Source organism: Pseudochrobactrum sp. Wa41.01b-1, assembly GCF_019464455.1.
GTDB lineage: Bacteria > Pseudomonadota > Alphaproteobacteria > Rhizobiales > Rhizobiaceae > Pseudochrobactrum > Pseudochrobactrum saccharolyticum.
In genome coordinates this window covers 1,920,172-1,975,444 of the sequence record NZ_CP080493.1, presented here as the reverse complement: position 1 = coordinate 1,975,444, position 55,273 = coordinate 1,920,172, and the positions used below count along the sequence as shown (strand labels likewise).

Annotated in this window: 54 protein-coding genes and 9 pseudogenes (2 of these 63 running past the window's edge); 44 read left to right on the top strand and 19 right to left on the bottom strand. The window is 62.0% G+C overall.

Features of this window, described 5'->3' with window-relative positions:
* The 6 genes and pseudogenes from ltrA to K1X45_RS09180 form a co-directional block, all read right to left on the bottom strand.
* Window positions 1–359: the 5' portion of a group II intron reverse transcriptase/maturase gene (gene ltrA, locus K1X45_RS09200; protein WP_255560371.1), read on the bottom strand. 1,171 nt of this gene lie to the left of the window's left edge; the window shows 359 of its 1,530 coding nt (coding positions 1–359); its start codon is at window positions 357–359; the stop codon falls past the left edge of the window.
* A gap of 654 nt (window positions 360–1,013) precedes the next feature.
* Window positions 1,014–1,196 (bottom strand): annotated as a pseudogene (locus K1X45_RS09195) (IS3 family transposase); the annotation flags it as partial.
* Window positions 1,163–1,303, bottom strand: a pseudogene (locus K1X45_RS16025) (antirestriction protein ArdC); the annotation flags it as partial. The pseudogenes K1X45_RS16025 and K1X45_RS09195, both read right to left, overlap by 34 nt.
* Before the next feature lie 84 nt (window positions 1,304–1,387).
* Complete coding sequence (locus K1X45_RS09190) at window positions 1,388–2,392, bottom strand: tyrosine-type recombinase/integrase (protein ID WP_220158652.1); 1,005 nt, start codon at window positions 2,390–2,392, stop codon at window positions 1,388–1,390.
* A 139-nt stretch (window positions 2,393–2,531) separates the two neighbouring features.
* Window positions 2,532–2,951, bottom strand: a pseudogene (locus K1X45_RS16020) (tyrosine-type recombinase/integrase); the annotation flags it as partial.
* A 797-nt stretch (window positions 2,952–3,748) separates the two neighbouring features.
* Window positions 3,749–4,981 carry a site-specific integrase gene (locus K1X45_RS09180; protein WP_220160444.1) on the bottom strand — a complete coding sequence of 411 codons (1,233 nt, stop codon included), beginning with the start codon at window positions 4,979–4,981 and terminating at the stop codon, window positions 3,749–3,751.
* Between the two features lie 142 nt (window positions 4,982–5,123).
* Between K1X45_RS09180 and K1X45_RS09175 the strand changes: the two are divergent.
* From K1X45_RS09175 to K1X45_RS09165, 3 pseudogenes are all read left to right on the top strand, one after another.
* Window positions 5,124–5,273: pseudogene (locus K1X45_RS09175) on the top strand (antirestriction protein ArdC); the annotation flags it as partial.
* Window positions 5,270–5,641 (top strand): annotated as a pseudogene (locus K1X45_RS09170) (DUF2958 domain-containing protein). The pseudogenes K1X45_RS09175 and K1X45_RS09170, both read left to right, overlap by 4 nt.
* Window positions 5,642–5,804: 163 nt before the next feature.
* Window positions 5,805–6,479: pseudogene (locus K1X45_RS09165) on the top strand (ParB/RepB/Spo0J family partition protein); the annotation flags it as partial.
* A 182-nt stretch (window positions 6,480–6,661) separates the two neighbouring features.
* Here K1X45_RS09165 and K1X45_RS09160 read toward each other — a convergent pair.
* On the bottom strand, window positions 6,662–7,819 hold the full coding sequence (locus tag K1X45_RS09160) for an NADH-dependent flavin oxidoreductase (RefSeq protein WP_220158651.1): 1,158 nt from the start codon (window positions 7,817–7,819) through the stop codon (window positions 6,662–6,664).
* A gap of 144 nt (window positions 7,820–7,963) precedes the next feature.
* Window positions 7,964–8,914 carry a LysR family transcriptional regulator gene (locus tag K1X45_RS09155; RefSeq protein ID WP_220158650.1) on the bottom strand — a complete coding sequence of 317 codons (951 nt, stop codon included), beginning with the start codon at window positions 8,912–8,914 and terminating at the stop codon, window positions 7,964–7,966.
* A 541-nt stretch (window positions 8,915–9,455) separates the two neighbouring features.
* On the opposite strand from K1X45_RS09155, the gene K1X45_RS09150 reads away from it, so the two are divergent.
* The gene (locus K1X45_RS09150; RefSeq protein WP_370627009.1) at window positions 9,456–9,737 is read left to right on the top strand and encodes a DUF736 domain-containing protein; all 282 of its coding nucleotides are present in this window, start codon (window positions 9,456–9,458) and stop codon (window positions 9,735–9,737) included.
* A 411-nt stretch (window positions 9,738–10,148) separates the two neighbouring features.
* Complete coding sequence (locus K1X45_RS09145) at window positions 10,149–11,690, top strand: EAL domain-containing protein (protein ID WP_220158649.1); 1,542 nt, start codon at window positions 10,149–10,151, stop codon at window positions 11,688–11,690.
* Window positions 11,691–11,750: 60 nt separating this feature from the next.
* Here K1X45_RS09145 and K1X45_RS09140 read toward each other — a convergent pair whose 3' ends face one another.
* On the bottom strand, window positions 11,751–12,665 hold the full coding sequence (locus K1X45_RS09140) for a LysR family transcriptional regulator (protein WP_220158648.1): 915 nt from the start codon (window positions 12,663–12,665) through the stop codon (window positions 11,751–11,753).
* Between the two features lie 139 nt (window positions 12,666–12,804).
* Here K1X45_RS09140 and K1X45_RS09135 point away from each other — a divergent pair, with 139 nt between their 5' ends.
* From K1X45_RS09135 to K1X45_RS09125, 3 genes are all read left to right on the top strand, one after another.
* Window positions 12,805–13,440, top strand: coding sequence for an SDR family oxidoreductase (locus K1X45_RS09135; protein ID WP_220158647.1), 636 nt, complete (start codon window positions 12,805–12,807; stop codon window positions 13,438–13,440).
* A 66-nt stretch (window positions 13,441–13,506) separates the two neighbouring features.
* Complete coding sequence (locus tag K1X45_RS09130) at window positions 13,507–14,433, top strand: alpha/beta hydrolase (protein WP_220158646.1); 927 nt, start codon at window positions 13,507–13,509, stop codon at window positions 14,431–14,433.
* A 127-nt stretch (window positions 14,434–14,560) separates the two neighbouring features.
* Window positions 14,561–15,361, top strand: coding sequence for an SDR family oxidoreductase (locus K1X45_RS09125; RefSeq protein ID WP_220158645.1), 801 nt, complete (start codon window positions 14,561–14,563; stop codon window positions 15,359–15,361).
* A 135-nt stretch (window positions 15,362–15,496) separates the two neighbouring features.
* Here K1X45_RS09125 and K1X45_RS09120 read toward each other — a convergent pair whose 3' ends face one another.
* On the bottom strand, window positions 15,497–15,733 hold the full coding sequence (locus K1X45_RS09120) for a hypothetical protein (RefSeq protein WP_220158644.1): 237 nt from the start codon (window positions 15,731–15,733) through the stop codon (window positions 15,497–15,499).
* Window positions 15,734–16,060: 327 nt separating this feature from the next.
* Between K1X45_RS09120 and K1X45_RS09115 the strand changes: the two genes are divergently transcribed.
* The gene (locus tag K1X45_RS09115) at window positions 16,061–16,276 is read left to right on the top strand and encodes a transcriptional regulator domain-containing protein (RefSeq protein WP_220158643.1); all 216 of its coding nucleotides are present in this window, start codon (window positions 16,061–16,063) and stop codon (window positions 16,274–16,276) included.
* A gap of 85 nt (window positions 16,277–16,361) precedes the next feature.
* Window positions 16,362–16,841 (top strand): DUF2285 domain-containing protein, encoded by a 480-nt coding sequence (locus K1X45_RS09110; RefSeq protein WP_255560951.1) that lies wholly within the window; start codon window positions 16,362–16,364, stop codon window positions 16,839–16,841.
* A 35-nt stretch (window positions 16,842–16,876) separates the two neighbouring features.
* Here the strand turns inward: K1X45_RS09110 and K1X45_RS09105 are convergent, their stop codons facing one another.
* On the bottom strand, window positions 16,877–17,833 hold the full coding sequence (locus K1X45_RS09105) for a GGDEF domain-containing protein (RefSeq protein ID WP_220158642.1): 957 nt from the start codon (window positions 17,831–17,833) through the stop codon (window positions 16,877–16,879).
* Window positions 17,834–17,943: 110 nt separating this feature from the next.
* Entirely contained in the window at window positions 17,944–18,237 is a 294-nt protein-coding gene (locus tag K1X45_RS09100; RefSeq protein ID WP_220160442.1) for a DNA -binding domain-containing protein, read from the bottom strand.
* 475 nt (window positions 18,238–18,712) lie between these two features.
* On the opposite strand from K1X45_RS09100, the gene K1X45_RS09095 reads away from it, so the two are divergent.
* From K1X45_RS09095 to K1X45_RS16015, 10 genes are all read left to right on the top strand, one after another.
* Window positions 18,713–18,985, top strand: coding sequence for an AlpA family transcriptional regulator (locus tag K1X45_RS09095; protein ID WP_220158641.1), 273 nt, complete (start codon window positions 18,713–18,715; stop codon window positions 18,983–18,985).
* On the top strand, window positions 18,986–20,068 hold the full coding sequence (locus K1X45_RS09090; RefSeq protein ID WP_220158640.1) for a replication initiator protein A: 1,083 nt from the start codon (window positions 18,986–18,988) through the stop codon (window positions 20,066–20,068).
* The gene (gene parA / locus K1X45_RS09085; RefSeq protein WP_220158639.1) at window positions 20,065–20,718 is read left to right on the top strand and encodes a ParA family partition ATPase; all 654 of its coding nucleotides are present in this window, start codon (window positions 20,065–20,067) and stop codon (window positions 20,716–20,718) included. Before K1X45_RS09090 ends, parA begins: the two co-directional genes overlap by 4 nt.
* The gene (locus K1X45_RS09080; RefSeq protein WP_220158638.1) at window positions 20,715–20,969 is read left to right on the top strand and encodes a hypothetical protein; all 255 of its coding nucleotides are present in this window, start codon (window positions 20,715–20,717) and stop codon (window positions 20,967–20,969) included. Before parA ends, K1X45_RS09080 begins: the two co-directional genes overlap by 4 nt.
* Window positions 20,966–21,484 (top strand): DUF2840 domain-containing protein, encoded by a 519-nt coding sequence (locus K1X45_RS09075; RefSeq protein WP_220158637.1) that lies wholly within the window; start codon window positions 20,966–20,968, stop codon window positions 21,482–21,484. Before K1X45_RS09080 ends, K1X45_RS09075 begins: the two co-directional genes overlap by 4 nt.
* Window positions 21,481–22,026 carry a S26 family signal peptidase gene (locus K1X45_RS09070; RefSeq protein ID WP_220158636.1) on the top strand — a complete coding sequence of 182 codons (546 nt, stop codon included), beginning with the start codon at window positions 21,481–21,483 and terminating at the stop codon, window positions 22,024–22,026. Before K1X45_RS09075 ends, K1X45_RS09070 begins: the two co-directional genes overlap by 4 nt.
* Before the next feature lie 67 nt (window positions 22,027–22,093).
* Window positions 22,094–22,429, top strand: a complete 336-nt coding sequence (locus K1X45_RS09065; RefSeq protein WP_220158635.1) for a DUF736 domain-containing protein — start codon at window positions 22,094–22,096, stop codon at window positions 22,427–22,429.
* The gene (locus K1X45_RS09060) at window positions 22,429–23,178 is read left to right on the top strand and encodes a lytic transglycosylase domain-containing protein (protein WP_220158634.1); all 750 of its coding nucleotides are present in this window, start codon (window positions 22,429–22,431) and stop codon (window positions 23,176–23,178) included. The genes K1X45_RS09065 and K1X45_RS09060 overlap by 1 nt, the downstream gene beginning before the upstream one ends.
* A gap of 889 nt (window positions 23,179–24,067) precedes the next feature.
* Window positions 24,068–25,573: a DUF3363 domain-containing protein gene (locus tag K1X45_RS09055; protein WP_370627114.1), complete on the top strand. Its 1,506-nt coding sequence runs from the start codon at window positions 24,068–24,070 to the stop codon at window positions 25,571–25,573.
* 5 nt (window positions 25,574–25,578) lie between these two features.
* On the top strand, window positions 25,579–25,704 hold the full coding sequence (locus K1X45_RS16015) for a hypothetical protein (protein WP_255560370.1): 126 nt from the start codon (window positions 25,579–25,581) through the stop codon (window positions 25,702–25,704).
* Window positions 25,705–26,046: 342 nt separating this feature from the next.
* Here K1X45_RS16015 and K1X45_RS09050 read toward each other — a convergent pair whose 3' ends face one another.
* The 3 genes from K1X45_RS09050 to K1X45_RS09040 are packed head-to-tail and all read right to left on the bottom strand — an operon-like array spanning window position 26,047 to window position 29,422.
* Complete coding sequence (locus K1X45_RS09050; protein ID WP_220158632.1) at window positions 26,047–27,126, bottom strand: response regulator; 1,080 nt, start codon at window positions 27,124–27,126, stop codon at window positions 26,047–26,049.
* Entirely contained in the window at window positions 27,123–28,904 is a 1,782-nt protein-coding gene (locus K1X45_RS09045; RefSeq protein WP_220158631.1) for a PAS domain-containing sensor histidine kinase, read from the bottom strand. Before K1X45_RS09045 ends, K1X45_RS09050 begins: the two co-directional genes overlap by 4 nt.
* Window positions 28,901–29,422, bottom strand: coding sequence for a molybdopterin-dependent oxidoreductase (locus tag K1X45_RS09040; protein WP_220158630.1), 522 nt, complete (start codon window positions 29,420–29,422; stop codon window positions 28,901–28,903). Before K1X45_RS09040 ends, K1X45_RS09045 begins: the two co-directional genes overlap by 4 nt.
* 191 nt (window positions 29,423–29,613) lie before the next feature.
* Between K1X45_RS09040 and K1X45_RS09035 the strand changes: the two genes are divergently transcribed.
* The 8 genes from K1X45_RS09035 to K1X45_RS09000 all read left to right on the top strand — a co-directional run bounded on the left by K1X45_RS09035 (window position 29,614) and on the right by K1X45_RS09000 (window position 38,650).
* The gene (locus K1X45_RS09035; RefSeq protein WP_220158629.1) at window positions 29,614–29,958 is read left to right on the top strand and encodes a hypothetical protein; all 345 of its coding nucleotides are present in this window, start codon (window positions 29,614–29,616) and stop codon (window positions 29,956–29,958) included.
* Window positions 29,949–30,485 (top strand): hypothetical protein, encoded by a 537-nt coding sequence (locus K1X45_RS09030; RefSeq protein WP_220158628.1) that lies wholly within the window; start codon window positions 29,949–29,951, stop codon window positions 30,483–30,485. The genes K1X45_RS09035 and K1X45_RS09030 overlap by 10 nt, the downstream gene beginning before the upstream one ends.
* Window positions 30,486–30,861: 376 nt before the next feature.
* Window positions 30,862–35,259, top strand: a complete 4,398-nt coding sequence (locus K1X45_RS09025; protein ID WP_220158627.1) for an autotransporter domain-containing protein — start codon at window positions 30,862–30,864, stop codon at window positions 35,257–35,259.
* A gap of 82 nt (window positions 35,260–35,341) precedes the next feature.
* A complete protein-coding gene (locus tag K1X45_RS09020) occupies window positions 35,342–35,665 on the top strand; it encodes a hypothetical protein (protein WP_220158626.1) in 324 nt (107 codons plus the stop codon).
* The gene (locus tag K1X45_RS09015) at window positions 35,666–36,163 is read left to right on the top strand and encodes a hypothetical protein (protein ID WP_220158625.1); all 498 of its coding nucleotides are present in this window, start codon (window positions 35,666–35,668) and stop codon (window positions 36,161–36,163) included.
* Window positions 36,160–36,954 carry a SapC family protein gene (locus K1X45_RS09010; protein ID WP_220158624.1) on the top strand — a complete coding sequence of 265 codons (795 nt, stop codon included), beginning with the start codon at window positions 36,160–36,162 and terminating at the stop codon, window positions 36,952–36,954. Before K1X45_RS09015 ends, K1X45_RS09010 begins: the two co-directional genes overlap by 4 nt.
* Window positions 36,951–37,589, top strand: a complete 639-nt coding sequence (locus K1X45_RS09005; RefSeq protein WP_255560369.1) for an invasion associated locus B family protein — start codon at window positions 36,951–36,953, stop codon at window positions 37,587–37,589. Before K1X45_RS09010 ends, K1X45_RS09005 begins: the two co-directional genes overlap by 4 nt.
* Window positions 37,590–37,690: 101 nt before the next feature.
* Window positions 37,691–38,650 (top strand): LysR family transcriptional regulator, encoded by a 960-nt coding sequence (locus K1X45_RS09000; RefSeq protein WP_220158623.1) that lies wholly within the window; start codon window positions 37,691–37,693, stop codon window positions 38,648–38,650.
* On the opposite strand, the gene K1X45_RS08995 is transcribed toward K1X45_RS09000, so the two are convergent.
* Window positions 38,633–38,854 carry a helix-turn-helix domain-containing protein gene (locus K1X45_RS08995; RefSeq protein ID WP_220160440.1) on the bottom strand — a complete coding sequence of 74 codons (222 nt, stop codon included), beginning with the start codon at window positions 38,852–38,854 and terminating at the stop codon, window positions 38,633–38,635. The two genes, K1X45_RS09000 and K1X45_RS08995, sit on opposite strands and share 18 nt — an antisense overlap.
* Window positions 38,855–38,992: 138 nt before the next feature.
* Here K1X45_RS08995 and K1X45_RS08990 point away from each other — a divergent pair, with 138 nt between their 5' ends.
* The 16 genes and pseudogenes from K1X45_RS08990 (at window position 38,993) to K1X45_RS08915 (ending at window position 53,337) form a co-directional block, all read left to right on the top strand.
* Window positions 38,993–39,295, top strand: a complete 303-nt coding sequence (locus tag K1X45_RS08990; RefSeq protein ID WP_220158622.1) for a DNA -binding domain-containing protein — start codon at window positions 38,993–38,995, stop codon at window positions 39,293–39,295.
* Between the two features lie 124 nt (window positions 39,296–39,419).
* The gene (locus tag K1X45_RS08985; RefSeq protein ID WP_220158621.1) at window positions 39,420–41,405 is read left to right on the top strand and encodes a conjugal transfer protein TraG; all 1,986 of its coding nucleotides are present in this window, start codon (window positions 39,420–39,422) and stop codon (window positions 41,403–41,405) included.
* Between the two features lie 10 nt (window positions 41,406–41,415).
* Complete coding sequence (locus K1X45_RS08980) at window positions 41,416–41,859, top strand: CopG family transcriptional regulator (RefSeq protein ID WP_220158620.1); 444 nt, start codon at window positions 41,416–41,418, stop codon at window positions 41,857–41,859.
* Window positions 41,860–41,982: 123 nt separating this feature from the next.
* On the top strand, window positions 41,983–42,522 hold the full coding sequence (locus K1X45_RS08975) for a GNAT family N-acetyltransferase (protein WP_220158619.1): 540 nt from the start codon (window positions 41,983–41,985) through the stop codon (window positions 42,520–42,522).
* A gap of 312 nt (window positions 42,523–42,834) precedes the next feature.
* On the top strand, window positions 42,835–43,821 hold the full coding sequence (trbB, locus tag K1X45_RS08970; RefSeq protein ID WP_220158618.1) for a P-type conjugative transfer ATPase TrbB: 987 nt from the start codon (window positions 42,835–42,837) through the stop codon (window positions 43,819–43,821).
* Window positions 43,818–44,150 (top strand): TrbC/VirB2 family protein, encoded by a 333-nt coding sequence (locus tag K1X45_RS08965; RefSeq protein ID WP_220158617.1) that lies wholly within the window; start codon window positions 43,818–43,820, stop codon window positions 44,148–44,150. The genes trbB and K1X45_RS08965 overlap by 4 nt, the downstream gene beginning before the upstream one ends.
* Entirely contained in the window at window positions 44,150–44,428 is a 279-nt protein-coding gene (locus K1X45_RS08960; RefSeq protein ID WP_220158616.1) for a VirB3 family type IV secretion system protein, read from the top strand. Before K1X45_RS08965 ends, K1X45_RS08960 begins: the two co-directional genes overlap by 1 nt.
* Window positions 44,429–44,441: 13 nt before the next feature.
* Window positions 44,442–46,881 (top strand): annotated as a pseudogene (gene trbE / locus K1X45_RS08955) (conjugal transfer protein TrbE).
* A gap of 2 nt (window positions 46,882–46,883) precedes the next feature.
* Complete coding sequence (trbJ, locus tag K1X45_RS08950) at window positions 46,884–47,651, top strand: P-type conjugative transfer protein TrbJ (RefSeq protein ID WP_220158615.1); 768 nt, start codon at window positions 46,884–46,886, stop codon at window positions 47,649–47,651.
* Window positions 47,652–47,673: 22 nt separating this feature from the next.
* Window positions 47,674–47,961: a putative entry exclusion protein TrbK-alt gene (trbK-alt, locus tag K1X45_RS08945; protein ID WP_220158614.1), complete on the top strand. Its 288-nt coding sequence runs from the start codon at window positions 47,674–47,676 to the stop codon at window positions 47,959–47,961.
* A gap of 3 nt (window positions 47,962–47,964) precedes the next feature.
* Window positions 47,965–49,323 (top strand): P-type conjugative transfer protein TrbL, encoded by a 1,359-nt coding sequence (gene trbL, locus K1X45_RS08940; protein WP_220158613.1) that lies wholly within the window; start codon window positions 47,965–47,967, stop codon window positions 49,321–49,323.
* Window positions 49,320–50,006 (top strand): conjugal transfer protein TrbF, encoded by a 687-nt coding sequence (gene trbF / locus K1X45_RS08935; protein ID WP_220158612.1) that lies wholly within the window; start codon window positions 49,320–49,322, stop codon window positions 50,004–50,006. Before trbL ends, trbF begins: the two co-directional genes overlap by 4 nt.
* A pseudogene (trbG, locus tag K1X45_RS08930) lies at window positions 50,006–50,994 on the top strand (P-type conjugative transfer protein TrbG). The gene trbF and the pseudogene trbG overlap by 1 nt, the downstream one beginning before the upstream one ends.
* Complete coding sequence (locus tag K1X45_RS08925; RefSeq protein WP_220158611.1) at window positions 50,991–52,136, top strand: TrbI/VirB10 family protein; 1,146 nt, start codon at window positions 50,991–50,993, stop codon at window positions 52,134–52,136. The pseudogene trbG and the gene K1X45_RS08925 overlap by 4 nt, the downstream one beginning before the upstream one ends.
* Before the next feature lie 2 nt (window positions 52,137–52,138).
* Window positions 52,139–52,354 carry a DUF2274 domain-containing protein gene (locus tag K1X45_RS08920; RefSeq protein ID WP_220158610.1) on the top strand — a complete coding sequence of 72 codons (216 nt, stop codon included), beginning with the start codon at window positions 52,139–52,141 and terminating at the stop codon, window positions 52,352–52,354.
* A gap of 242 nt (window positions 52,355–52,596) precedes the next feature.
* Window positions 52,597–53,337: pseudogene (locus K1X45_RS08915) on the top strand (class I SAM-dependent methyltransferase).
* Between the two features lie 119 nt (window positions 53,338–53,456).
* Here the strand turns inward: K1X45_RS08915 and K1X45_RS08910 are convergent.
* The 3 genes from K1X45_RS08910 to K1X45_RS08900 form a co-directional block, all read right to left on the bottom strand.
* Complete coding sequence (locus K1X45_RS08910; RefSeq protein ID WP_220158609.1) at window positions 53,457–54,563, bottom strand: alpha/beta hydrolase; 1,107 nt, start codon at window positions 54,561–54,563, stop codon at window positions 53,457–53,459.
* An 80-nt stretch (window positions 54,564–54,643) separates the two neighbouring features.
* Window positions 54,644–55,114, bottom strand: a complete 471-nt coding sequence (locus K1X45_RS08905) for a cyclophilin-like fold protein (protein ID WP_255560368.1) — start codon at window positions 55,112–55,114, stop codon at window positions 54,644–54,646.
* Window position 55,115: 1 nt separating this feature from the next.
* Window positions 55,116–55,273: the 3' portion of an MFS transporter gene (locus tag K1X45_RS08900; RefSeq protein ID WP_220158608.1), read on the bottom strand. 1,033 nt of this gene lie beyond the right edge of the window; only the last 158 of its 1,191 coding nucleotides appear in the window; the start codon falls outside the window, past its right edge; its stop codon occupies window positions 55,116–55,118.

The following is a 55,273-nucleotide window of genomic DNA, read 5'->3' as shown; positions in this document are numbered from 1 at the left end:
TCCATGGCCATCAGCATGGCACGCTGGACAATACGGTCTGTCAGGGTTGGTATACCCAGTGGTCGTAGCTTGCCATTGGCTTTCGGGATATAGATCCGCTTGACCGGCTTCGGGCGATAGGTGCCCTTCAGCAGGTTCGTCCGCAGGTCGGCCAGATGGCGATCCAGCCCGGCCTGCATCCGTTGCTTATCCATTCCGTCAATGCCCGGCGTCCGGGCGCCACTCGACGCCAGAACGATCCGGGCGGCCTCCGCAAGCCATTCCCGATCGGCAATGAGCCGAAGAAGACGATCGAACCGCCGGTCCGGGTCGCTTTCAGCCCATGTTGCGAGCTTGTGCTGCATTTCGCTGATTATCAAAGGTCTTCACCTCATTTGGTCAGGTAATTTGACTCCAAGCAGATTGAACTGTTCCCCTTCGCCATGTGACAGGCTTTCCCTGCCGCGGACTACTACGGGAACTCCGCCAGCATGATGGACATCAGGGTCAACTCCCTTGCGACGCGGTACATCTTGGGCATTCCATCACGCCTTCCCGCGTTCATATGCTGGACATTCCACGCACTGGGGAGGTTGCCGGTCGCAGTCCTTGTCCTTGCGTCCCGCAAGTCGATGCCGCTGCCATGGTCTGGCTGTGTTGTCCCCATGGCTCCCTGCAGGCGACCTACATATACGCCCACATTCGGATGCCACCGACATACGTCTCCGGCGACCTCATCAGCATTTCGCCTGTTAAGCCGTGTAGGCGAAGGCGACATTTCAGCCCTCGGATGCGGATTAACCGGTTCGTGTTCCTCAACCTTCCAGTGCTACAGCCTCGGGAACCATCTCGGCGTAACGGCTTCGCCCCAATTCCCTTTACCTGCGGGCTACGTCACCCTGCCAGTTGACGACAGGTCACCGCCGCTTGGGCTCATGCTCCCTCACAGCAGGGAGCAGGGCATTTCTTCAAATCCCTCCTTTCTCAAAGCATTCCAGTCATATGCACCCCGGACCATCCGGACGAGGCGCACTGTAGGTGATGTCCGTGACCCAGGCCTTGTCCGGAGCCGCTACGTCAAATTGCCGGTCGATTGTGTTGTCGATAGCGACGGCAGGCCTGCCGCCATAGATGCCGGAACGGCGTTTGTAGCCGATCTGCGCCTTGATCCCGGCAAGACGCGTCAGACGCGCGACCCGATTCGGGCAGCACATCTCTCAGGAACCTCCTCGTCCGGCACATGCGCCAGTAGCCAGTCGGCCGCCTTGCTGGCCTGCGACGCCGCGCGAATGATGGTGCGGTCGTCTTCGCGCAGGCATTCCAGTTATCCGCAGCAGCCGATAATGCGAAGGAAGGCGACTAGCTTGCCGGAAGTCCGGGGTTTCTGGCCGCATTCCTCCGCATTATTTCAGAGCGTATCGAGCCAGGCGAGAACGCTCGTATCGCGTTTCCAAGAGGGCTGGTGGCCGGGTGTTTCGGGAACACTGACCTTTTCCAATGCCTTGCGCTTGGTTTCGAGATTGGCTCTGGCGTAGTGGTTCGTCGTATCGAGACTCACATGACCGAGCCAGCTACGGATGACCGTGACGTCGACACCCGCCGAGATAAGGTGCACGGCGGTTGCGTGCCGGAAGGCGTGCGGCGTCACATGCTTGTCGCACAGGGTTGACGTGGTCTTTGCCGCCGCCCTCACATAGGCGGCAAGCTTGAACCGGACCCCCGATGCGCTTAGCGGTTCGCCATAGCGGTTGACGAACAGTCTCTGGCCTGGCACCCGCGGTTGCCGTTCGAGCAGCTTCTGCAACAACATCACTGTTTCGGGCCAGAGCGGGCAGATGCGCTCTTTTCGACCTTTGCCGGTGAGGCGAACGCAACTCGGACTGTCGAACCGGATCGCATCGGGGCACAGATCGAGCGCTTCCTGTATTCGCGCGCCGCTGTTGTAGAGGAACGAGAGCAAGGCGTGATCGCGCATACCTTCGAGTGTCGAACGATCGGGCTGAGCCAGGATCGCCGCCACGTCTGCCTGGTCCAGATAGCATGGTTCCGAGACGGGTCCGCGTTTTATCGGGATGTGGAGGATTTCGACGCATTGGGCGATCGATCCGGGATCCCTGGTCGCAACGAAGTTGAAGAAGCTGCGTATCGCTGCAAGCCGGCAGTTTCGCGTGCCGATCGTGCCGCCGCGTTCGTGCTCGGCGTGACCGAGGAACGCGATGACCTCTCCGGCGGTCAGATCGGTCAGCGTGATCATCGCCACCTTCTTGCCTGAGCGCTGTGCAGCAAATCGAAGGAAGAGCCGCCAGGCATCGCGATACGACCGCACCGTATGGATGGAGGCATTGCGCTGCTCGACCAGCCATTCGTAAAAGAACGCCCGCATCAACCACGGGAACTGATTGCTCCTGGTCATGCTCGCACCTCCGGCCCGATGTTGAGGCATGGCGCGCCCAGCACTCGGAACCGCCATTGGCGTGATGCAGCAGGTCCTGCGTGACGGTGATGTAGACCAGGGTCGAGTTGATGTCCCGATGGCCGAGATAAGTGGCGAGGAACGGCAGGCGATCCTGTGGGTTGATGCCTGCCTCATACCATTCGATAATCCGGTTCACGACCATCGAATGCCGTAGGTCGTGCAGGCGAGGCCCCGTCCGGCCCCGAGGCGGTTTCAGCCCGGCACGGCGTATGACATCAACGAGCAGCCAGCCGACAGTTTGCTTCGTATAGCGCTCACCACGGTCTTCGTGCCAGAACAGGCCAGCGCGCGGATCAAGTGCCCCACCGGCGCGGTGGCGCGCTTCGATATATGAATGAAGCTCGCCCATCACGCTATCGGGAAGCGGCAAGATCCTGGTCTTGTAGAACTTGGTCCGTCGGATGGTGATGGTGCCGCCCTGGAAGTCCACGTCACCAAGATCGAGGCCGGCCAGTTCACTTCGCCGCAGACCCACGCAATAGGCGAGCAGCAGCATGGTGTAGATGCTCGACGGGCGAAGAGGCGCTCGTGGTGAAGGGTAAGAACGCGCGATGTCGAGCATGCACCGCACATCGGCGGGGGTGTAGATGTGCGGTTTTCGCCAATGCTTGACCACTTCCTTTTCCGGGCGGGGGTCAGGTCGGCGGGGCGGGATTGATGGGTCCTTGTGGCGCAGGATTTTCGCTAGGACACGCTTCAGCTTTTCGCACTCATTCGGATGATTGCGCGTGGTCTTCGCGGCAGACCAGTGTTCTAGCATCACCTCAAGCGGCTGATCCTGAAGCTCCGAGTTCAACTGAAGGAAGCGGTCGAGCCGCCATAGCCGCACCGTTTGTGCAGTGTATTTGTAACCACGGTTACGCATCAGCGTGACGTGCTCGGCCATCATTTTGCCGAGCACGCTGTCGAACGGCCTGAGCTGGTATAGTTCGGAAAGAGCGCTGTCCGGATCACTTGAGGCCAGAGCGCGCCATACCGGCTTGCACTGTTTGATGTTGCAAGCTTCACGAAGCGCGGCGACGGGATTGCGTTCGATCGCTCCTATTTCTTCAAGGTGATCGAGGAACCGGCCGATAATCCGGGTGCGGTGCAGCCGTGTCGTCGAGGCCCATCGGCCCGGCGATACATGCAGCCAGGCCACCAGCATGTCCTTGTCGAGCTTGACGTGGAGTTCGGCAACATCCTGGAAGATGTTGAGCGCCTGCCTGTAGTAGATGGGGCTGTTCGTGGTGCGCAGGTTGAGACCTGCAATGTACCGCGCGATCAGTTTACGTTCAGGGTCGGGCCAACTCGTCATGACCGCACCTCCCGTCCCGGCACGTCGAGCGCAATGGGCCGGAGATCCTCGGTGGCAAGCTTCAGATAGGGGGCCGTGGATTCTGTCGAGCGATGCCCGAGCAAGTCGCCAATCACCTTCTGGGGAACAGCGGCACGCAGCATTTCGACTGCACGTGCATGGCGGAAGATATGGGAGCCGTTCTTGCCGGCCGGCGTGACGCCGGCGGCTGTAAGTCGCCGCCGCACCACGTTGGCCAGCAAGCCGAGCTTGCGATAAGGCGCGCGTGTTCGGACGAAGATCTCGCGGGCATCAGTCGCAGGCCGCCCCATCTGCAGATAGGCGAGCACCGCTTCACCCACCGGCACCATCAAGGGCAAGAATGAGCGTGCCTGGGTCTTGGTATGCCTGATGCGGATCGCTTCCGCCCGCCAATCGATATCCCCGATCCGAAGATTGCAGATTTCACTCGATCTCAGGCCATAGGTCGCAAGCAATTGCAGGATGGCATGATCCCGCAGGCCTGTTGGCGTCTTGTCCTCCTGCGAGGCCTGCAAAACAGCGGCGATCTGATCGGGCGTAAGGATCGACGGCACACCTTCATAGGCATAGAGCAAAGGGGCTATGACATGCGGCGATAAATCGATGGCGACGCGCCCTGTCCGATGGAGATAGCGCAACATCGAGCGAAGCCGCTCCGCCACATCCTTCACAGACCTGCGCGTCTGATGAGGGCTGCGCGTGTCCATGTAACGGTCGATGTCGCTGACGGTCATCGTCATCAGGCTATCGGGACCGTGCCGATCGAGCTGCCAGACCAGAAAGTTCCGGCCCTCCCACATCAGCGCGTCGATGCTGGCCGTAGCAAGACCTCGTTCTTCGCGCAGCCAAATCTTGTACTCGTCGCAGATGGCAAAGCGCAGTGCGTCGGCCGCACAGGTCGCTTTCGGCGGGGACGGCCATTGACCCTGTGCGAGCCGCAACAAGGCATGGATTCCGGAACGCGGGATAGAGTGCCAATACCGCGCGGGTGCCCGACCATGGCGTTTGCGGAACATTGCGATCGCATATCGCAGGTACTCGGCCACCTGATCGTCGGACACATCCATAATCGGAATGTCGTGCTCAGTAAGGTATTCAACGAACCCGCGCGCATAGGCGCAGTAGTTCCCGATCACCACGGGGCTGTATCGTTGCCTGGTCAGTACAGTTCTTAGCTCCGCAATGAGCTTGCAATCAGCATTCAACATCATTGGTTCCTTTGCTTGTCAAAACGACAGCAAAGGTCAGGCAGAAAATAATGCTGAGCAAATCCCGTCCGCAGAAGCTGGAATCCCACGGATTTCAAGCGGCGCAGCCGCCTTCCTTCGCATTATGGCCTGCTGCGGATAATTGGAATGCCTGCGCGAGGACAACCGCGCCATCATTCGTGCGGCATCGCAGGCCAGCAAGGCGGCTGACTGGCTGCTGGCACATGTGCCGGATGAGGATGCTCCTGAGACGGATACGGACTCTTCGATCGACCGGAGGGCTGCGGCATGATCCTCCTGATCCCTGCGCACCACGACTAGCTTCTTGCCAATGCCGCACGGAACGATGTCGACCACATCCCCGTCGTGAAGTTCTTCAATCCGCTTGGTGCGGGTGTCTGGCTCGGCACCGAACTGGACGAGGACGGCGACATCATGTTCGGCCTTGCCGATCTCGGCTATCCCGAACTGGGCTACTGGAGCCTGTCCGAGATGCAAGCGGTCCGTTTGCCGTTCGACATGGGCATCGAACGGGATCTTCTCTTCACCGGGGATTTCCCGATTTCCGTCTGGGCCGAGGCGGCGCGTCAGGCCGGCAGCATTCGCGCGGCGGAACGCATTCTCTATCGAGCCGCCCGGACCAAGGCTTCGGGCATGTGATCGCCTTGCCGGGCAGTCGGCCGGTCCACCCGGCTGTCCGCGTCGGCCTCCCAGCTGACGTGGCGGTTCGGGGCCGGGATCAGAGTGAGAGGAGGAATGGATTTTTCGTGACGGGTTGGAGGTCGAGAGAAAGGCTCTCGGCGCCCGTCGCGGAGTAAGACTGATGGCCACTGCCGTTCAGAAGATCATTCTCGCGTCCTCGCGCGACATTCCCTTCAACAAGCTGGTGTTGAGCCAGTCCAACGTCAGGCGGGTGAAAGCCGGTATCTCGGTCGAGGAACTGGCCGAGTCCATCGCCCGCCGCGGTCTGATCTAGTCGCTGCATGTCCGTCCCGTTCTCGATGCCGAGGGCAATGAGACTGGCATGTTCGAGGTGCCTGCCGGCGGGCGCCGCTATCGGGCGCTGGAACTGCTAGTCAAGCAGAAGCGCCTCGCGAAGACCGCGCCGGTGCCCTGCGTGGTCTCGGAAGCGAACGGCGATATCCTCATCGACGAGGTTTCGCTGGCCGCAAACATCGAGCGTGCGCCGCTGCATCCGCTCGACCAGTTCCGCGCATTCTTGGCCATGCGCGAAAAGGGCATGACCGAGGAAGCCATCGCCGCCGCCTTCTTCGTCGATGTTAAGGTGGTCAAGCAGCGGCTGCGCCTCGCATCGGTCTCGTCCGCACTGCTCGACGTCTATGCCGAGGACGGCATGACGCTCGAACAGCTTATGGGTTTCACCGTCACCCAGGACCACGCCCGTCAGGAACAGGTCTGGGATGCGATCAAGGATAGCTGGTCGAAAGAGCCCTGGCAGATCCGCCGAATGCTGACCGAGACCGCGGTACGGTCCTCGTGACCGGGCATTTTTTGCGGTCAGCGTTCGACCTCAAGACCGTCAAGGGACGCCATGCTAGTTCAGCAGCAGAGACTCTTCGCTGCGTTCAATCAGCATTGGGTGCAGCATAGGGAATATGGATTTTCCAGCTTGGTGGCCATGTCGAGCAAGAGCGCTACGGTTGCACCGAACTTGTCGGTTCATCCGGCGCGCGCGGCAAGACGTTCTTCGCGCACTGGAATCCATCCAGGCGCTGCCTCTACGGCTTGCCACAGGCCATCGGGAATGGACATCGCCCCGCGCTCGTCCAGATCCAGTTCGTGGCGAATCTCGGAATCGCTGCCCGTTTGGGCCAATGCCACCCAGTCAGGGTTCATGACCAGCCCTTTGCCGATGGTTGCCAGCGAAAGGCCCATATCCAGGGCAGTCTGTGCCTGTTCCGGCGTGCGTAACATGCCCGCCGCGAGCATCGGCACGCGGTTATCTACATGCGCAATGACCTGCTCTATGGTCAGGCGGGTATCGGCACCCAGCGGGCGCGCGCCCAGAACGTCGTTGAGCGAGACGTGCAGATAGTCGATGCCTTCAGCAACAAGCCCGTCTACCAAGGCGCAGATGTCCGGCACGCGATAGCCGCCGTCCTCGCGCTCCTCAGGCGAGATGCGATAGCCGAGCGTAAACGGCCCCGTGGCATGGGCAGCAATCACCCGCTTCGTCTCCCGCACGACAGCCAGAGCAAAACGCATGCGGTTGTCCTGCGAGCCGCCCCATTCGTCATCGCGCAGGTTATAGCGCGGCGAGAAGAAGTTTTGCAGCAGGAAGCCGTGCGCGCCATGCAGCTCCACGCCGTTGAAACCGGCCTCGATGGCGCGGCGCGTGGCCTCGCCGAAGGCGTTCACCATCGCGACGATTTCCTCATGTGACAACGCCCGCGGCGTCACATCACCACGGTTGAAGGGGCCAGCCAGTGCATTTACTGCGCTTGCGCTGACCAGTTCTCCATTCGGCACAACCTCCACCACTGCCTTGTTGCCTGCGTGGAAGATTTGCAGGATGGCCGGAGCGCCGCCGCTCTTGGCGGCATCGGCCAAACGCCGCAGGCTTGGAATGAAACGGTCGTCATAGGCGGCGAACTCGTCGGTAAAACCAATACCGTTCTCTGTGACATGCGTGCAGCCGGTGATGACCATGCCCACGTCCTGAGAGCGGTGGCGGTAATAATCTAGTTCCGCGTCTGAGATGGTGCCATCGGGGTTGGCCGACCAGGTGGTCATGGGGGCCATCACTACGCGGTTGCGCAGGGTCAGGCCATTTTCGAAGTGAAAGGGTTGGAACAGTGTGGCGTGTTCGGCAGTCATCTGGAAACCTCGGCGCAGCGCACGCGCCCAAAAAATCAAAATTGCAGGGTCCTTAAAACTTGGGTGCAATCATTCGAAATCCAAGATTTGCAAATAGTACATCAGTATTCAGTCTGGATTGACAATGAGGTGCAAGCAGCCTGTTCAAGCTTCCCGCCTCGGATTGGATGGAGGCCCTTTCCGACTAGCCATGGCTTCGCGCTTCTCAACTAGAAAATCGATCAATGCCCGCACCTTTGCCGGCATCTGCGCGCGGGTCGGGACATAGATGAAGAACCCGGCAAAGGGCTTGCACCAAGGTTGCAGCACCCGTGACAATTCACCCGAGTCTAGTCGTGCCTGAACGGCAATGTCCAGATGCTGGATGAGACCGACGTTCTGTAGCGCGCTGCGGATCATGCCGTCATCGTCATTGGTGATGAGACTGCCCAGTGGTTCAACGGTGAAGCTGCGCCCATTCACCCCAGGATCGGTGAAGTCCCACGGCAGGATCGCGCCCCCCGGCATGCGAAACCGCAGGCAGTTGTGTTTTGCTAGATCAACGGGCGTGCCTGGTCGCCCATAGTGCTGAAAATATGCGGGGGTGCCCACAACAGCCATCTCAAGCGGGGGAGATATCGGCACGGCGACCATATGTTCGGCCAGGCTCTCTCCCATGCGGATGCCGGCATCGCACCCGTCGGCCACGATATTGGCCAGTGCGTCGTCCATGACCAGTTCCAACTGAAGCTTGGGGTAACGCGTGCTGAACTCTTCCAGATATGGCTCGATCAATGTTCGGGCCGCCACCCGTGAGGTATTGACCCGCACCAGCCCTGAAGGCTCATCGCGCCCGTCGTGCATTTCATGCACTGCACGCTCCACTGCGGTCAGCGCCGGATACCACACGTCATAGAGGCGCTGCCCTTCCTCAGTAAGCGACATATCCCGTGTCGTACGATACAGAAGCTTGACGTTCAGGCGACGCTCAAGCGCCTTTACGTTCTGCGACAGATTGGCCCGGGAGACCCCCATTTCCGCGGCGGCCTTGGTGAAGCTCCGGTGGTGAGCCACATGGGCGAACCAAGCGAGCGAAGGAAGAAGCGACGGGTCCATGCAGTTCCTATTGTAAATTTCAAAAATACAAATCTACTTCAAATTGATGGCGCTAACAATCTAGTGTGCCTACAGAGAGGTTTATCCGTCGCTATTTTGCAGCCCTTCTGTCAAACGAGAGTGGCAAGGCAGTTGCCGCTGAGCGGATATGAATCCATTGCCACTGAGCGATTAGTTCATGACCAAGAGATCAATCTCGATTTCCACCGGTGGCTCCAACGTGCGTCGGGAGCGAAGTACTGTTTCCGTCCCCGACCTGGATGACTCCGAGATGGAGAAGAGACTGGCGCGGCAATGGCTTCTGCGACGGGTTTCCGGCGCCTGTCAGATGCGAAGAACCACTCCCGCTTCCATTCGCTAACCTTGGTCTGATCCGTTTCTTCATCAATCAACCCCAGAGGGGTCGGCTTACGCGAGCGTGCCGCCCCGCGGATTCGGACGAGCCAAACACACGGGGTGATTGCAGATCCGGTCAGACACTTCGGGCGCCTGTCGCACGGGGGGATGGTCCCCCGCCTCCCAGAGACAGGAGCCGGAACCCATGTCCTACGCAGATGCCACTGCCTTCGCCGCCAAGGGCGTGCGCATCGTCCCCCGACCTGCGCGCCACCGGCGAAACGCCCCCAGCCACAGGGTTCTGGTTGGCCACGCCGAAATCGGCGCCGCTTGGTCCAAGCGCTCCAACGAAGGCCGCGACTATTGGGGCCTCAAGCTCGACGATCCGAGCTTCAACGCTCCGATCTACGCCAACCTCTTCGACGACGAAGACAGCGAGAGTTTCTCACTGATTTGGTCTCGCCCCATCAGTGGCCGCGGCGACTAAAGGGCGGAACAAGGCTCCGGCTGACAGGCCGGGGCCTTCTGCTTTTCCGGCAGCCAATAAGCGCCGGAACGGACATGCGGACCAGGCAGGCAGCCTGATCCGGTCGCCTTCCGGGGCGCCCTGCGTCGGTGTTGGGTGTTGTTGAAGAGAATGCTTCACTCCGGAAATCATCAGCGGTACGGTCCACCAGCCAGCCCCGATCGAGTTCCTCGTGGAACGCGCATGATTTTCTTGATGTGAGAGAGGTGTCGCAACGCTCGGAGTAGGAAAGGGAAAGTCGACACTCGGTCGATTGCGTACTCCTGATAAGCTCGATCTCCATAGCAAGGACAACGATAGTCTCGTGATGGACGAAAGGATTTTGATGTGATAGGTCAGGGTTGGGGGCTATTTAAAATAGATTGAGACTGGATGAGTAGAAGATCAATAATAGGCGTCGCGACACTATTCGCCATTATTGCTAGCGTTTTACCGTTGATTGGCTTGTCTGAATACCAGCAAAGACAAGATATTGTTTCTCGGCAGAATTATGTCGGTGATTATGCTTCCTATACTGCCATACGGATCGAGCAGACGCTGAACGATGCGAAACAGGCTCTTACTCGTGCTCAGACAATTAAGCGCACCGATTGCTCACCTGAGCATAGACAACAAATGGGCCAGGTCGCCGCCGATTCTCATAGTATCGAAGATGTCGGTTTTTTCAGAAACAACGAACTCGTCTGCACACGTCTCGATCTGATTTCACCACCGGTTCCAGCACACCCTGCCGACATGGATCTGGGGCAAGGGTACTCGATCCACTTCGCCGAGAAACCAGTTCTTTTCGAAGGCCAGCCACGGATCGAACTCCGTCACGGCGAGTATGGGGTGCTCGTAACTCCCGGACGATTTATTGATCTGGTCGGCTACACCGACATGATCGTTGGCGTGGCAACCGATCAAGGGAAGGTTCTTGAACAATCTGCATCCGCTGATCCTGAGGTTATTAAATCGCTCATTTCGGGACGGCATTTAGACAATGCCACCCGGTATACCTTTGCTTCCCATCCGGTTCAGGGGCTGGTCGCTTTTGCATTTGTCAGGAGTGACCGGCACGGAACAACGGTGAGTTGGCGATACATCCTGCCGCTAGGAGTAACCATTTCTCTGCTCCTTATTGGCATCATTATTTGGGTTTCGAGGCTGCAGCTATCCCCCGAAAAGGCGCTCGAACAGGCAGTCCGAAATCGAGAGTTCATTGTTCATTACCAGCCAATCATGGACCTGATGACCGGACGTTGCGTTGCAGCGGAAGCACTTGTGCGCTGGCGCCTGAACGACGGCAGGATGATGCCACCTGACCATTTCATCCCGCTGGCGGAAGCGAGCGGACTTGTTTCGTCGTTGACCGACTTAGTGATCGAAATTGTTACGACGGAGATGGGGCCATTGCTTCGTGACAACGCCGAATTGCATATCTCGATTAACATTCCGGCCCGCGATATGGAGAGCGGACGTTTCCTGTCAGTCCTGACTGCGGCCGTCGAAAAAGTCGGGATTGAACCGTCGCAAATTTGGCTTGAGGTGACGGAACGAGGCTTTATGAACGCTGACGCTGCGACGAAGGCGATTGAGAAGGCAAGAGCCGCTGGATACCGTATTGCCATCGACGATTTTGGAACAGGCTATTCCAGCCTGGCGCTCCTGGAGGGGTTGCCTCTTGATGCACTAAAGATCGACAAAGCATTTGTGGATGCGATTGGGCATGACTCAGCGCCAAGCATCGTGACAACCCATATCATCGGCATGGCGCGTGAACTCAAACTTGCACTGATCGCTGAAGGCGTGGAGACATCCCAACAGGAATCGTATCTCAAAAATGCCAATGTGCAGTTTGGGCAAGGCTGGCTCTATGCCAAGGCGCTGCCCGCTGATAAATTTCGTGTTTTTTATCGTAGCAAGATAGGTTGATCTGTTATTCGACGGTCATTTGCATGGGCAAATAGTTCAGCGTCGACTGGCGTCCGGACGTTACTGTAGCAATTGTCGCCGCCTTTCAACAAGGAAATCGACGACAGCGCGGAGCTTCGGCGCCATCTGTTCGCGTGACGGAAGATAGAGATTGAACCCGTCGAAGGGCGGACACCAGTCTTCCAGAACCCGGATCAGTGCGCCCGAATCGACATGCCGGCGCACGGCAAAATCCATGTGCATGGCAAGACCGGCGCCCTGCAGGGCGGCGTCGAGAACCATGTCGTCATTGTTGACGATGAACGATCCTTGCGGATGGAGGATAGCGCTTTGGCCGTCTTCCGGGTTGGTTAGCTCCCAGCCCGCGATCGTGTTGCCCATACCGAGGCGAAGCCCCAGGCAGTTATGGTCAGCAAGATCAGAGGGCTTTTCTGGCGCCGGATTGACCGCGAAATAGGCCGGCGAGCCGATGACGGCGAGCGAGATCGGCGGGCAGAGCGACACAGCGATCATGCCGTCGCCGACGTCTTCGCGCAGCCGCACACCGGCGTCGCAGCCTTCGCGGATGATGTCGCCGAACTCGTCCTCGATCACGATCTCCAGGCGGATCTCGGGATAGCGCCGGTGAAACTCCGCCAGATGCGGCAGAAGGAGGTAGCTCGCCGCGATGCGCGAGCTGTTGATGCGTACCTCGCCGGTCGGGCGGTTGCGCGTGTCCTGGAGCGCGCCGATCGCATGTTCGATGGCGGCGAGGCTCGGATCGATCTGTGTAAGCAGCACCCGGCCTTCCTCGGTGGCCGAGACGAAGCGGGTCGATCTGTTCAGCAGGCGGATGCCGAGCTTATCCTCCAGCGCCTTGATTGTTTGCGAGAGGCCCGAAGGGGAAATGCCAAGTTTGGCGGCCGCGCGGGTGAAATTGCCCTCGCGGGCAATTTCCGCAAAGGCGGCGATAGCGGGTAGGAGATTTCGGTCCATGAGTTATACCTTTAAGTCAGGCTTCATATTGAATGTAGATATTCTATATTCTCTTTCGCGTCCATTCGTCTATTTATAAGGAAATATGAAAAATGACAATCTGTCCGCCCCGTGTGACAGCAAAATGAAGGATAGAACCATGACCAAAACCCTGATCCTTGGCGCAAGCGGCCAGATCGCCCGGCATGTGGTCGATATGCTGGCGGGGCGCGGCGATGCCGACATGAGCCTGTTCCTGCGCGATGCGAAGAAGTTGGGCCGCGACGTTCCCGCCAATTCCCGCATCATCGAGGGCGACGTTCACGACACCGCCAAGCTAAAGGACGCCATGGCCGGTCAAGACGTCGTCTATGCCAATCTCGCCGGTGACGTCGATGCGCAGGCCGAAGCCATCATAGCCGCCATGCAGGCGACCGGCGTCCGCAAGCTGATCTTCTGCACCACGCTCGGCATTTATGATGAAGTGCCGGGCAAGTTCGGCGTATGGAACAACCGCGAGATCGGCGAGTATTTCCCACCGTATCGCAAGGCCGCCGACTTAATCGAGGCATCGGGTCTCGATTATGCCGTGCTGCGCCCGGCCTGGCTGACAGATGCCGATGAGGTCGATTACGAGACCACCGAACGCAACGAGCCCTTCAAGGGCACCGAAATCGCGCGCAAGAGCGTTGCCGCTGTTGTTGTCGAGTTGATCGAAGCGCCCGGCGCGCTCGGCAACCGGAATATCGGCATCAACAAGCCCGGCAGCGACGGCGACAAGCCAGCCTTCATGTGAGTGAGATCGGCTCGTTCGCGGGCCGATGACAATGCCCCTCGTTTTCGAAACCAAGGAGACCGCATCATGGAAACCGTGAAATTCCGCAATCACGACATGTACTGGGATATCGCCGCCGATATCCATTTCCCGCCAAACTTCGACAAGTCGAAGAAGTACCCGGCCATCATCAGCGCCCATCCGATCGGAAGCTGCAAGGACCAGACCTCCGGTAACGTCTATGGCGAGGCGCTGGCAAAGGAAGGTTTCGTCGTCATCGCCTTCGATCGCAGCTTCCAGGGGGCCAGCGGCGGCGAGCCGCGTTCCGTCGAAGATCCGACCCAGGCGGTCGAGGATTTCCGCCGTGTCGCCGACTATCTGGTGACGCTGCCTTACGTCGATGAAGACCGCATCGGCGTGCTCGGCGTCTGCGGTGGCGGCGGTTACGCGATCAATGCTGCGATGACGGAACGCCGCATCAAGGCCGTCGGCACCGTCACCGGCGCTAACTATGGCCGCCTGATGCGCGGCAACTTCACCGCCCTCAACCCGATTGTAGCACTGGAAGCAATGGCGAAGCAGCGCACGGCGGAAGCTCGCGGCGAGGCGGTCAAGGTCGATGACCTGCTGCCGCCATCGCCGGAAGAGGCCAAGCGCCTCGGCGTCACCGACCGCGATCCCTTCGAGGCGACGGAATATTACCGCACGCCGCGCGGCCAGAAGCCGAACGGCCTCAATCGCTCAGTTCCGTCGCACCAAGCTGCGGCTGCGGGCTGGGATGCCTTCCATCTGGCCGAAGTTCTGCTGACGCAGCCGCTTTGCGTCGTCGTCGGCGATCAGGTCGGCGCCTTCGGTGCCTATCGCGATGGTTGCGAGATCATCGAGCGCGCGGCCTCGAAGAAAAAGGAACTGGTCGTCGTCGAAGGCTGGTCGCACTACGACCTCTATGACAAGCCGGAGCCGGTCGGACAGGCGCTGGCGAGGCTGGTTCCTTTCTACAAGGAAAACCTCTGATCATAGCTGGCGGCCGTCACGCAAGTGGCGGCCGCTTTGCACGGCAGACCATCGCCGGGACGAATGCACAGCTTGATCGTTCAATTGCGGCGGCGATTTGATGAAGTAATGGAGCGAAAAGAATAAGATGAAGATGAAGACTATATTTATCACCGGCGCGTCCACGGGCCTGGGGAAAGCGACTGCGACCCTGTTTCAGTCGCGGGACTGGAAAGTTATCGCCACGATGCGCGATGTGACCAAGGGAGCCGATCTGGCAAAGCTGGAAAACGTCACCGTGCTTCCATTGGACGTCACCGATCCGGCACAGATCGATCAAGCAGTTTCCAAGGCGCTGGAACTGGGGACGGTCGATGTTGTCTTCAACAATGCAGGCTATGGCCTGGGCGGCCCGCTCGAAAATCTTACAGATGCGGAAATCGTGCGGCTGTTTGACACAAACATGCTGGGCACGATCCGCGTGACCAAGGCATTCATTCCCCATTTCAAGGCGCGGAAGCAGGGAATGTTCATCGCGACAACCTCGATGGCAGGATTGATGGCGGTGCCATTCAATACGATCTACAACGCCTCAAAATTCGCGATCGAAGGCTGGGCGGAGGGGATGTTCCAGGAACTTGGTCTGTTCAACATCGGAATCAAGACCGTCGCGCCGGGGATCATCAAATCACAGTTTGGGGAAAACGCGATCTGGTCTGTCGGCGAAGAGTATAAGGACGGCTTTGAACGGTCGATGGCGCAGTTTGATTTCCAAAGCTATTTCTCCACCCCGGAAATGATAGCCGATGTCGTGTACGAGGCCGCGACAGACGGCAAAAAACAACTGCGCTACGTTGCCGGCGACGATGTGAACAGGCATTTCGCCAAGTATCAGGAGTTGGGCCGTCAAGCTTACGTTGAAAAGCTGGCGGAAGAAATCATCCGATAAGTCTACACGCTAAAAGTTTTACCGTTGTTTCAGCGTACAAAACTGCATGACTAAAAGTGGTCGGCTTGGCATTCGCAAAGCTTCTTCGGTCTACAGCCGAGCGGTCGCTACTTGAGTGGCGGCCGTTTTGTCGCACTAGGCGCTTGCCGCGAGTCCGGCTTCACCGGCTGTTTTCGACGTTGCGTCCATATGGCGATCGAACCAGCCGATCAGGCGCTCCGGGTGCTGGCCGAAGTGATTGTAGGCATAGAAACACTGGTTGGATTCCTCAATCCAGAGCAGTTCCTTTTCCGCCGCGCCGGGCGCATCGAAAATCTCCTGTCCGTCCTTTTCCGCATGAATGAGGAAGTCGCGCCGAAGCTGCGCCATCATGGTTGGCACCTGCACGGCGTGGGCATGGGGCAAAGGGGTTTCCTCGTCCAGTCGGAAGCCCGTCAACTCGCGCAGGCGTTCATCGAGCTGTTCGGCGCCCTTCGGCTTCGTTCGCTGACACGGAGGCGGAAGCGCCGTAAATGCAATAGCCGCACCCGTCGAATCAGGTGTAGGTTCAAGCAACGCAAAGAAAAATTAACGATACGAGTGATCGCGTTACGCGCTCAACTTATCTGGATTCTGCAACTACAAAGATAGTTCGTTCTTCGGAACACTTCTCTGTCCGGGCATTGTTTGAGTCCCGCCCGGGCAACGGGAGGTGAGGCCATGCTGCGTATCGACTGGCGCTCTCCGGCGGCCTATATTCATGTAAAGCGTATACCTGTCGCCGGTTTTGCTTGGGAATATCTTCGTCGCAACGACGATTATCTGAACGACTTTCAGACGATCGCGAGAGCCAAAACGCCGGCGAGCGAAGCCCTCGACGCTTTTGCGCGTCGTTGGGGGGGGCGATTTCCCGCACGATCCAAACGCACCGCCTGAGAGCGGCCCGATCTGGTCGCCGCGCTTCCAGCCGCAGGCCGTCACGCTGTCGCCCGTCGAACACCACAACGGAGAGACCGAGCCGATTGTCGCCCTGGCGCATCTCGACGGACTTGAACTGCGGCAAGCGTCAGACGGTTGGCATGGTCTTTGGGAGGTTGATGGCGTCGCGCATCAGTTCTGGCTGCCGCAGGCCGTGCCGGATGCCGCCGCCTTCTACGCAGCGACCTTGCCGATGGACGCCTATCTGGAACTTCGGACCCACGCCGCGCGCAGGTTATGGCGTTCGCTGCAAGGCCGCGCCCCTGGACCAGACTTCCGCGCCATCCCGGCGCAGCTCAGAGAATGGCATATTCTGTCCCTGCGCGCACTCGACGCCCGCCTTCGCGGGGAAAGCTACCGCGCCATCGCCGAAGTGCTGCTCGGCTTTCGCGGCGCGAAAGAGGATTGGGAAATCGATCCTCGGAAGAACAAGGCCCGCCGCCTTGTCGCCCACGGCATCAAGATGATGCGCGGCGGCTATCGGCTCTTGTTGCACTATCCGATCAAGTCGACGCGAGAATAGCTGGGCTGATCGACGGGGTGCCGATGGGCGCTGCATCAGCCTATGCGCATGTTCTCGTCGTGCCAGACTTTCACCCCGTTCCGCCCCGAAGCCTTGACGTGGTAAAGCGCCGCGTCGGCGGATTGGAGAAGAAGGTCGCGAACTTCAGTCCAGTCGTGGTCGCGGGAAATCGTTGCGACGCCGGCGATGCCGATGCTGACGGTCAGGCGTCCAAACGGACTGGCCTCATTCGTTATGGCGATCCTGGCGACGGCCTCCTGAATGTTGCGGCAAACATGTTCCGCATCGCTCAGGTCCGTATCCGGCAGGACAACCACGAACTCTTCGCCGCCATATCGGGCGGCGCAATCACCAGGCCGCCGGATCGCACCGAGCATTGCCGTGCCTACGTCCTTCAGCGTCGCGTCCCCCATGATATGCCCATAGCGGTCGTTGAAGAGCTTGAAGTGATCAATATCGACCAAGGCGAGCGAGATCGGTTTCCCCTGCCGCCGGCATCGGCGCATTTCCGTATTTAGAAAGCGCTCAAAGCCGCGCCGGTTCGTCAGGCCCGTCAGAGCATCCGTTTCAGCCAACGCCTTGATACGCGCATTGGCGGTCCGAAGCTCCTGGTTGCTGGTTGCAAGCTCGACGATCTTCTTTTTCAGGGAAGAGATATCGGTCAGTGTCGCGAGCGCGGCCACCGACTGACCACTCCGCCGAATGGGGTTGATCGACACGAAAAAATGTCGCCCGAGGAGAACGACTTCATCGGAGGCCGCGGCCGCGCCATCATCAAATGCCTGGAAGTCGGCATGGATCTTCGAGACGACTTCAGGAAGCATGAAATCGGCCACCGCTTTGCCGACAAGATTTTCAGGGCTTGCGTTGAAGAGCGCGGCGTAACTGCTGTTCGCCGCCATGTAGCTTGCCTCCCGTTCGACCAGACAGGCTGAGACCGGCAAGGATTGAAACATCTCGTTCTGCGCGTCGCTCACAAGTTGGAACGTCATGTGCGCTCAATTCCCCCCAAACGAAATCTGAACTTGTCTTCTGTGCACCTTGCAGGACAGAAGAATAAAAACCGTATCTTTCTTCTAAAAGCTGTAGCTATATTTCTAGGCTATCGCGATTTAACCAATTCCGCCGCTTGCTCCAGAATTCGCCGGTAGCCGGTCGAAGAGAGCCATTGCGCGCGGGCCAAATGGCTTTCCCAGCATTGGCGCGTTCGCTCAGCATCGGCAACCGGATCGCGGTGCAGCACAATCCGCGCGACTTCTTTCCAGTCAGCGTTCTCGGAACTGGCGTCCAGAAGCCGCAGATACGTCACGAAATGCTGCTCGTCATAGGCGGTGATGTCTTCGCCCATCGGCGCCTCGTCGGCTACGCCCGGATTAAGTTTGACGAATATTGGCATCATCCTTCCCCACCTTCGAAGAGGTTTTGTCTGCGGTGCGCCCCCGCAAACATACTCTCTGACTCTTGGTGATCGGGGAGTTAGTAACCGTGACTAGACGGCCCCATGGCCTTTAGTTCGAAGAACCTGTTGCATACGCCACAGGCTCCCCGACCATAGGATCAAGGAGTTTGGTGTCGTCACGGCCGACACCAACCGCTAGTCAGGGGTTACTACGCCCCCGAAGCAGCGCGTCACTGCTTCGCGTTCATGCCTAGCAGAAATGCTCGGAAATGTCTTCGCCGAATCCATGCGGCAGGCAACGAGCGCCTGAATTAACTCAACTAATCTGCCCCAAGGCGGTTCTTCAGTGGGGTGCCGTCAGCGCATAAGCGCAAATGCGGCACGCTACCCGCCGCCGATCCTTCGCCATGGTTCGCCATAGTCCACTGCCGCAACGGCAAGTGGCGCTCACTGACGAACCAGAGGTGATCCCATGGCTAGCCGCCCCACAGCGGACATGCCGCCGCGCCTGTTGCGCACACAGGAGGCCGCGCGCTTCCTCGGCATTTCCCTTCGAACCCTTGAAAAGCATCGCACCTACGGCACAGGCCCGACCTATCGGAAGATCGGCGGGCGCGTCCTCTATGCCGTCGGCGATCTCGAAGCCTGGTCCTCCATCGGCGCCCGCAAATCCACCAGCGACAAGACAGCCGGCACGGTGTTTCCCGCCCGACCGCTGACCCCGCAAGAGCGGGGTGAGAGCTGAATGCTGCGCGATGACGACAATAGACCCGCGCCGCCATCCGAGACCAGCGAGCGCAGCCGCCTCGACCCCTTCGTGGTCGCGACGGGCGATGCGCCGCCGCGCGACCAGCGCGATCTGATGGAGCGGCCTTTCTTCTCGCTCGCCAAGGCCAAGCGGGTGACGCCGATCCTCTACGAATCCGGCGGCGTCCGCGTCGAGGTCTTCGGCGGGATGGACGCCGGCATCGCGACCATATGGGACGCCGACATCCTGATCTGGGCCGCCTCGCAGCTTGTCGAGGCCGAGAACAACGGCCTGCGCACCTCACGCTTCTTCCGCTTCACGCCTTATCAGCTTCTCATGGCCATCGGCCGCGCCACAGGCGCGCGCGAATACCGGCTGCTGAAGAACGCGCTAATCCGTCTCCAGTCCACCTCCATCCGCACGACGATCCGCCAGGGCGAGCATTGGCGACGGCATCAATTTTCCTGGATCAACGAATGGGAGGAGCTGACCACCCGCGACGGCCGCATCGAGGGCATGGAGTTCGTCCTGCCCGATTGGTTCTATCGCGGCGTCATCGACCGCTCGCTCGTGCTAGCGATCGACCCTGCCTATTTCCGGCTGACCGGCGGTATCGAGCGCTGGCTCTACCGCGTCGCCCGCAAGCATGCCGGACACCAGCCGCATGGCTGGCTGTTCGAGGTCACGCATCTTCACCAGAAATCCGGCTCCATGGCGCGGATCTCCGATTTCGCGCTCGACCTGCGCCGCATCGCCGCGAGGCAATTGCTGCTCGGATACCGCCTCGACATCTTTCGCGAGGGGCGGCGCGAATACCTGCAAATCCGCCCCGAAAACTTGCCCACAGTGTCTGTGGATAACCTTGTGGAAAGGCTCGTGACTTCGGGCGCAAAGGGTATCGGGACTTCGGGCGCAGCACTATCGGGATTTCGGGCGCACGGACCCCAGTTAAGCCTTTGGCCGGAAAAGGGGATTCCGACTGCTAACTTAGAGTCTAACAAAGAATCTAACTCTTCTTCTTTGACGCGCGCGCATGCGAGGCGTGGTGCCGGTGCCACCGAGCGGGGCACCAAATCATGATCGTCGCGCTCCTCAATCAGAAAGGTGGCGTCGGCAAGACGACGCTGGCGCTCCATCTTGCCGGAGCATGGGCCGGGAGGGGACGGCGGGTCACGTTGATCGACGCCGACCCGCAAGGCTCCGCGCTCGATTGGTCCGAGCGGCGTGCCCACGAAGGCTTGCCGAGGCTATTCAGCACCATCGGTCTTGCCCGTGACACGCTGCACCGGGAAGCGTCGGAGCTGGCCCGTGGCGTTGATCACGTCGTCATCGACGGGCCGCCCCGCGTCGCCGGTCTCATGCGCTCCGCGCTGCTCGCCGCCGACCTGGTGCTGATCCCGGTGCAGCCGTCGCCTTTTGACGGCTGGGCCTCCGCCGAGATGCTGGCGCTCCTGACGGAGGCGCGCATCTATCGGCCCGGGCTCGCCGCACGCTTCGTTCTCAACCGTTGTGCCGCCCGCACCGTCATCGCCCGCGAGACCGCCGAGACGCTGGCCGATCACGACCCGCCCTTGCTCGCCGCCACGGTCGGCCAGCGCGTCGCCTTCGCGACCGCTGCGCAATTGGGGCGGCTCGCCTCCGAGATCGATAGCGGCGTGCTGGCCGCGCAGGACATCGCCGCTCTGACCGATAAGATCGATTGCCTGGCGATCGGGAGGAGCGCGCTATGACACGTCCTTCCGTCAAATCCGGCTTCGCATCCCGGCCAGGCGATCCTGAAAGCTGGATCAGGGCGGCCGAGCCGCAGCTAGGCGGCAAGGCCGCTGGCAGCGTCAACACCGCCCGCCTGACCATCGATGTCCCACCTGAACTGCGCGGGCGCATCAAGATCGCGGCTTTCCGGCGCGGCATCACCGTCGCCGACATGCTGCGCGCGCTGCTTGAACGCGAATTTCCAGCCATCGAGGGAGACCCGTCATGACCGGCAAAGCGAGCCCCCATGCGCATGGCCGTCCGCAGCCGGACGGGCCAGCGCCATTCACCACCCTGGTCGAACTAACCTTCCAGAAGCAGAAGATCGAGCATTGGATCAGGTTCGGCCACAAGAGCTTTGAGCAGATCCTCGACCGTCGCCGCAGCATCGTCGGCTTTGCGCCGAACAGCATCTTCGCCTTCGTGCGATGGGCGGCCGGCGAGCATGGCACGGTCGTTTCACGTCTCGACATCGTGCGGGTCATCGGTCGCGGCGAACCATTCCAGACGCTGCCTTTCGTGCGGCCGGGCGGCGAGATCCTGCTGCGGCTGAACGGCTGGGTGAAGGTCCAGCGCGCGCTGGCCGCAATCGACGCCGTGGACGTGCTCGGCATCGATCCAGCCGACGCATCGCCCGATCATTGGCGCCATGTCCATAACCGGCTGAGCGCCGGTCTGGAGCCGCTCGCCTATTCGCCGGAGCGCCATGCGGCATGGCTCGGACGCCGGAGGATCGACCCATGACGGGCTTTCGATACCTCTCTGTCACGGCCTTGGCCGTCATCGGCATCACCGCCGCGGCTGTGGTCGATATGCCAGTCAAACTGATCTGGAACGCGACGGCCAGCGCGCCGCTCGGTTTCTACACCGTCGAGCCGGCAGACCGGATCGAAGTGCCGGAGCTGGTCGCGATCATGCCGCCCGAACCGCTCGCGGGCTTCATGGTCGAGCGTGGCTACGTCGCCCGCGACGTGCCGCTCCTGAAGCGTGTCCTCGGCCTGCCAGGACAGCGCGTCTGCCGTACCGGCCGCACCATCACTGTCGATGGCGTGGAGATGGGCGATGCGCTGGAGCGCGACCGGATCGGGCGCGATCTGCCCGTCTGGCAGGGCTGCCACATCATCGCCGAGGGTGAACTTTTCCTCATGAACTGGGACGTCCGCGACAGCCTGGACGGCCGTTACTTCGGATCGATCCCTGCAAATTCCGTCATCGGCCGGGCGCTGCCGCTCTGGACTGATGAGGAAGGCGACGGGCGCTACATCTGGCGCGCGCCAACTAACTGACCGCTTTCCCATCGGCGGGAGCGGTGTCCGCCAATGAGCTTCTCAACGCCACCGCAAGGAGACAGACATGCCGCAAATTGGTCAATTCCATCGCGACGCATCCGGCTTCGCGGGAGAGCTTATCACGCTCACCCTCAAGCGCGAACTCGTCATCGTTCCCGCCGAGCATTCCGACGCCGAGAACGCGCCGGACTACCGCGTTCATTACATCGAGCATGACGGCCCGGAGGTCGGCGCGGCGTGGAAGCGCACCGGCGAGAAGGCCGGAGAATATCTCTCCGTGCTGCTCGACGATCCCGCCTTGCCACAGCCGATCCGCGCCAATCTCTTCCAGAGCGGCGACGACAAATCGTCATGGTCGCTGCACTGGAGCCGTCAAAAGCCCCGCGAGGATCGGGACTGATGGCCATGCGATATCGCGCCATCTCCGCGCGGCAATTACTCGTCCCGGTGTTTGCCGTCGCCTGCAGCTTCGTCAGTGGATCGGCCTGTGCCGTTGCGCAGTCGACGGCGATTGTTCAGCCTGCGGCCGTTCATCCCCACGCCGCTCATATCGCCGAGGCGTCGCAGCGCTTCGGCATTCCCGAGCCATGGATTCGCGCCGTGCTGCGCGCTGAAAGCGCGGGTAACGTGCGGGCCATCTCCTCAGCAGGGGCGATTGGCCTGATGCAGGTCATGCCAGATACATGGGCGGGCCTGCGCGTTCGCTATGGCCTCGGCGGCGATCCCTATCAGCCGCGCGACAATATCCTCGCGGGCACCGCCTATCTGCGCGAGATGTGGGATCGCTACGGCAATGTCGCGGCGATGCTCGCCGCCTATAATGCCGGTCCCGGTCGTTACGATGAACATCGCTCGACCGGTCGAATCTTGCCTGCGGAGACCCGCGCCTATGTCGCCGCGCTCACGCCGATCCTCGGCGGCGCGGCGCCATCGGGCGAACCGGCAAAGCGCGCAGAACCGCCAGCCGATTGGCGTGATGCGCCGCTCTTCGTCATGCGTTCGACCGACATCCGCGGCGCAGCCGCACCACCGTCCGAACAGCGATCCGGCGACAACCGCATCCCCGTTCCGGATCGCGATCCCGCCGATGTGGAGCGTCAGGACGGCAGCATGTTTGTCGCCCGCGCCGGCGACGGAAACCGGCCCTGAGCATGGCGGTCCCGACCTCGGCAGCGTTCGTTCCGGTGTGCAGTCAGGCAGGGGATCGCCTGGCTGCATTCCCGGCACTAAGAGCAAAAAGGGCAGAGAAGGCGGAGGGCAAGATAAAGGAAACCGGCACTCCGTTGGCGCGGTTTCGGGGCAAGCCCTTGTCTGCACACTGTTTTGGGGCGGCGCTGACGGCACCTTGGTTTGGGACGCCGCGTGCCGCGACGTGGCGCAAAGCCTTGGCTTTGCTGGGTTTCGAGCGGCACCATGACCCGAATTCGGCGGTTTTCTGTGGGTTTGCCCCGGAGGCGCTGGCTTGAGCGACGACGAGGAATTCCGCTTCCGCCCGAGGCCGGGCCGTGTGCGCGTCGATGCGCCCAAGCTCGGCAAGGCCAAGAGCTTCTTGACCCAGGCGAAGAAGATCGCCCGTCAGCAGAGCAACAGCCCGTCACGGGGCTTCTCATCACCATCATCGTCGTCGCCATCGTCGCAGCGGTCCCGATCGCAGGGCGTCGGCAAAGGTGCCAAGGCGTCGCGGGCAAGCGGCGGGCCGGGCCTGAAACGGGGACGCGGCGCGGCCTTCGTGCGAGCGCGCACCCTGTCGGGCGGCTGGCGTCACAGCGCGCCCGGCATCCGCCGCGTCGTCGTCAAAACCCGCTACGTCCAGGGCGCGGGCAAGAACGGGAAATCCGCCGCCCATCTGCGCTACATCCAGCGCGACGGCACCTCGCGCGAGGGCGAGCGCGGCCAGCTCTATTCGGCCGGCGAGGACCGCGCCGACGGTGCTGCCTTCGTCGAGCGCGGCACTGAGGATCGCCATCAGTTCCGCTTCATCGTCTCGCCCGAGGACGGGGCGCACCTCTCCGACCTAACGGCCTATACGCGCGACCTCATGGCCCAGGTCGAAACCGATCTCAGCACGCGGCTCGATTGGGTCGCGGTCAATCACCACAACACCGGCCATCCCCATGTCCATGTCATCATCCGCGGCGTAGACGAGTTGGGTGAGAACCTTGTCATCAACGGCGACTTTCTCGCCAACGGCATCCGCGCGCGGGCGAGCGATCTGGCGACGCTGGAGCTTGGTCCCGTCCCCGAGATCGAGCAGAGCCGCAAGCTCACCGCCGAGATCGCCCAGGACCGCTTCACCCGCATCGACCGCGCCATGACCGCCGAAGCCGAGGACCGCTTCCTCGACCTGCGCAACGAGCCCGCCGATCTGGGTCGCCAGCGCGACCGGACCTTGCGCCTGCGCCGTCTCTCAAAGCTGGAAAAGATGGGCCTCGCCACCGAGCACGCGCCGGGCGTCTGGGAATTGAGCGAGCGGATGGAACCGGCACTGCGCGAGCTGGGCGAGCGCGGCGACATCATCCGCAACATGCACAAGGCGCTGAAGGCCGATGGGATGGACCGAGATCCGACGACGTTCCAGCTTCACGACGCCGCGCCCGAAGTCCCGATCGTCGGCCGCGTCGTCGACAAATATCTGACCGATGAGCTGGGCGAGTTCCTGACCGTCGTGGTCGACGGGATCGACGGGCGCACCCATCATCTGCCCGGCATCGATCCGGCCCGCGTCGAGGACGCCCGCATAGGAAGCGTCGTCGAGATCGGCCCGGCCGAGACCGCGAGCCGGCCATCCGACAGGACCATCGCCACCATCGCCGAGGGCGGCGTCTATCGGCCGAGCCGCCATCTCGAACAGGCCAAGTTCGAGGGCCGCGTGCCGGGCGGCGACTATGACGGCTATGTCGACGCGCATGTGCGCCGGCTGGAGGCGTTGCGCCGCGCCGGCATCGCCGAGCGGATCGACGCCGACCAGTGGCGCATCCCCGAGGATTTCGAGAGCCGCGCCGCCGCCTATGACGCAGGCCGCAACCGGCAGGCCAATATCCGCATCCTCTCCGCCGCCCGGCTCGAACAGCAGATCGGCGCGGACGGTTCGACCTGGCTCGACCGGCGGCTGATGACACCCGACACCTCCGACCTCGCGCCATCCGGGTTCGGGAGCCAAGTCCGCGACGCGATCGACCGCCGCCGCCAGCATCATATCGACCAGGGCGACGCGACGCCCGGGCCGAACGGCGGCACGATCTATCGGCGCAATCTCCTCGCCACCCTGCGCGCCCGCGAGATCGAACGCATCGGCGGCGAGATGGCCGCGACCAAGAACCTGCCGTTCCGCGCCGCGCGCGACGGCGATACCGTCAGCGGCAAGTTCGCCGGGACCGTCCAGCTATCAAGCGGCAAGTTCGCCGTGGTCGAGCAGAGCCACGAGTTCACCCTTGTCCCGTGGCGGCCCGTCATAGACAGGCAGCTCGGCAAGGAGGTCAGCGGCATCGTCCAGGGCGGATCGGTGTCATGGCAGCTGGGACGTCAGCGAGGGCGAAGCTTATAGAGATTTTGGGGGTATATAGCCCGCTGACATGCCACTATCTGCGCGACATTGACCGCTTCGTGCGCTTGATCCACGCCGCACTGGTTCCCGACGGCAAAACCTGGCCGGTTATCCACTATTCCATCGAGTGAATGCCGCACCGATTGGTTCGCCAAGGGCCGGCTGAATTATCACGCCACAACGCGGCGACGCTGATTGGCACGGGCCTCCAGATTCGCGGGATCAAGGAATTAGCGCTAACGCCCGAGCAGATCGGGCAGATGCGCGCGCTCAATTAGGAAATGGAACGCCCGCAGATGCTTCTGGTTGGGCGTAAAAATGCCGACGCGGGACAGAGATGAATCTGGCAAGCGTTAGGACAAGTCCGGCGACATGTGCCGTGCGCTTCGCTGCCCGGGCTAGGCCAGATTTCATCCAGCCTAGCCAGACAAACTACGCGGGAGTTCCTCTGAACGGAGGAGCGTTCAGCTTCCTCAAGCGTTCAACGAGAGGGGGATTGTGGCCCGTATCAGCAAAGCGACGAGGTCTGCTTGACGATGCGTGTGGGTCTTTTGAAACAGGTTCTGCAAATGGTACGTGATCGTGGTTTGCTTGACACCGAATTCTTCCGCGATTTCCTCAAGGCGCCTGCCAGCCACCAGCGCCGCAGCAAGCCGTGCCTCGGCCGACGTGCATCCGAACAGGGACGCCAATACCTCTGCCGAAATCTCGGCCTGTTTGTCCGGATCCACCACAAGAGCGACCGCATGGCGAGCATTGCTGCTTGGGAAACCGAGTGACGAAATCTGCAAGACCAGAGGGTGGCCTTCATGCCTCTCGATGGCGAGTGTGTGGCTGCTTCCGACGTCTCGCAGAACGGTCGCGAGAGCTGATTTCAAAGGCTGCGAGGATTTTGCAGTGCGGGCGATTAGCCCTGTCGCAGACAGCGACAGCCCGTCGCCCTTTCCGATCAAATGTCGAGCCGCCTCGTTTGTCATGCTCACCTCGCCGGATTCTTCGAGGAGGAATATACCAATCGAAAGGCGGTCCAGTGCCGCCGCAAGGGCTCCCAACGCGGTCTCGCCATTCCTGACGGCCTGCTCGATCAGCCGCTGCTGCTCGCGTTGCAGGTCTGCAAGAAGCGACCGCCGGATCCGGTCCACGAGATGAAGCCGTGATTTGATCGTCGCGAGTAGGTCGTCGAAGTCGACAGGTTTTACCAGATAGTCGTCCGCGCCGGCATTCTTGCCGTTCAAGACCTCGGCCCTGTCGGCCAATGCCGTCAAGAAGACGAAGGGCACTTCGGCAAGATCGGGGCGATCCTCCCTGAGTTTTGCCATCAGTTCGTAGCCGCCGAGTTCCGGCATGGTTATATCGCACAGGATTAGGTCGGGACGCTCCGCCTCGAGTTCGAGAAGCGCTTCCCGGCCGTTGCCGGCTTCCACCACACGATAGCCTGCCGAAACGAGCTCTTCGACGATATCGGAGCGAAGATCGGCTTCATCCTCCACGCATAGGACGGTTCGTTGGCGGCTGGATTCCGGATCAGGCGTGGGAAGTTGTTCCGCGTTCATGCTGCTAGCGCTTCCTCTCTGGGTATGGTGAGAACAAAGGTCGATCCTCCGCCTTCACGCGCGAATGCGTCTACGTCGCCCCCATGCATGCGGGCTATTGTGCGCGCCACATGCAGGCCGATGCCCGTTCCCTCGACGCCAACGGCGGTTTTTGCCCGAAAGAAACGTTCAAAAAGCTTGTGGCGTTCTTCATCGGGGATGCCGATTCCACGATCGCTGACGCAAATGCGAACCTGCTGGTGATCCGCCTCCGCAGAGACGTCGATCGGGAAGGGCGGTGATGAATATTTGACGGCATTGGAAAGCAGGTTGGCGACCACCTGGTCAATGAGTAGCGGATCGCAGCATGTCCATGCCGGCAGTTGCTCCAGCTCGATGCGGAATACCCGGTTGGGGGACGTCTCCTTCTGGCGTTCGCAGGCTTCGACGATGAGTTTCGCGAGGTCGCAACGCCTGATATCGACGTCGATCTGGCCGGCGTCCATCTTGGCGGCGTTCAACGTGCTCGACACGAGGCGGGTAAGCCGGAGTACAGCTGCACGGATCTTTCCGGCGCGCTCGTGTATTTCCTCTTCTGTCATTTGCCTGCCGCGGCGGATTATCCGCTGGGCACTGGCGTCGATAATCGACAAAGGGGTCCGGAACTGATGTGACACCATCGACACGAACCCTTTGTAAAGCTCACGCAGGCCGGTTTCTCGCGCCAGCGATTCCTCGAGATCGCGCGTTCGCTCGGCCACAATGGCTTCGAGCTGGTCGCGGTGTTCCACAATCTCAAGCCGGGCGCTATGGGCGTCGGTGACGTCGCGGAAGAAGAGAATTCCGCCGATGATCGTATCTCCCGATTTAATTGGATAGGTGAATTTTTCGATGTAGCGGGTGCTGTTGGGGATCGCATGGGGGGGCATGTGCAGGCTCTCGCCCGCAATTGTCTGGCGCATCAGGTTCATGATCGTGTGATCATCCGGAAACGAATAGGCTTCCTGGATGAACCGGCCGACGATGTCCTTTCCGCCCGGAACCGGGAACATCGCACTCATGGCGGAGTTCCAGTGTGTGCAACGAAGGTCCCGGTCGAAGGCGGCGACACCGTCGCCGCTCGATTCAAGCAGCAGGCGCGAGAAGTCGCGGTCGCGCCTGAGCGTGTTCTCCGCAAGCGCAACGGAACGCAGACTCGCCACCATGCGCATGACAATGAATATTCCGAAGCCGAAGATCAAAACGACGGCAATGCTCGCTTCGAACAGAATGCCTCTGTACTTTTCACGCTGGCCGGCGACGCTGATGCGTTCGGCGATCATGATCTCGTTTGCCGCACTCCTGAACATGGCGGCGTCGCTCAACAGGTTGTCGAGGACGGTTTGTGGTATGGCCGTTTTCGAGTTTGCTGCGACCCGCAACGCCTGCTCGAAATCCTTCAAATGAACGGTTGCCGTCTCCACTGGTCCACTTCCCAGATTTCGGGCGATGACTTCTCCCAGCTTCCCTTCGGAGAGAAGTGCAAGACTGCTGAAGGCAACGTCCAGCCGAAGCTGAAGCTGTTCAACGTCGGGATCTGTTCGCGTGCCCCGGTTCCAGGCCTCGCTGGCCAATGCGAGACGGTGATCTTCGTAATGAACCTGGGAAATCAGCCAGAGCACATTCTCGCCGACGGAGTTGGATAAATCTTTTTCTGCTTCCATCAGCCGGTGCACGGCCAGGCCGAGCAGCACGGCGCACGCGGCGACGATCGCGATGGTTAGAGCCGTGACTGTTCGCTTGCTGACCAGGATCTTCATCGAACCTCTATTTTGTTAAGCTGCCAAACCCATCTGGAATCATATCGTTCGTCGCGAAGTTCGGCGATAGAGTCACGGGGATAGACGATCCAGAGCGGCCCCTTGTCGCGGCGGGTCAAGGGCTTTCCGTCCATCCGCATGGCCAGCAGGACGCCGAATTCGTCCGCATCCGCAGCCGGAAACGCGATCCTGTAACCGTTGAGGGCCTCCGCGACGAGCGTATCGCCGCGCGCGCCGACTGCGGCCAGTACATCCTTCAGTAAAACGCCGTCGAAACGGGCGATCCCGTCTGTCCAGGGCGTATGCGTTTCGATCCGATGCGCTGGAAAGGCTGAAAGCAGATCCGCATCGAAAAGCGCGGCCCCATCCCCATTCGACTTTTCGATCATTCCCGTCACCGTCAGCAGCGCCGGGCCCGTCGTGCGTGCAAGGTTTTTCGAGAGTGTGGGCGATGCAACGAAGAGAGCAAGCACCGTTAAACACTGCAACCAGGCTATGCGGACGGCCGGACTATTCATCTGATGGATCTTTCACAATCGAAGCACTTTGAGTGTCCGATGGTGTAAGCTCCAGCTTTTTTCTGCGCCCCCTATGAACATACGGGGCGCGCCTGTTTTCTTCTCTTATGTTGAGAAGGCAAGTCTGCCGCTCGGAGACAAGTACATCTTCAGAGCGGGTCAACCCAACTATAAATCAAACAGGGAAAATCATGAAGTTCGTCCTTATCGGACTGCTCTGCCTCGCCCTTGGCGGATGCAGTCAAACCTCTTCGCAAACGGGAACGACAGCCTCGGTACGCGGAAAATCCGCCGTGACCACGGCTGGCGTGCAAACGAGGAAGCCTTCGACGAGTAGGGATGCCTGCGCGGACGCAGTTCGGGCGCAATCGAATGCGGCAATGCTGGGCGGCGCGCTCGGGATGGTTGGCGGTTTCGGCGGGTTCGGCGGCCGCGGCGGCATGATCGCCGGTCAGGTCGCATCGACGGCGGGCACCATGGTCGCCAACAGCCAGTCGGCCAAGGCGCAGTCGGGAGTCATGCAAGAATGCTACTGAGCCGCAAAATCGGACATGCGACGGCACCAAGCCTACCCCGCCTTGCAAGGCTGGTCGCGCTCCTCCTGGCGGCGGGTGTGGCGTTGCAGGCCGTGCCGGCAGCCGCGCTCGATAGCCGGGAGGCGGGGCAGGTCGTGACGATCCTGGAAAAGCTCGTCGTCGAAACCGGCAGCACCGTCTATTACGATGAGGAGGCCGCGGAAGAGTGGTTCCAGATCGATGACGAAACGTCGGGATTGATCGCGGCCGCGGGCTTCACCCGGGCCACCTGGAAAACGGCGTTCGATCAGACGTTGACCGGCTTCATCGCCTCCGTACCCGAGGCCGAGCTGGAAAAGCTGATGGACGATTTCATCAATCAGTTTGGCGAGGCAACCAAGATGACGCCGGAACAGAAGGCGGAGGCGGCCAGCCTGATGGGCGCGGAGATGGGGCATTTCGACGGCATTCGCGCCAAGGGCGCCCAGTATCAGGATTTCGTCACCCCTTATGCTCCCCGACTGAGGAAGATCACCTTTCAGAAATAGGCGCAGCTTCAACGCGCCTTTCGGCAGATCAAGATCGCCAGCGAGCAAATACGAGAATTCCGATAGCGCGGGAGATGTGTTCTCCCGCGCTTTTGTTTCCGCACGACAATCTTGCGGCATGAGCAAAAGAATTTTCGCGGTCCCCTCTGATCATATGGGGCGGCCCGGATACCGGCCTGCTACGCCGTTCGAAAATTGAACGGAGGTTTGCAAGCGATGGCCGCCATAAAGACGCAGTCCAGGGTAAGGCGCCCGGCGAAAAGGGTAATCGACACACCGTGTTTTCAGATTGGACAGCCGATTTCGGACTCTGCCTGCCGAGATGTGCCCCGTTTGTATCCCACCCACCGAAATCAAGCAGTCTGAGAGTAGCACCATGGCATTGAGCAGCAACGCGACGCGTTCCATTTCATTAAACCGTAAGAGCCGCCTTCTTTGCGCCACTGCGCTGATGAGCGTCCTGCTGCCGCTTGCGAATGCGAGGGGGCAGGAGGCGAATTATCGCTATACGGAGAGCGGCACCTACACTGACGACATCGGGATCAACACGGTGGTTACCATGTCGACCGCAGCGGGCACCATCGCGACCTACGGCGGCAACCTGAGTTTTCAGCGGGCCGGTGCGACTTTGGATTTGGGATCCGGAGGTAGCGACCAAGGCACGATCATCTTCTCGCCTGAGACAGTAACCGGCATTCAAACTTCGCCAGGATCATACACTGGATTACTGCGACTGTGGGATGGGCGTTTCCAGTTTGGCGAGGACACCGCGGCACGCCAATATTTCGCTCAACATGGCACTAGGGTTGCCTTGGTTAGCAACGGCATTCTGGATCTCGCCGGCAGCGATCTCAGTTTTTACAATTTTCAGCGGGGAAGTAGTGGTTTTGTGCTCAACGATAGCGCGGGAACCACTGCAACGTTCAGCCTCACAACCGGCGTGATAAACGGAGGCCTTCGCGACGGCGCGGGAATGTTGCGCTTGAGAAAAACTGGAGCCGAGGGACTCATCCTCGGCGGTGTCAACGATTATTCCGGCGGCACCGAGGTTGCTTATGGGAGGCTAACCGTTGATAGCTCCACAGCTGTTGGTTCTGGCGCGATCGAATTCACGTCAAACGGCCCATCGGCCGCCGGTTTGCACCTTCGCACCGACGGGCTGACTCTGTCCAACGACATTCTGTTATCGGGCACAGCCGGAGTGGCAGTTAATATCATGCCACAGGTGTCGGCTACCTTGACAGGCACGATTTCCGGTGGGGGCTATTTCGGGGTACACGGCCTCGGGACACTCACCCTGACGGGACGAAACACCTATACGGGCGATACCACCATCCAACATGGCACGCTCGTTCTCGACAGCGGCGATGCGATTGCCGACACCAATATGGTGTGGATCGGGAACACTGGCACGCTTCGTCTGGCACAAAGCGAGACGATTGATCGTCTTGACGGCTCTGATGGATCAGTGCTTCTCGACGATGGCGCGACCCTCTCCCTCGGCGCCTTCAACGGCAGTTCCAGCGTCTCGAGCGTGATTAGCGGCGCTGGCGGGCTGCACAAACTCGGCACTGGAACGCTCGAACTGCTTCGCGAAAACACATACACCGGCGAAACCGTGATCGAAGGCGGCCGCGTTCTGGCCGGCCGGAACAATGCCTTCGGTCTTGGCGATCAGGTTACCTTCAAGAGAACGGCGGAAGGCCGCAACACGCTCGAACTTTCCAACAGCGTTAACGTCGCCCAGAACATGCTTCTGGAAGACAGCATCAATCTCGACAACAACGATCTCAGCACCTTGTCCGGCGTCATTTCCGGGCACAACCACCTCATCCACAAGGTCGGCCAAGGAACGGTGCGCCTTACCGGCGAAAGCCTCGATGCGCCCGGCGCGATCGTCCGTGCAGGCGGGCTGTCCTTCGATGGCCGTTACAGTGGCGATGTGGAGACGGCCTTCGGCGGTACGGTCACCGGATCGGGCCGCATCGACGGCGATGTCGTCATCGCCGACGGCGGCCGGCTCTACGGGCATTTCGACCGCATCCTGACGATGGGAAGCCTCACGCTCAGCGACAGCTCGGACATCGAAATCATGGTCAACGAGCCGGGCACCTCGGCGTTCTTCGAGATCGAAGGCGATCTCGTGCTCGACGGTCGGCTGACCATCGACGATGGGACGGGCGTGAATTTCGGTCAGGGCGTCTACCGCCTGTTCAACTATGGCGGCGCGTTGAACGACAACGGACTGGAGGTCGTCGGCGTGCCGGACGACAGCCGATACGACATCGGCGATATCGAAATCCAGACCGCGATCGACAAGCAGGTGAACATCGTCGTCGGTGGCGATCCCGGTCCTGGGCCCGACCCGCGTCCGGATATTCTCTTCTGGGATGGTCCGAACTTGAATGCAGATGGTGTCATCTCTGGCGGGAGCGGCACCTGGACCAACGGAACAGGGAACTGGACGACCACGAATGGTGATGCGAACCATGATTGGGGCAGCCGTTTCGCCGTGTTTCAGGGCGATGCCGGCACGGTCCTCGTCAATGGCAGCAATGGCCCGATTTCGGTTACCGGCATGCAGTTCGCCGTCGACGGTTACCGTGTCGAGGGCGATTCTATCACGCTCGCGGCGGAAGAAACCCTCATCCGCGTCGGCGATGGCTCGCAGGCCGGAGCAAGCTACGTCGCGACGATTGCCTCCGACCTGCGCGGCGATGGCGCGCTGGTCAAGGACGATCTCGGCACCCTTGTTCTCACCGGCAACAACAGCTATCGCGGCGACACCATCGTGCGGGCCGGCACACTCGTGGGCGATACCGACAGCATCCGGAACAATATCGGAAACAACGGTCATGTTGTGTTCGATCAGGCGGACGACAGGGTCTTCGCGGGCGACATATACGGCCGCGGAACCATGGAGAAATCGGGAGAGGGGACACTTACCCTTACAGGACGCAGCGATCTTGACTGGGCTGTTAGCCAAGGCTGGCTGATTTCCCGAACCGATCTTTTTGGCGGCGACGTCAGGATCGACAGCGACGCGGCAGGGCTGCGATTCGAGCAGGATGGCAGCGGCACCTATGCCGGTGTGATCTCCGGCCACGGCCGATTCGATGTCAAGGTCGGCAATGGGAATTTCCTGCGCCTGACGGGCGAAAGTTCGAGCCTCAGCGGCCATACCACCGTGAGCAGCGGCGGGCTGATGGTCGATGGCAAGCTCGGCGGAGATATATTGGATATGTTTTCCGACACCGTGCTCGCCGGCAGCGGCACGATCGCGACCTATGGAGTCAATATCAATTCAGGCGCCGTGCTTTCACCCGGAAATGGCATCGGCACACTGACAATGACCGGCGATCTAACCTTCTTTGAAGGCTCGACGTATCAGGTCGAGGTCGATCGGGATGGCCGGTCGGACCTTGTCGATGTTGGAGGCGAAGCCAAACTTAATGGCGGTTCGGTCCGCGTCATTGCCGGAACGGGGAATTACGCGGCCTCCACCCAGTATACGATCCTGACCGCGGATATCGGTGTCACTGGCACTTTCACCGGAGGCGTCACGTCGAACCTCGCCTTCCTCGATCCCTCGCTCAGCTATGACGACAACAACGTCTATCTGACCATGACGCGCAACGGCACCACCTTCGAGAACGTTGGCCAGACGCGCAACCAGATCGCGGCGGGCGGCGGCGTCGAGAGCCTGGGCGAAGGCAACACGGTGTACGATGCCGTGCTGAATCTCTCGGCCGAACAGGCACGCTACGCCTTCGACCAACTTTCGGGTGAGATCCACGCATCGGCCAAGACAGCACTGATCGAGGACAGCCGTTTCCTTCGCAGCGCAGTCAACGATCGCCTTCGCGCGGCCTTTGACGGCGTCGGCGCGTCGGGTTCCGCCGTCACCTATGAAAATGGCGTGCCCCGGCCGGTTGCCGCGAACACGGACGGCTTTGCAGTCTGGGGACAAGGCTTCGGCTCGTGGGGCCACACATCCGGTGACGGCAATGCCGCGCGCCTGAACCGTACGACGGGCGGCCTCTTCTTCGGTGCGGACGCGCCGGTCTTCGATACCTGGCGCTTCGGTGCAGTGGCAGGTTACAGCCAGACCAGTTTCGATGCCAAGGACCGCCACTCGTCCGGATCGAGTGACAATTACCATGTAGGCCTCTATGGCGGCACGGCCTGGGGCGATCTAGCCTTCCGGTCTGGCGCGGCCTACACTTGGCACGATATCTCCACCAGCCGCAGTGTTGCCTTTCCTGGCTTCAGTGAAAGCCTCAAGGGAGATTACAATGCCGGTACGGCGCAGGTCTTCGGCGAACTGGCCTATGGCTTCAATTTCGGGGCAACCCGTTTCGAGCCATTTGCCAACCTTGCCTATGTGAACCTGCACACCGACGGCTTCCGCGAAACAGGTGGCGCTGCGGCGCTTACCAGCGGCTCGTCGAGCACCGACGTGACCTTCACCACGCTCGGCCTTCGTGGTTCGACGAACTTCGATCTGAACGGTGCCTCGGTCACCGCCAAGGGCATGGTCGGCTGGCGGCACGCCTTCGACGATGTGACGCCGACCTCGACTAATCGCTTCGTCGGCGGCGGCAACGCCTTCACCGTCGCAGGCGTGCCCTTCGCGCGCGATGCGGCTGTGATCGAGGCGGGCCTTGATTTCGCGCTGACGCCGTCAGCCGTAATCGGCGTGACCTATAGTGGTCAGTTCGGCTCCGGCATTGTCGATCAGTCCTTCAAGGCCAACTTCAGCGCAAAGTTCTGATCAATCCGGCAATCGGGATTTTCGGGTGACGCCTGCATCGGCGTCACCCGGTTACCGGATTGCATCGGCGGGAGTGTGTTCCATGATGAAATTGCCTGATCACCGTGAGGACTACGAAGAAGAAGATCTTGGTGTCATGCTCTTCTTTCTTCTCATGGCAATCGCTGTATTGTGGCTCATCGGCTGTATTTATATCGGCCGGCCAATTGGTTTTCTGGACATCCTGTGCGGGGCAGGCCTCTTTGCGATGTGGCTTGCCGCATTCACTTCGCTCAACACCCGATTGGAGCGCCTTGAGCGGCAGCATTCGCATCGGCGCACGACGCAAGGTGCCGATGACGAACTGTTCGACCCCGATCATATCGGTTGCCGATCCTCCAAGGCCACCAGGTGCGGAGGTGAGTGAATGGACCAGCGTGCCATTTCCCTTGTCGTGGCAAGTCTTGATGAGCTGCACCCGGTCAGCCAGAAGGTCGACGATCTGTTCCACATGCGCCTGCGGGACACCTGTCCCGAGGTCTATCGGCTTTTCGTCATGGATATCGAGCCGCACGAACGCCGTCTCGTGCATGCTCTCGGCCTGATCCTTGCTCAGGTGCGGCACGTCGGGGCGATTGCACCTACGGTGGCGATGCTGGCGCGATCGCAGAGGCTCTTCCGGCTCATCGACACGCATTATAAGGCGCTGGCGCAAACGTTGATCTGGACGCTGCGCCGCGTTCTTGGCGACAGCTTCACCATTGAAACGGAGCGCGCCTGGTGGAGCGCACTGTGGGACGGGCGACAAACCGCGGAACTAGACGAGCCAGTAGCAGTCCAGGAGGCGCAATCAGCCACGCGCGCCCGCGCGCCGTGGATTGACTTCAACAATTGTGGCGCAACGCGCCGGGTGATCTCAAATTGACAGAAGACAGCAATATTTATCCCGAAGGGTCCCGTGCGGTCCTTCCTCTCTTCTACAAGGACCCGATTCTTCTCCGTTTCGAGGAGCATGGGGACGTCGGCCTTGCGCCATCCTCGAACTTCTGCTTTGCGCGCGAAGCCGAAGCCATTCCGCTTTGCATCGGCGAGTTCGTAGCAGCGATGCGGCATTTCCCGATTGTCTTTTCGATGGGTGAACAAGCCGTGCCCCTTGCTGTCGTTGGAATCCAGCGGCGGCAAAATCTCTTCATCGAACGCGATGGCTCCTGGCACGCCAACAGCTATGTGCCGGCCTATGTCCGACGCTATCCCTTCATTGTCAGCGAGACCCCGGACAAGGCGCGGCAGTTCCTGGCCATGGATAAGGCGAGCGATCGCTTCGTGGAGTCCGCCTTTGCACATCCGCAGAGCGAACGCCTGTTCGATGCCGGGGGAAAGCCAACAGCGATAGCGCAAACGGCGCTCGCCTTCTGCCAAGCCTGGCATGTCGAGCACGCAAAAACCGTTGCGTTCGGTCAGGCGCTGGCTGGAGCGCAGGTGCTGGAACCCTATCATGCCGATATCCGCCTGCCGGACGGCAAGCGGCATCAGGTCAACGGCTTTCAGGCTGTAAACGAAAAGGCCTTCCGTGCGCTTCCGGCTAAGTCCGTTGCCGAATGGCACGCCAAGGGGTGGCTCGATTTGGTGGCGCTTCATCGGGCCTCGCTGGAAAGCTTTCAGAATCTTCTCGAACTTAATGCGCAGCGCGCAAGTGAACGAAAGGCGCTCGCATGATGAGCAAGAAACGGATTTTTGGTCTTTCTACCGTCGCAACTCTTCTGCTTGGGGCCGGCGTTTCGCTTTATGTCGCGCCGGGCGTCGCGATCTCCAACACGACGCAAATCGCAGAAGTATCTGATGGCCATAGCGATCCGGCTCCGCAGCGCTTTGAGGTTGCCCAGTCCCAGGCTGGCGGCACCTCGACCCTACCCGGCGGGGCTTCCTCCCTCAATGAGACGTACAAGGATTGGCGCGTCGCTTGCGTGCAGCAGGGGAATGCGAAGCGCTGCGTGCTCAGCCAGGTTCAAGCGCAGCAGAACGGCCAGCGCGTGCTTGCCATTGAATTGAACGCCCCCACCGCCAACACCGTTTCAGGCACGCTCATCCTGCCTTTCGGCCTTGCTCTGGATGCCGGCGTCACCTTCCAGATCGATGAAAAGCCGGACATGCAGCCGGTTCGCTTCCGCACGTGCATACCGGGCGGATGCCTTGTCAATGTCAGCTTCGACGCGGCCGCGCTGGTAGTGTTGCGGGCCGGTGCGGCGCTCAAGGTCAAGGCAACCGCCGACGGCGGCGCGGCCGCGCCCTTCAGCATCTCGCTACAGGGCTTTGGCACCGCCCTCGATCGTGTGGCGGCGCTCTCGCGATGAGCCAGTACGAATCCGAAACGGGGCCGACAGTCCAGTGAACTTCCCGCTATGCGACTACCAACGACATTGGCGTCTGAGCGCATCGTCCGGATAGCGTTATCATGCGGCGCCTTCAAAAGCTCTCCGAAACCTGGCAGTCGCCGTCGCGGCTTGGCACCCGCATCCCCTTGATCTCGCTCATCCAGACGCTCGCCGTTGCCGAGTATCTAAACTTCCGCCATGCCGCGAATGTTCTCGGCGTCAGCCCGTCCAGCGTCAGCGAACGCATCAAGACGCTGGAAGAAGATCTCGGCATACTCCTCTTCGAGCGGCACGCCCGCGGCGTCCGGCTGACCGAAGCCGGACGCCATTTTGTCGAGGGCGTCGCTGCCGGCATCGACCGGCTCGAACATGCCGTGAATACTGCCGGCGCCTTCGCGCGCGGCGATCTCGGCCGCATTCGCGTCGGCGTCTATGCGCTGATCCCCGGCAGCTTTCTCGATGACCTGCTCGCCCGCTACCGCAAGGAGCATCCGGGCGTCACCATCGAAATCAGTGAAGGGACGGCGCGCGACATCGTCTACCAGCTTCGCGCCGATCAGATCGACATCGCCTTCGTTGCCGGTGCGCCCGATCTCCCCGATTGCCATACGCGTCGTGTCTGGCACGAATCGCTCGTCGCGGTGCTGCCAACCGACCATCCGCTAGCCGCGAGCAATGGCGTGACCTGGGACGATCTCGCTGGCGAAGCCTTTCTCGTGCGCCACAATGGTACCGGACCGCAAGTCTATGAACTCATCATCCAGCGTCTAGCCGGGCGGTGGGCGGCGGCGCCCTCGATCCTGCGCTGCGATGTCGAGCGTTGCACGCTGATGCAGATGATCGCGCAAGGGTTCGGAATCACAGTCGCGGGGAAGGCGGCGGCGCTGATCGACGTCCCGGGCGTCGTCTATCGACCGTTCAAAGACGAGCCGGAGCCGGTTCCATTCTCCGCAGTGTGGTCGCCCTACAATCAGAGCGCAATCTTGCGCAATCTGATCGACCTCGCCGGCGCGATGGGCCGGTCAATCGCTACCGACTGACCGCTTCAGCAGTTCGCCGGGATCGACCTCCAGGGCATCCGCGATCTGGCCGAGCACCGTGACGCTGGCGGACACGTCTCCGCGTTCGATCGCGCCGACATAGCGCATGCTCAGGCCGGCCCGGTCAGCCAGTTCCTCTTGCGTCAGATTTTTCGCATGACGTATCCGACGCAGATTCCTCGCCATGACCTCCTTGAGATCCATGGCCAAGCGGAACCAGCATAGGAACGATCATTCTAGGAACGATCGTTCCCATTCGCCTTCTGCTCTGCTATTTGGGGTATATTACCGGCGCCGCGCAGCGATAGTACGCGTCGCCCCTGCCTTGAGAGGATGGCGATCATGCGCGTTCAGCCAGAACTCGACCCCGACGTGGAGGATGAAGCGCCGACCGGCACTGGCATCACACCCTATGACGAGGTGCATTTTGTGACCTACATGCGCCTCCTCGACGCGGAGGCCGACGGCGCGTCTTGGGAGGAGGTAGCGCGGATCGTCTTGCACCGCGACCCTGCAGGCGACGAGGCACGCACTCGGCGTTGCTGGGAAAGCCATCTGGCGCGGGCTCAATGGATGACCCACACCGGCTACCGTCGCATTCTCGAACAAGCAGCGCAGGACGAGCGGCGCAAGCCCCTGCACTGATCCGCGACCGTCCTATTCGCCGCCGTTTCTATCCGGCGGCCCTCCGGCCCCGGCTTGGCTATTGCCCTTCCCAAAAACCCCCATTCTCTGATCGGCTCCGACATTTTTGCCGATTGGAGCCTGTATGCGTGGAGGCCGGATTCTCTGGGGTCAGATCGTCGTTGTCCTGACCATCATTTTCGTCATGACCTGGGCGGCGACACAATGGACCGCGTGGCGGCTTGGGTTTCAGCCGCAGCTCGGCGAGCCGTGGTTCGAGCTGGCGGGCTTGCCCGTCTATCATCCGCCCGTCTTCTTCTGGTGGTGGTTCTCCTACGACGCCTATGCGCCCGCGATCTTCACCGAAGGCGCGATCATCGCCGCGTCCGGCGGCTTCATCGCCATCGCCGCCGCCATCACCATGTCGATCATCCGGTCGCGCGAGGCGCGCAACGTCGCGACCTACGGTTCGGCGCGCTGGGCCGAGGACAAGGAAATCCGCAGCGCCGGCCTCCTCGGTCCCGATGGCGTCCTGCTCGGAAAATACGACCGCGACTATCTGCGCCACGACGGCCCCGAGCATGTGCTTTGCTTTGCCCCGACGCGATCGGGCAAAGGCGTCGGCCTCGTCGTGCCGACCCTGCTCACCTGGCCGGGAAGCTGCATCGTCCACGACATCAAGGACGAGAACTGGACGCTGACGGCGGGCTTCCGTTCCCGGCATGGCCGTGTCCAGCTGTTCGATCCGACCAATGTGAATTCGTCCGCCTACAATCCACTGCTGGAGGTCCGGCAAGGCGAATGGGAAGTCCGCGACGTCCAGAACATCGCTGATATTCTGGTCGATCCCGAAGGCAGTCTCGACAAGCGCAATCACTGGGAAAAGACTAGCCACAGCCTGCTTGTCGGCGCGATCCTGCACGTCCTCTATGCCGAGAAGGACAAGACGCTGGCGGGCGTGGCCAGTTTCCTGTCCGATCCGCGTCGCCCGGTGGAAGCCACCCTGCGCGCGATGATGGAGACGCCGCATCTCGGTGAAGCTGGCGTGCATCCCGTCATCGCGTCGTCCGCGCGCGAGCTGCTGAACAAATCCGACAATGAACGCTCCGGCGTGCTGTCGACCGCCATGTCGTTTCTCGGCCTCTATCGCGATCCAGTCGTCGCCCGCGTCACCGCGCGCTGCGACTGGCGCATCGCCGATCTTGTCGGAGCCAAGAAGCCCGTCAGCCTCTATCTCGTCGTGCCGCCCTCCGACATCAACCGCACCAAGCCGCTCATCCGCCTGATCCTCAACCAGATCGGCCGCCGGCTGACCGAGGAACTGACCGCATCGGGCAAGCGCCATCGCCTGCTGCTGATGCTGGACGAGTTTCCCGCGCTCGGCCGTCTCGACTTTTTTGAGAGCGCCTTGGCCTTCATGGCGGGCTATGGCCTCAAGGGCTTTCTGATCGCGCAGTCGCTCAACCAGATTGAGCGGGCCTATGGGCCGAACAACGCCATCCTCGACAACTGCCATGTGCGCGTCAGCTTCGCGACCAATGACGAGCGCACCGCCAAGCGCGTCTCGGATGCGCTCGGCACGGCGACCGAACTGCGCGATTCCACCAACTATGCCGGCCACCGCCTTTCGCCTTGGCTCGGGCATCTCATGGTCTCGCGGCAGGAAACGGCCCGCCCGCTGCTGACACCCGGCGAAATCATGCAGCTTCCGCCCACCGACGAAATCGTCATGGTCGCAGGCACCCCGCCGATCAAGGCGACCAAGGCGAAGTATTTCGAGGACGCGCGCTTGCAGGAGCGCATCGTCGCGCCGCCGGAACTGGCGGCCATGCCCGCTAATGCCGCCGCTACGGATGACTGGTCGGGTCGCGTCGTGGCAGCGGCGGGCCATGCCGGCGCGGGAGCTGGCGGTGATGACGGCGGCGACCCCGCTAATGCCGGTATCCGCCGCGAGCCAGAATTGCCTGAACACGAGGAAATCATCGCGCCGCCGCCGTCACCCTCGCAGGAGTTCGAGTTTTTGGACGACGAACCCGACGTCGACGCCGCCAAGGCCGACGCGATGCGCGCGCGGATGCGGATGGTCGCCCGGCAAGCCTCGCTCGATCCGGGCGACGGCATTGAACTTTGAGGAACCGCCCATGACTTCACGTACCCGCATGAACGTCTATTTCGATCCGGCCCTGCTCAAACAGGTTGAGGCGCTGGCGCTGCGCCGGAACATCTCCAAATCCGCCATCATCGAGGCCGCCGTCGCATCCTTCCTCTCAGGCGATACCAGCGAGAAGCTGGAAGCCGCGATGTCGCGCCGCCTCGACAGGCTCGGCCGTCAGGTCGGCGCGCTCGATGAGGATATCGCCGTGCTCGGCGAAACGCTGGCGCTCTTCGTCCGCTTCTGGCTGTCCTTCACCCCGCCGATGTCGGACACCGCCCAGGCCGCCGCACGCGCCAAGGGCACCGAACGTTTCGAAGGATTCATGCAGACTCTCGGCAAGCGCCTCGCGACGGGGGACCGGTTCCTGAAGGAGCTATCGCGCGATATCGATCCCTCTGACAGCGCATCGTCAGGCATTCAAACCACATGAATTTTACGAGCAAGTCAGCGTTACTGTGACCGCTGCAAAAATCTGTATTCTACGACGGGGCAAAAATCAGGAGCGAAGGTCTCGCTTTAACCGCGATGTTCGCGACAACAAGGAGGAAAGATTGTGCTGCCAAGCTTCGAAACTGAGCGCCTGTGGGTACGACCACGCACAATGGCGGATTTTGATGCTTGCCTTGCAATGGATCGCGACCCGGAAGTTACAAAGTTCATTCCCGGCCCATGGAATGAACCCGCAAAGCACGAGGCTTTTCTGAAGGAAAGAATCGAAACCTCTCTTGGTGATGGTCTCGGATATTGGTTTATTTTCCCCAAGGTGCAGCCCGATCAGTTCGCGGGATGGATCCTTCTAATCCCCTATGATGGGATCGGCCCTGAGGTTGAAATCGGCTGGCGTCTAAACCGATCCGCTTGGGGACGTGGGTTCGCGGCAGAAGCTGTTCGCCCCATCATTGAACACGCCTTTCATACCGTAGGGCTGAAACGCATTGTCGCGGACATTAACCCCAGCAATCTTTCCTCTCTGCGCGTGGCAGAGAAGATTGGCATGAATCATATCGGCGACGGGAAGCCTGGAGCGGACCCTTGCAAATGCTATGCGATGACGAAAGCTGATCTCATCAAGATTGTGTCGCACAGGTCCTGATTTTTTACCATCGCCAGCGGCCTGCTGAAACCGCTCGGCACTTCGTGCCGCAAAACTCGCTCGCAGAGTCGATTTTGTGCGACGGTGGTTTGCGACGCGTTCGGCATATCCCTTCGGTCTAATCAAGACATGGCCACGGTCAGCGTGAGGACCATCTCTGCACGCTGCTTCCCGATACCTATCCTATTCACCGCCGGCCGCCGCCGATGCCCGCACGCGGCTAAATACTTGTTGAAGCGGCCTGATTTCAGGCTCTTTTAATCGACCCCGATCGGGGAACTCTCTGTTGCGTCCCCTTGGCTTGGGGACGGCATGGCGAACAATTCTCATCAGAAACCGGAGGCGATCCAGCGCGGCGCGCGCATGTTGCGTACGGCGCTCGGTCCCGCCATCGCCCGCTTTCTCGAAGACCCCGCCGTCGTCGAGGTGATGCTGAACCCCGACGGGCGCATCTGGATCGACCGACTTTCCCAAGGACTATCCGACACCGGCGAAACCCTGTCGCCCGCAGACGGCGAGCGCATCGTGCGCCTGGTCGCCCACCACGTCGGCGCGGAGGTTCATGCCCGCAGCCCGCGCGTCTCGGCCGAGCTGCCCGAGACGGGCGAGCGGTTCGAGGGCCTGTTGCCGCCCGTGGTCGCAGCGCCAGCCTTCGCCATCCGCAAACCCGCCGTCGCCGTCTTCACGCTCGACGACTATGTGGCCGCCGGGATCATGTCGGCGGATCAGGCCGCGATCCTGCGCGCGGCCGTCGTGTCCCGCGCCAACATCCTCGTCGCGGGCGGCACCTCGACCGGCAAGACCACGCTGACCAATGCGCTGCTGGCCGAGGTTGCGAAGAGCGCCGATCGCGTCGTCCTCATCGAGGACACGCGCGAGCTGCAATGCGCCGCGCCCAATCTCGTCTCCATGCGGACCAAGGAGGGCGTCGTCACGCTCTCCGATCTCGTCCGCTCTTCGCTGCGCCTGCGCCCCGACCGCATCCCCATCGGCGAGGTGCGCGGCGCCGAGGCGCTCGACCTCCTCAAAGCCTGGGGCACCGGCCATCCCGGCGGCATCGGCACCATCCACGCCGGCACCGGCATCGGCGCGCTGCGCCGTCTCGAACAGCTCATCCAGGAAGCCGTCGTCACCGTCCCGCGCGCCTTGATCGCCGAGACGATCGACCTCGTGGCCGTCCTCTCCGGCCGCGGTTCCGCACGGCGGCTCGCCGAACTCGCCCGCGTCGAAGGGCTCGGCCCGGACGGGGATTACCGCGTCACCTCAGCCACCCCCACCAACACAGGAGAATCTTCATGATCCGCATCCCCATGCGCGTCCGTCGCATCGTCGCGACCGTCGCCGCCGTCGCCTACGTCAATCTCGTTCTCGTTCCCGCCGCGCACGCTTCCGGCTCCTCGATGCCGTGGGAAGCGCCGCTCCAGAAAATCCTTCAGTCGATCGAGGGGCCGGTCGCCAAGATCGTGGCGGTCATCATCATCATCGCGACGGGCCTGGCGCTCGCCTTCGGCGACACGTCGGGCGGCTTCCGCAAGCTGATCCAGATCGTCTTCGGCCTGTCGATCGCCTTCGCCGCATCGAGCTTCTTCCTGTCGTTCTTCTCGTTCGGCGGCGGGGCGCTCGTCTGATGGCGGTCGCCTTCGAGCAACTGGATGTGCCGGGGTTCACCGCCCCGGTTCACCGCGCGCTGACCGAGCACATCCTGCTCGGCGGCGCACCGCGTTCCATCGCGATCCTGAACGGGACGCTGGCCGGGGCCGTAGGCCTTGGCCTGCGCCTCTGGCTGGTCGGTCTCCTGATCTGGGCCATCGGTCATTTCGCGGCGGTCTGGGCGGCAAAACGCGATCCGCTCTTCGTCGAGGTCGGGCGCAGGCACCTGCGCATCCCCGGTCATCTGTCGGTTTGAGGGGGCGTATCCAATGATGAACCTTGCCGAATATCGCCGTAGCGCCACCCGGCTCGCCGACTATCTGCCCTGGGTCGCGCTGATCGCCGAAGGCGTTGTCCTGAACAAGGATGGCTCACTCCAGCGCACCGCGTCGTTTCGCGGGCCTGATCTCGATAGCGCCGTCGCGGCCGAGCTGGTCGCAGTCGCCGGCCGCATCAACAACGCCTTTCGCCGTCTCGGTTCCGGCTGGAGCATCTTCGTCGAGGCGCAGCGCAGTCAAGCCGCGACCTATCCCGACAGCACATTCCCCGATCCGGCCTCCGGCCTTGTCGATGCCGAGCGCAAGGCCGATTTCGAGGAAGAAGATGTCCATTTCGTCTCTGGCTATTACCTGACCTTCCTCTATCTGCCGCCAGCCGAGGAAGCCGCACGCGCCGAGACCTGGCTCTACGAGGGCCGCGAACAATCCGGCGTCGATCCTCACGAGATCCTTCGCAGCTTCACGGACCGTACCGGTCGCGTGCTGGCGCTGCTCGACGGTTTCATGCCGGAATGCGCCTGGCTCGATGATGCCGAAACCCTGACCTACCTCCATTCCACGGTGTCGACGAAACGCCACCGCGTCCGCGTGCCGGAGACCCCGATCTATCTTGATGCGCTGCTTGCCGATCAGCCGCTGACCGGCGGGCTGGAGCCGCGCCTTGGTGACGCTCATCTGCGCATCCTCACCATCACCGGCTTTCCGACCGCGACAACGCCCGGCCTGCTCGACGATCTCAACCGGCTGGCCTTTCCGTATCGCTGGTCGACCCGCGCGATCCTCATCGACAAGACCGATGCGACCAAGCTGCTGACCAAGATCAGGCGGCAATGGTTTGCCAAGCGCAAGAGCATCGCCGCGATCCTGAAAGAGGTGATGACCAATGAGCAATCCGCGCTCGTGGACACCGACGCGGCCAACAAGGCAGCCGACGCCGATATGGCCCTTCAGGAGCTGGGGCAGGATATCGCCGGGATGGCCTATGTCACCGCGACCATCGCGGTCTGGGATGCCGATCCCCGCCTTGCCGACGAGAAGCTGCACCTCGTCGAGAAGGTCATCCAGGGCCGCGATTTCACGGCCATGATCGAAACCGTCAATGCCGTCGATGCCTGGCTCGGCTCGCTCCCCGGACATGCTTACGCCAATGTCCGCCAGCCGCCCATCTCGACGCTCAATCTCGCCCACATGATTCCCCTGAGTGCCGTGTGGGCGGGGCCGGAACGGGACGAACATTTGGGTAGCCCCCCCCTTGCTTTACGGCAAGACCGAAGGCTCGACCCCGTTCCGGCTATCCCTCCATGTCGGCGATGTCGGCCACACCCTTGTCGTCGGGCCGACCGGCGCAGGCAAGTCCGTGCTGCTGGCGCTCATGGCCTTGCAGTTCCGGCGCTACGACAACTCACAGGTCTTCGCCTTCGATTTCGGCGGTTCGATCCGGGCTGCGTCGCTCGCCATGGGCGGCGACTGGCACGATCTCGGCGGTGGCCTCACCGAAGGCTCTGAGGTCTCGGTTTCGCTCCAACCGCTCGCCCGCATCGATGATGGCTATGAGCGTGCCTGGGCCTCCGACTGGCTGGGCGCGATCCTCGCCCGCGAACACATGACCATCACCCCGGAGGTCAAGGAGCATATCTGGACCGCGCTGACGTCGCTGGCCTCGGCGCCGGTGGAGGAACGCACCATCACCGGACTCAGCGTGCTGCTTCAGTCAAACGACCTGAAGCAGGCGCTGCGACCCTATTGCGTCGGCGGTCCCTACGGCCGGTTGCTCGACGCTGAGACTGAACATTTGGGCGCGGCGGACGTGCAGGCTTTCGAGATCGAGGGCCTGGTCGGCACGGGGGCTGCGCCTGCCGTGCTCGCCTATCTCTTCCACCGCATCGGCGACCGGCTCGATGGTCGCCCGACCATGCTCATCATCGACGAAGGCTGGTTGGCGCTGGACGACGAAGGCTTTGCCGGCCAGCTCCGCGAGTGGCTGAAGACGCTGCGTAAGAAAAACGCCTCCGTCATTTTCGCCACGCAATCGCTGTCCGACATCGACAATTCCGCGATCGCACCCGCGATCATCGAGAGCTGCCCGACGCGGCTCCTGCTGCCAAACGAACGCGCGATCGAGCCGCAGATCACGGCCATCTATCGCCGCTTCGGCCTCAACGACCGGCAGATTGAGATTCTGGCCAGAGCGACGCCCAAGCGCGACTATTACTGCCAATCGCGGCGCGGCAATCGCCTGTTCGAGCTGGGCCTCAGCGAAGTCGGCCTCGCGCTCTGCGCCGCATCCTCCAAATCCGACCAGACCCTGATCGCCAACCTCCTCGCCGAACATGGCCGCGAAGGCTTCCTGGCCGCGTGGCTGCGCGCCCGCGACGCCGGATGGGCGGCCGACCTCATCCCGAACTTCCCCCAAGCCGAAAAGGAGACTTGACCATGAGAATCCGTTTTACCCACTCGCGCGCCGCGATTCTGGCCGCAACCATGCTTGTTGTTTCGCCCGTCTTGGCGACGCAGCAGGCCCATGCCTTCGGCTTCGGCCGCATCGTCTATGACCCGACGAACTATGCGCAAAACGTCCTGACGGCGGCGCGCGCGCTGGAGCAGATCACCCATCAGATTACGAGCCTGCAAAACGAAGCGCAGATGCTCATCAATCAGGCCAGGAACCTCGCGAGCCTGCCGTTCTCCGCGCTCCAGACCTTGCAGCAGAATGTCCAGCGCACCCAGCAGCTTCTCGGCCAGGCGCAGAACATCGCCTTCGACGTGCAGAAGATTGATCAGGCGTTCCAGAGCCAGTACGGCAACGTCTCGCTGTCGGCGACCGACGCGCAACTGGTCGCGGGCGCGCGCGACCGCTGGAAGAACACCGTCGGCGGCTTGCAGGACGCGATGCGCGTGCAGGCCGGGGTCGTCGGCAATATCGACGCCAACCGCACGCAGATGTCGGCGCTGGTCGGCCAGAGCCAGGGCGCGACCGGCGCATTGCAGGCGGCGCAGGCAGGCAACCAGCTTCTCGCCCTCCAGTCGCAGCAGCTTTCCGACCTGATCGCGCTTCTCGCCGCCAATGGCCGTGCCGGTACGCTGACCGAGGCCGAGCGCGCCGCCGCAGCCGAACAGGGCCGCGAGCAGCGCCGTCGGTTCCTGACGCCCGGCTCCGGCTACCAGCCGGGCAGCGCGCAGATGTTCAACAACGGCAACTGATCGCCAGAAGGGGAGCACCGTCATGGACGGCAAGATGCTTGCCCGGCTGGGCGCAATCATATTCGTCGCGGTCGCCATCACCGCGACCGCGATCGAGATGACCCGCAAGGAAGAGGCTCCGGCATCCGCGCCGGCCAGCCTCCAACAGGCCCTGCGCGATCCGCTGCGCGAAGGGCAGCGCCGGTGCCAGCTTCTTGGCCAGAAGGCGGCCGAGGATAGCGAGTGTATGCGGGTCTGGGCCGAAAGCCGCGACCGCTTTCTCGGCCGCACGCCCGCGCCGCTTTCGCCCCTCCAGAGCGAAGGGCATTGATCCATGGGCGGCGCTGGCGTCATCGACAATTTTCTTGGGGTCTTCACCCGCTATATCGACTCCGGCTTCGGGCTCTTGTCCGGCGAGGCCGCCTTCATCGCGACCACGCTCATCGTCATCGACGTGACGCTGGCCGCGCTGTTCTGGTCCTGGGCCGCCGATGATGACATCATTGCTCGGCTCGTGAAGAAGACGCTGTTCGTCGGAGTCTTCGCCTATCTCATCGGCAACTGGAACAATCTCGCGAAGATCGTCTTCGACAGCTTCGCCGGTCTCGGCCTGAAGGCCAGCGGGACCGGCTTTTCTGCCGCCGACCTGATGCGTCCCGGCAAGGTGGCGCAAACCGGCCTCGATGCCGCCCGGCCGCTGTTAGAGGCAATCTCGCCGCTGATGGGCTGGATCTCAGTCTTCGAGAACCTGATTCAGATCGTGTGCCTGCTCTTCGCCTGGGCGCTCGTGATCCTCGCCTTCTTCATCCTGGCGATCCAGCTTTTCGTGACGCTGATCGAGTTCAAGCTGTCGACCCTCGCCGGATTCGTCCTCATTCCGTTCGGACTCTTCGGGAAAACCGCCTTCATGGCCGAGCGCGTGCTTGGCAACGTGATTTCCAGCGGCATCAAAGTTCTGGTGCTGGCGGTCATCATCGGCATCGGCTCGACGCTCTTCGGCGAGTTCACCAAGGGCTTCGGCGGCACGACCCCGACCGTCGACGACGCCATGGCGATCGTGCTCGCCGCTCTCTCATTGCTCGGCCTCGGCATCTTCGGCCCCGGCATCGCCAACGGCCTCGTCTCCGGCGGTCCCCAGCTCGGCGCGGGCGCGGCTGTGGGCACCGGCCTTGCCGTCGGCGGCGCAGCCCTCGCGGCGGCGGCGGTGGCGGGTCTCGCCCTCAAAGGCGGATCGGTGGCGCTCTCTGGTGGCGCTGCCGCCATGCGCGGCGGGGCGACCGCCGCAGGCGCTGCATCCGCAGCCTATAGCCTCGGTTCGCTCGGACAGTCGGGGGCCGCAGGCGTTGCCTCCGGTCTCGGCGGCGTCGGACGCGCAGGGGCAAGTGCGGCGGGCAATGCCATGTCCTCGCCGCTGCGCCGCGCCGCCGCCAGCATGAAGTCCAACTTTTCCGATGGCGCCAAATCCGGTTTCGGAGCGACCGGCGGCAGCTCGACCATGGGCACCATCGGCGGCGCGTCGGAAAGCCCGGCCGCTCCGGCCCAACCGTCCGCCGATGCACCCGGATGGGCGCAGCGGATGCGCCAGTCCGGTCATATGGGTCGAGCCGCACAGATCGCTGCGCATGCCATCCGCTCCGGCGACAGCCACGGCTCCGGCTCTTCCGTCAACCTCTCTGAAAGTGACCGCTCATGAACCTCTTCAGGCGACCCGCCGCGCATTACGGCAAGACCCCGCAACCCGAAACGCCCTACCATAAGGCGGCCCAGGTCTGGGACGACCGCATCGGCTCGGCACGCGTTCAGGCAAAGAACTGGCGCTATATGGCCTTCGGCTCGCTGGTCCTCTCGGCGGGCTTTGCCGCAGCACTCGTCTGGCAGTCGGTGCAGGGCACCGTCGTTCCCTGGGTGGTGCAGATCGACAATCTCGGCCAGGCCCAGACCGTCGCGCCGGCGACCGCCGACTTCCGCCCGACCGATCCGCAGATCGCATGGCATCTCGGCCGCTTCATCGAGCAAGTCAGGAGCATTTCCGCCGATCCGATCATCGTGCGGCAAAACTGGCTGCGTGCCTACGAGTGGACCACGGATCGCGGCGCAGGCGCGCTCAACGACTATGCCCGCACCAATGATCCTTTCACCAAGGTCGGCACGCAGCAGATCGCGGTCGACGTCTCCAGCGTCATCCGGGCATCGCCCGACAGTTTCCGCGTTGCCTGGACTGAGCGGCATTTCGAGAACGGCCAGCTTTCGGGGACTGAGCGCTGGACTGCGATCCTCACCATCGCCATCCAGCCGCCGCGCGACGCCGAGAGGCTGAAGGTCAATCCGCTCGGCATCTACGTCAACGCCATCAACTGGTCGCGGGAGATGAGCTAATGAGCCGCCCGGAATTCCGTAAAGGCGGCAATCCGTCTTTCCGTAAACCCGCAATCGCGGTTGTCCTGCTTTCAGCCACCATGCTGGCTGGCTGCGCCACCGCGAAAAAGCCGCCGCAGATCAGCTACGACGCGAGCGTGCCGCCTTTGCCGGCGATCCCGGCTGCGGTGACGGACGAACGGCTGAAGCCGATCCATGTCCCGCCCGCCTGGACGGTCGCGCGTGGCGGGCAGACTACCAGCACAGCGACTGGCCGTGTCGAGAACGCCAATGCCGCCGCCCGTGTGCAGCCGCGCCGCGAGGGCTACTTAACGCCATCCAGGTCTATCCATGGTCGGAGGGCGCGCTCTATCAGGTCTATGCCGCGCCAGGCCAGATTACCAATATCGCGCTCGAACCCGGCGAAAGCCTGACCGGCGCGGGACCGATCGCCGCTGGCGATACCGCCCGCTGGATCATCGGCGACACCGAATCCGGCTCTGGTGTGGCCCGCCGTGTGCATGTGCTGGTGAAGCCGACGCGCGCCGACATCACCACCAATCTTGTCATCACCACCGACCGGCGCACCTACATGCTTGAGATGCGTTCCGGCGAGAAGCCCTATATGCCCGCCGTGTCCTGGTCCTATCCCCAGCCGGCAGGTGGCGGGCGTCAGGCCGTTCCCGCAACGCCGGTCATTCCGGCCGTCGCCGCCCGCAATTATCGCTATGGCCTGACCGGCAGCAGCAATCCGCCATGGAAGCCCGTCGCCGTCTATGACGACGGCCGCCGTGTCTATGTCGAATTCCCGCGCGGCATCGTGCAGGGCGAAATGCCACCGATCTTCATCATCGGCCCCGAAGGCGAAGCCCAGATCGCCAACAGCCGTATCTATCAACACATCCTGATCGTCGATCGCCTGTTCGGCGCGGCCGAGTTGCGCCTTGGCGCTGGCGACCGCCAGCAGACCGTCAGGATCGTCCGCACCGACGGGAGGCCGCAATCATGAGTGAAGCCGAATCCAACGCCGCTCCGATGCGCCTGCGCGCCGAAGCTCCGCGGGTCACGCGCCTGTCGCGCAAGATGCTCGCCAGCGTCGCCGCCGTCGCCATGGTCGGCATCGGCGGGGCGCTGATCTACGCGCTCCAGACCCGCGCACCCGGCGATGGCGGTGAAGAACTTTACTCCACGGCCAATCGCCAGACCGCGGACGGCCTTGCCGGTCTGCCGCGCGACTATACCGGCCCGGTCCTCGGGCCGGCGCTACCCGGCGATCTCGGCGGCCCGATCCTGTCCGCGCAAAATGCCGGTCAACCCGTCGCGCCGCCGGTCGTTCCGACACCTGGCATCGATGAGGCCGAACAACGCCGCCTCGCCGAAGAGGAAGCCGCGCGCCTCAGCACAGTCTTCTTCCAGGCGCGGCAGGGATCGACGGGCGCTGTGGCGCCCGGTGCGATGCCGGGCCTTGCCGGCCTGGATCTCGGCGGGGTTGGCGGGCAGCCGACGACCGCGCAGGACCGCCAGCTTGCCTTCCTCAACGGGGCGGCTGACCGTCACACTGTGACGTCCGACCGTATGACACCTCCAGCGTCGCCCTTCGTTCTTCAGGCCGGTGCGGTCATCTCGGCGGCGCTCATCACCGGCATCCGTTCCGATCTTCCCGGCCAGATCACCGCGCAGGTGACGGAGAATATCTACGACAGCCCGACCGGCAGTATCCTGCTCGTGCCCCAGGGCACCCGGCTCATCGGGCAGTACGACAATTCCGTCCAGTTCGGGCAGCGGCGCGTGTTGCTTGTCTGGAACCGGCTGATCCTGCCGAACGGCCGCTCCATGGTGCTGGAGCGCCAACCGGGCGCAGACCCGCAGGGCTTCGCCGGTCTGGAGGATGGCGTCGATTACCACTGGTGGGATCTCGCCAAGGCCGCCGCGCTCTCGACGTTGCTCGGCGTCGGCGCAGAACTCGCTACCGACGACAATGACCGCCTGATCCGCGCGATCCGCGGCGGCGCACAGGACACGATCAACCAGGCGGGGCAGCAGATCGTCCAGCGCCAGTTGCAGGTCGCGCCGACGCTGACCATCCGGCCCGGTTTCCCGGTCAGGGTCATTGTTACAAGGGATTTAGTCTTTGAGCCTTACAGGAATTGACCATGACCAAACTGAAACTCGGCCCCATCGCCAATGAGAAACCCGTGAAGGTAACGGTGGAGCTGCCCGCGGCGCTCCACCGCGATCTCATCGACTATGGCCGCCTCCTGGCTGAAGGCGGTGCGCCAATCGAGCCCGCAAAGTTGGTCGTTCCGATGCTGGAGCGCTTCATCGCTACCGATCGCGGCTTCGCCAAGGCGAGGCGAACCAGCTCCTGATCTCTCAGTCTCCTGACGCCTTGGTGAGGTGGGCCGTTTCTTGACCTTCACGGGCTTTCCATAGGAACACTTGGCCGTTGGTCGAGAAGGATATCCACGTCGTCGCTCGGCATCGCCCGTCAGGATGCCCGGATGTCGACCCCGTAACAACACGCGGATCGCCAGTCTTGGTCTCGCCCCTTACGGACGAGGTTTCGCGATATGCGGTCGTGCCTCGTCCTCTCAACATGCAGGAGAGTGCAATGGCACAGAACATCTACGACAACCCCGACTTCTTCTCCGGCTACAGCCAGTTGCCCCGTCAGGTGCAGGGCCTCGACGGTGCGCCGGAATGGCCGGCGATCCGGGCTATGCTGCCGGCGCTTGCCGGAAAGGGCGTCGTCGATCTCTGATGCGGCTTCGGCTGGGCCTCGCGCTGGATGCGCGAGCAAGGCGCGGTCTCGGTCCTCGGCCTCGATCTGTCCGAGAAGATGATCGCCCGTGCGAAGGCCGATACCAGCGACGCAGCCATCGAATACCGCATTGCCGATCTTGAAACGCTGGAGCTGCCAGCCGCCGCATTCGATCTCGCCTATAGCGCGTTGACCTTCCACTATCTGCGCGACTTCGATCGCCTCGTGCGCATGATCCACGCCGCCCTGGTTCCCGGCGGTGAGTTCGTGTTCACCATCGAGCACCCGATCTACATGGCGGCGGCGCATCCGCGTTGGATCGCCGACGAGGACGGCCGCAAGACCTGGCCGGTCAACGGCTATTCCGTCGAGGGCGAGCGCCGCACCGACTGGTTCGCCAAGGGCGTGCTGAAGTACCACCGCACGATGGCGACGACGCTCAATGCGCTGATCGGCACAGGCTTCCAGATCCGCCGGATCGAGGAATTCGCGCCGACGCCGGAGCAGATCGAGCAGATGCCGGGGCTCGCCGAGGAAATGGAGCGGCCGATGATGCTTCTGGCCGCGGCGCAAAAGCTCAACGCGGAATAGAGGCGCATCCCGTCATGACACATCCGGCGACGGGCTGCGCTCGTCGCCGGACTATGGTGCCGGGGCTGGCCCGGCACGATCAAGGCGCCTTTGCCCGTGGGCACGGGCGCCTTCGATGCTTACGCGGCGAGGTGCTGGTTGAAGAAGCTGGTCAGCTTGTCGAACGGGATCACGTCGACCTTGTCGTAAAGATCGACGTGGCTGGCGCCCGGGATAATCACCAGTTCCTTCGGCTCCGCCGCCGCCGCGAAGGCGGTTTCGCTGAAATAGCGCGAATGAGCCTTTTCGCCGTGGATGAACAGGATCGGCCGCGGCGAGATTTCCGCAATGTAGGTCAGGATCGGCAGGTTCATGAACGCCAGGGGCGTGGTCTGCGTCCAGGCGTTGCCGGAATTGACGGCGCGCTTATGATAGCCGCGCGGCGTGCTGTAGTAGTCGTGATAGTCGATCATGAACTGCGGCGAGTCCGACGCGACATTGGCGTTATACGCTGCCTGATAGGCAGGCGTTCCGGCTTCGGCATCCGCCCAACGCTGCCGGCTCAATTGCTCCAGCGTCTGCGTGCGCTGTTCGGGGGTGACGCTGTCGTTGTAGCCCTTCGACATGACCCGGGTCATGTCATACATGGTGCTGGCGACCACGGCCCTGACGCGCTTGTCGATAGCCACGGCGCTCAGCGCCATGCCGCCCCAGCCGCAGATGCCGATCACGCCGATACGCTCGCGGTCGACAGCATCGTGCAGGCCGAGATAGTCCACGCCCGCCATGAAATCCTCGGTGCTGATGTCGGGCGATGCGACATTGCGCGGCTCACCGCCGCTTTCGCCGGTATAGGACGGATCGAAGGCCAGCGTGGCGAAGCCGCGCTCGGCCATGGTCTGCGCATAGAGGCCCGAAGACTGCTCCTTCACCGCGCCGAACGGGCCGCTGACGACGATGGCGGGAAGACGGTTGTTCGCCCGGTCCTTCGGCAGGTAGAGATCGCCCGACAACGTGATGCCGTAGCGGTTCTTGAACGAGATCTTCTGGTAGTCGACTTTTTCGCTTTGCGGGAAAACCTTGTCCCAGTCCTGTGACATCGTTTGAGCCTTTGCTTCTGGAGTGCTGAGAAACGACGCTGCGCTGAGGGCCGCGACACCCACGCCAGCAAGTTTGAGGAGATCGCGGCGGCCCGTATCGGGTGCGTCTTGTCCGGTTGCGTTTCGGGGAGTGCTTTGCTGATTCATGTCGGGTTCTCCTTACTGTTTACGGGAAGCCCTCGATCAAATGAGGGCCAAATTGGCAGTGGGGCGCGCAGCACTGAGGATCAGGACAGTGCCTCAGCGCGCAGTGGGAATTCGCCTCGCACCATGAGGGGCGCGATGCCGCCATCAAGGCGGCCGAGACGGATCAGGCCGCGCGACCATCGATAAGGGGCGTAGAACATCACGAGGTTGCCCCAGGGCGCGTAATAGCAAAGGTCGCCGACCGCCTCGTTGCTGATGCGGCTGGTGGTGTCGCCGCTCAGCTTGCGCGGTAGATAGGCGATCTTCTCGTTGTCCGCGTAGTCGCTGATCTTCAAGTCGAGCGGCAGCATCGAGAACAGGTCGCGGGCGGGCGCGGTATTCTCCAGCGTTGCCGTGAAGTCCTGGTCGGCGAAAGTGAATCTGAGGCGCATGGCGGCTCCTTCCTGCGCCAGGGCCTTGCCCGTCAGCGCCGTGATCAGCGTGGGAATGGCGAGGCTGGCCGCACCGGCTGCCAGCAGCGAGCGCCGGGAAATTCGGGAAGCCACCGTCATATCAGGCTTCCTCCGGCTTCAGCATGCGCTGGCCGTTGCCGATCAGCATGACCGCGAGAACGGCCAGAACCACGCTGCCGATAAAGGTGGCCTGGATGGAGATGCCATCCAGCAGGAAGCCGCCGACCACCGCGCCGAGCAGGATCGAGGCCTGGATAG

Excerpts from the sequence above, each read along its gene's own strand:
- K1X45_RS09145 (WP_220158649.1), top strand. The coding sequence starts at position 10,149 with ATGAGTAGAAGATCAATAATAGGCGTCGCGACACTATTCGCCATTATT.
- K1X45_RS09000 (WP_220158623.1), top strand. The coding sequence starts at position 37,691 with ATGCGGCGCCTTCAAAAGCTCTCCGAAACCTGGCAGTCGCCGTCGCGG.
- trbJ (WP_220158615.1), top strand. The coding sequence starts at position 46,884 with ATGAGAATCCGTTTTACCCACTCGCGCGCCGCGATTCTGGCCGCAACC.
- K1X45_RS09025 (WP_220158627.1), top strand. The coding sequence starts at position 30,862 with ATGGCATTGAGCAGCAACGCGACGCGTTCCATTTCATTAAACCGTAAG.
- K1X45_RS09020 (WP_220158626.1), top strand. The coding sequence starts at position 35,342 with ATGATGAAATTGCCTGATCACCGTGAGGACTACGAAGAAGAAGATCTT.
- K1X45_RS09015 (WP_220158625.1), top strand. The coding sequence starts at position 35,666 with ATGGACCAGCGTGCCATTTCCCTTGTCGTGGCAAGTCTTGATGAGCTG.
- K1X45_RS09155 (WP_220158650.1), bottom strand. The coding sequence starts at position 8,914 with ATGGACCCGTCGCTTCTTCCTTCGCTCGCTTGGTTCGCCCATGTGGCT.
- K1X45_RS09030 (WP_220158628.1), top strand. The coding sequence starts at position 29,949 with ATGCTACTGAGCCGCAAAATCGGACATGCGACGGCACCAAGCCTACCC.
- parA (WP_220158639.1), top strand. The coding sequence starts at position 20,065 with ATGATCGTCGCGCTCCTCAATCAGAAAGGTGGCGTCGGCAAGACGACG.
- K1X45_RS09080 (WP_220158638.1), top strand. The coding sequence starts at position 20,715 with ATGACACGTCCTTCCGTCAAATCCGGCTTCGCATCCCGGCCAGGCGAT.
- K1X45_RS09040 (WP_220158630.1), bottom strand. The coding sequence starts at position 29,422 with ATGAATAGTCCGGCCGTCCGCATAGCCTGGTTGCAGTGTTTAACGGTG.
- K1X45_RS09160 (WP_220158651.1), bottom strand. The coding sequence starts at position 7,819 with ATGACTGCCGAACACGCCACACTGTTCCAACCCTTTCACTTCGAAAAT.
- K1X45_RS09150 (WP_370627009.1), top strand. The coding sequence starts at position 9,456 with ATGTCCTACGCAGATGCCACTGCCTTCGCCGCCAAGGGCGTGCGCATC.
- trbB (WP_220158618.1), top strand. The coding sequence starts at position 42,835 with ATGGCGAACAATTCTCATCAGAAACCGGAGGCGATCCAGCGCGGCGCG.
- K1X45_RS08985 (WP_220158621.1), top strand. The coding sequence starts at position 39,420 with ATGCGTGGAGGCCGGATTCTCTGGGGTCAGATCGTCGTTGTCCTGACC.
- trbL (WP_220158613.1), top strand. The coding sequence starts at position 47,965 with ATGGGCGGCGCTGGCGTCATCGACAATTTTCTTGGGGTCTTCACCCGC.
- K1X45_RS09055 (WP_370627114.1), top strand. The coding sequence starts at position 24,068 with ATGGCCCAGGTCGAAACCGATCTCAGCACGCGGCTCGATTGGGTCGCG.
- K1X45_RS09035 (WP_220158629.1), top strand. The coding sequence starts at position 29,614 with ATGAAGTTCGTCCTTATCGGACTGCTCTGCCTCGCCCTTGGCGGATGC.
- K1X45_RS09070 (WP_220158636.1), top strand. The coding sequence starts at position 21,481 with ATGACGGGCTTTCGATACCTCTCTGTCACGGCCTTGGCCGTCATCGGC.
- K1X45_RS09190 (WP_220158652.1), bottom strand. The coding sequence starts at position 2,392 with ATGACCAGGAGCAATCAGTTCCCGTGGTTGATGCGGGCGTTCTTTTAC.
- K1X45_RS09095 (WP_220158641.1), top strand. The coding sequence starts at position 18,713 with ATGGCTAGCCGCCCCACAGCGGACATGCCGCCGCGCCTGTTGCGCACA.
- K1X45_RS08925 (WP_220158611.1), top strand. The coding sequence starts at position 50,991 with ATGAGTGAAGCCGAATCCAACGCCGCTCCGATGCGCCTGCGCGCCGAA.
- K1X45_RS09060 (WP_220158634.1), top strand. The coding sequence starts at position 22,429 with ATGGCCATGCGATATCGCGCCATCTCCGCGCGGCAATTACTCGTCCCG.
- trbK-alt (WP_220158614.1), top strand. The coding sequence starts at position 47,674 with ATGGACGGCAAGATGCTTGCCCGGCTGGGCGCAATCATATTCGTCGCG.
- K1X45_RS08990 (WP_220158622.1), top strand. The coding sequence starts at position 38,993 with ATGCGCGTTCAGCCAGAACTCGACCCCGACGTGGAGGATGAAGCGCCG.
- K1X45_RS09180 (WP_220160444.1), bottom strand. The coding sequence starts at position 4,981 with ATGTTGAATGCTGATTGCAAGCTCATTGCGGAGCTAAGAACTGTACTG.
- K1X45_RS09125 (WP_220158645.1), top strand. The coding sequence starts at position 14,561 with ATGAAGATGAAGACTATATTTATCACCGGCGCGTCCACGGGCCTGGGG.
- K1X45_RS08960 (WP_220158616.1), top strand. The coding sequence starts at position 44,150 with ATGGCGGTCGCCTTCGAGCAACTGGATGTGCCGGGGTTCACCGCCCCG.
- K1X45_RS09130 (WP_220158646.1), top strand. The coding sequence starts at position 13,507 with ATGGAAACCGTGAAATTCCGCAATCACGACATGTACTGGGATATCGCC.
- K1X45_RS09050 (WP_220158632.1), bottom strand. The coding sequence starts at position 27,126 with ATGAACGCGGAACAACTTCCCACGCCTGATCCGGAATCCAGCCGCCAA.
- K1X45_RS08995 (WP_220160440.1), bottom strand. The coding sequence starts at position 38,854 with ATGGATCTCAAGGAGGTCATGGCGAGGAATCTGCGTCGGATACGTCAT.
- K1X45_RS09120 (WP_220158644.1), bottom strand. The coding sequence starts at position 15,733 with ATGATGGCGCAGCTTCGGCGCGACTTCCTCATTCATGCGGAAAAGGAC.
- K1X45_RS08910 (WP_220158609.1), bottom strand. The coding sequence starts at position 54,563 with ATGAATCAGCAAAGCACTCCCCGAAACGCAACCGGACAAGACGCACCC.
- K1X45_RS09115 (WP_220158643.1), top strand. The coding sequence starts at position 16,061 with ATGCTGCGTATCGACTGGCGCTCTCCGGCGGCCTATATTCATGTAAAG.
- trbF (WP_220158612.1), top strand. The coding sequence starts at position 49,320 with ATGAACCTCTTCAGGCGACCCGCCGCGCATTACGGCAAGACCCCGCAA.
- K1X45_RS09090 (WP_220158640.1), top strand. The coding sequence starts at position 18,986 with ATGCTGCGCGATGACGACAATAGACCCGCGCCGCCATCCGAGACCAGC.
- K1X45_RS09075 (WP_220158637.1), top strand. The coding sequence starts at position 20,966 with ATGACCGGCAAAGCGAGCCCCCATGCGCATGGCCGTCCGCAGCCGGAC.
- K1X45_RS09140 (WP_220158648.1), bottom strand. The coding sequence starts at position 12,665 with ATGGACCGAAATCTCCTACCCGCTATCGCCGCCTTTGCGGAAATTGCC.
- K1X45_RS09100 (WP_220160442.1), bottom strand. The coding sequence starts at position 18,237 with ATGCCAATATTCGTCAAACTTAATCCGGGCGTAGCCGACGAGGCGCCG.
- K1X45_RS09045 (WP_220158631.1), bottom strand. The coding sequence starts at position 28,904 with ATGAAGATCCTGGTCAGCAAGCGAACAGTCACGGCTCTAACCATCGCG.
- K1X45_RS09005 (WP_255560369.1), top strand. The coding sequence starts at position 36,951 with ATGATGAGCAAGAAACGGATTTTTGGTCTTTCTACCGTCGCAACTCTT.
- K1X45_RS08980 (WP_220158620.1), top strand. The coding sequence starts at position 41,416 with ATGACTTCACGTACCCGCATGAACGTCTATTTCGATCCGGCCCTGCTC.
- K1X45_RS09105 (WP_220158642.1), bottom strand. The coding sequence starts at position 17,833 with ATGACGTTCCAACTTGTGAGCGACGCGCAGAACGAGATGTTTCAATCC.
- K1X45_RS08965 (WP_220158617.1), top strand. The coding sequence starts at position 43,818 with ATGATCCGCATCCCCATGCGCGTCCGTCGCATCGTCGCGACCGTCGCC.
- K1X45_RS09135 (WP_220158647.1), top strand. The coding sequence starts at position 12,805 with ATGACCAAAACCCTGATCCTTGGCGCAAGCGGCCAGATCGCCCGGCAT.
- K1X45_RS09065 (WP_220158635.1), top strand. The coding sequence starts at position 22,094 with ATGCCGCAAATTGGTCAATTCCATCGCGACGCATCCGGCTTCGCGGGA.
- K1X45_RS08920 (WP_220158610.1), top strand. The coding sequence starts at position 52,139 with ATGACCAAACTGAAACTCGGCCCCATCGCCAATGAGAAACCCGTGAAG.
- K1X45_RS08905 (WP_255560368.1), bottom strand. The coding sequence starts at position 55,114 with ATGACGGTGGCTTCCCGAATTTCCCGGCGCTCGCTGCTGGCAGCCGGT.